Source organism: Mesorhizobium sp. WSM3626, from assembly GCF_000513935.1.
GTDB lineage: Bacteria > Pseudomonadota > Alphaproteobacteria > Rhizobiales > Rhizobiaceae > Mesorhizobium > Mesorhizobium salmacidum.
This window is the reverse complement of sequence record NZ_AZUY01000003.1, coordinates 1-57671: the sequence shown is the minus strand read 5'-3', so window position 1 is coordinate 57671 and position 57671 is coordinate 1. Positions and strand designations below refer to the sequence as shown.

The window sequence follows — 57671 nt, the reverse complement described above, 5'->3', positions numbered from 1 at the left end:
TGATCGTTAAAGTCGGCGCGGGCGTTTTAACCAGGCGGTAACCTGGGCCATGGCGCACTCCGTGCAGCCTATTTGCTGAGGTTCATCTCGGCTTCGGACGATTTCTCCGCCTCGCTCTTGTAGGAGCTTTCGCAATAGGGTGTGCACGACATGGTCTGGACATCCGCGCGCCGGTAAATGCGAACCGACGAGGCTGCCTGGCGGACCACGGTAACCTGTGCGTCGACGATCGGGCTGCCGTCCGGGTCGAGAACGACGAGATTGGTGACACCGAAACCCTTGCCGGTGAGCACGATCGTCGAGGCATCCTGGACGGAAGCGTCGGCGATTGCCGGGTTGCCCACGACGATCGTATCGGCGGGGCGCGACAGTTTCACGATCTTGGCCTGATTCATGGTGACCTCGATGTCGGCGCCAGCCCTGGCGGGCGTAATCAAGCTGGCGGCGACAAGAAGCGCGGCAATCAGGATTGAGGATTTCGGCACGGCCATCAAGGCGCTCCACGCAAACGGACTGTTCAACGGAACATGAACGAGATTGGTGAACCAACGGTTAAGTCGGCTTGCCGCCGCCGGGTGTAGCGGTCGGCATGGCTACCCGCATGGCCCGATGCGCGCAGGGCTCGCAAGCTTCCGCAAACCCTTGCCTTTTACGGCGTTGACCCGCGAAACGGAATATTGGCCAGCGCTTAGTGTGGAGTTAACCACGCACCCGGTTCGAGCCGGGAAAGGAATCGGTAAGGCTGTTTATTAAGCCGATTGAAAGAGCTTCTCCCTAGATTGGCAGCATCCGATCAACCATCACAGAAGTTGACGGAAGTGCTGTAACACGTGGAGTAGGAGCTCTCGAATGTCTAATCTCATCGCACGTTTCGTGAAGGACGAATCCGGCGCGACCGCCATCGAATATGGTCTGATCGCCGCCCTCATCGCGCTCGCCATCATCACCGGCGCCGGCGCCCTCGGCAATGCAATCAATGCCAAGTTTAGCGCGATCGGAACCACGCTGAACTCCAGCGGCAGCTAATCTGCTTATTGCTGATCGCTCGGATTGCGTTCTGGACAGGGGCCGCCATAGGGTGGCCCTTGTTTTATTTTGCAAGTCTCGGGGCGCGGCGGAACAGTAGCCTTTTCACCACGGACCTCATCAATCGTTAATCGAATCAGCCTAGATTGAGTTTCTGTGGAATCCGCACAATAGGCTGATTGCCGATGCTTGAAGCCCTGATCTTCGTCGTCTTTCCGTTCTGCATGCTGTTTGCCGCGATCTCCGACATGCTGTCGATGACGATCGCCAATCGCGTGCCGGTGCTGCTTGTCGTCGTCTTCGCGCTGGTGGCGCCGCTGACGGGCATGGAATGGGCGGTTTACGGCTGGCATTTCGCCGCCGGCGCCATTGTCTTGGCCGTCACATTCGGTCTGTTCGCCTTGGGTGGCATGGGCGGTGGCGATGCCAAGCTGCTGGCCGCCACGGCCGTGTGGATGGGGCTCAACATCCATCTCGTCGAATATCTTGTCGCTTCGACAATCATCGGCGGCCTTCTGACAATCGCGATCCTGTTTTACCGGAAATCGCCTCTGGCGATGTTCACTGGACGCAATCCATTCCTGCGTCATTTTGCGGAAGAATCAGCCGGTGTTCCCTACGGGATCGCGCTCGGCCTGGGAGGCCTGCTGACCTATCCCGATTCCCCATTGATGGTGTGGGCGCTGGCAAGGCTGGCGAGCTGAATTCATTAAATTTTCGTCGGCCGACATGCCTTGCACGTCGGCTTTGCGGAGCGGCCGCCCAGCATTTCCGCGCCTCACGGCGCGATCCATTCTAATTTATATAAACCTTAAATTAATCACGATCGTAAGCATTGCATTAACCTTGTTTTGACGATTGCCGCTGCAAAGTCCGGCTTGGCTAGGTTGGTTTGCCAAGGGCGAGGGTTCGGACAGATGCCAGCATCCCGATTGATTATTCTGAGCGTGGCGGTGGCCGCGGCGGGCGGTGCTGGCTATGTCGCGAAAAACATGGTCGCTCCGCCGCCTCAGGTCGTCGTCGATTCTGGCCCCCAGGCCCCCGCGGTGACCCTGCAGGACGTGCTTGTGCTCTCGGGCGATGTCGCAATGGGCAACGCGCTCGAGAACAACATAAGCTGGCAATCCTGGCCTGCTGACGGCATCAACGCGAATTTCATCACCAAGGCCACAGCTCCTGATGCCCTGGAGAAGCTGAAAGGGTCGATTGCCCGTGTGCCGATGTATGCCGGCGAGCCCGTGCGGCGCTCCAAGCTGATCGGCGAGGGACAAAGCTTCATGTCGTCCATCCTGCCGTCCGGCATGCGGGCGGTCGCAACGACGATATCGGCGGACACTTCGGCCGGCGGCTTCATCCTTCCCAACGATTTCGTCGACGTCATCATGACCCGCAGGGCCGATGCCAACACCGGGGCCGGATTCAGCACCGAGACCATCCTGAAGAATATCCGCGTCCTGGCAATCGACCAGACCATCCAGGAAGACGAGGAAGGCAAGAAGACCAGGGTGGGCCAGACCGCCACGCTGGAGCTGACACCCAAACAGGCGGAGATCATCACCGTCGCCCAACAGATGGCGGATCGCCTGACGCTGGCGCTGCGGGCGATCACGGACACCCAGGAAAAGAATGTGGACGAGGCCGACTATCTCGTTTCCGGCAATGGCCGCCGGGGAACGGTGAGGCTGATCAAGTCGGGCGAAGTCTCCGAAGTAGGGGCAAGGAAATGAGGCTAAGCGCTAAACTGCCGGCAATCGTGGCCATGGCACTCGGCCTTTTGCTCGTCGGAGCGAATGTGCAGGGCGTCGAGGCGAAGAGCACGAAAGTGTCGGCCACGACAGCCACCCAGCGCGTCAAGCTTGGCCTCAACAAGTCGGTGGTCATAGACCTGCCGAGCGATGCCTACGACATTCTTGTCGCCAATCCCTCTGTTGCCGATGCGGTGACCCGCACCGCAAGGCGTATCTACCTCTTCGGCAAGGCGGTCGGCGAAACCAATATCTTCGTCTTTGGGCCGAACGGCGAACAGATCGCCAGCCTGGACCTGGCCGTCGAGCGCGACGTCGCCGGCCTGGAGGACTATATCAGGCGCTTCATTCCGACCTCGGCCGTCAAGGTGGAACTGCTCAACGACAACGTGGTTCTGACCGGCACCGTGGATACCCCCCTGGATGCCAAGCGCGCCGAACAGCTGGCAAATATGTTTGTGTCCGGCGGTGAAGCGACGACGGGACAATATTCGCAGACCGCCGCCGGCGGCTCGGCCCAGAGCGGTGTCGACATCAACAACCCGGACCAGGAGCGCCGCGTCAGCCAAATCGTCAATCTGCTGCAGATCATCGGAGACGATCAGGTCACGCTGAAGGTGACGGTCGCCGAAGTCAGCCGCTCCGTGATGAAGCAACTCGGCGTCAACATGGTCGGCAGCGGCGGCAGCAACGGCATCAGCTACGGCGCGATCAGCGAAAATTTCGCTGGCCTCGGCAAGCCGCTGTCGAATTCGGGCTTCAATATAGCCGCCTCGGGGTTACAGGCCTACATCAACGCCATGGAGCAGTCCGGGGTCATGAAGACGCTGGCTGAGCCGACCTTGACCGCCGTATCCGGCGAGAAGGCGACCTTCAAGGTCGGTGGCGAATACAACATCGTGAGCGGCGTCACCGCCAACGTGTCCACCGACAACCAGACCGGCTTGAAGAATTACACCCTCGACAAGATCGAGTACGGCATCGGCCTGGAATTCCAGCCGGTGGTGTTATCTCCCGGCCGCATAAGCCTGAAAGTCAGGACTTCGGTTTCCGAGCCGACAACGGAAGGATCCGCGACGGCGGGCGACACAAATATCATGTCACTGCGCAAGCGTCTTGCCGATACGACGGTCGAACTGCCCTCGGGCGGCTCCATGATGATCGCCGGCCTGGTTCGCGACGATGTCAGGCAGGCCGTCAACGGCTTGCCTGGACTGACAAAGATTCCCGTGCTCGGCGCGCTCTTCCGCAGCAGGGATTTCGTGCGCAACGAGACCGAGCTCGTCATCATCATCACGCCCTATCTGGTGAAACCCGTGGCACGCAACGATCTCGCCAAGCCGGACGACAATTTCAACCCTCCGAGCGACGGGGCGGGCATGTTCCTTGGGCGTGTCAATCGCGTCTACGGCACCATGCAGACCGACAGGCCCAATGGCCGCTATCACGGCGTTGTCGGCTTCATCTACAAGTGAACGGGAAAGCAGACATGTCTCAGTCAGCATTGAAGGCAAGGACCATGGCGATGCGCTCCGGCCGTTCTCGGATAAGCCTGCGGGTCCTTCCGATCATGGCGGTGGCGGTATCGGCTCTGCTGGCCGGTTGTGCTCACCGCGACAGCATTACCGTCGGCGCCATCCCCGACGACTATCGCACCAATCATCCAATCGTCATCGCGGAGAAGAACCAGAAGATCGATCTTCCTGTCGGCGCTGGCGACCGCGGCATGACCGGTTCGCAGCGCGACACGCTCCTGGGTTTCCTTGACGGCTATGACAAGAGTGCCGCTCCGGCATTGACGATCCAGATTCCAAGCGGATCGGCCAACGAAGTCGCCGCGACGGCGGCCGGCCGCGATTTCGCCCGGCTCGCGGTCGCCGCCGGCATAAAACGCGACCGGATCGTCGTGGTCTTCTATCAGGCTGGATCGAGCGAGGCATCAGCCCCGGTTCGCGTCTCCTACATCGCGGTGAGGGCACAGACCGACAAATGCGGACGTTGGCCCGCCGACCTGGTGGAAACGTCGGAGAACAAGCACTACGCCGATTTCGGCTGCTCCTATCAGAACAATCTTGCCGCCCAGATGGCCAATCCAGGCGATCTTCTCGGGCCGCGCAAGTCTACCACTATTGATGCGGCAAATCGCAGCAAAGCCATCGGTGTCTACCAAGACAGGGGCATTTCGGATGAATTCCTCGGCAACTCGGAAGTGACTTACTAAGCCGCCCTCGGAAAGAAGAGACGCCACGATCAGGCAACGGAAAGAGCATGACCATGAGCAACCTTGCCTATAACGCCACCGTGGAGGGCGGTGACACCTCGCCGCAGGACGTCGCCGCGATGCAGGCGTTGCGGCCGGTTCCGCGTATTTCGATCCAGGCATTCTGCGAGACGGAGGGCGTTGCCAATCCGGTCCAGCGCGCCGGCGAGGACCGCCGTATGACCAAGGCGCACCTCAAGGTCCATATGGGCGGCGTTCCCACCGCCATCGAGTTCTACCAGTCGGCGCCGACACCGAACCTGATCCTGCTGGAATCGCGCAGCGAACCCAAGCAACTGCTGGAGCAACTCGCCCACCTGTCGGAATACTGCGATCCATCCTCGAAAGTGGTGGTGATCGGTCACTACAATGATGTTGGCCTCTATCGCGAACTCATCCGCTCCGGCATCTCCGAATACGTCATCGCGCCGGTGTCGATGGCCGACGTCGTCAGCGTCGTGTCGTCGATCTTCGTCGATCCGGAAGCTGAACCGCTCGGCCGCTCGGTCGCCTTCGTCGGCGCCAAGGGCGGCGTCGGCTCTTCCACGATCGCCCACAATGTTGCCTGGGCAATGTCCTCCCTGTTCAAATCCGAGGTCGTTGTGGCCGACCTCGATCTCGCCTTCGGCACCGCCAACATCAATTTCGATCAGGACCCGGCCCAGGGCATCGCCGAGGCCGTGTTCTCGCCCGAGCGCGTCGACGAAGTCTATCTCGACCGGCTGCTGACCCAATGCGCCGAGCATCTGTCGCTGCTCGCGGCGCCCTCGACGCTGGAACGCGTCTACGACTTCGAGCCCGATGCCTTCGCGCAGCTTGTCGATACCGCGCAGCGCAGCGTGCCGATCCTTGTGCTCGACGTTCCCCATGTCTGGACGGGATGGGCCAAGAACACGCTGGTCAAGGCCGACGAGGTCGTCATCACGGCAACGCCGGAACTGGCCAATCTGCGCAACACCAAGAACCTGGTCGACATGTTGAAGCGGCTTCGCCCGAACGATCCGCCGCCGAAATTGATCATCAACCAGGCCGGCGTGCCCAAGCGGCCGGAGATATCGCCATCCGATTTCGCCGAGCCGCTCGGCCTGACACCGATGTCGGTCATCGGCTTTGATCCCTTGCTGTTCGGCAATGCCGCAAACAACGGACGCATGCTGGGCGAGATGGATGCCAAGAACCCGGTTGTGGCCACCATCAACGAGATTGCTCATGTGCTGACCGGCCGCAGCGAAATCAGGGCGAAAAAGAAGGCTGGCCTGGGCAGTCTGCTCGGCAAGCTCTCGCGCAACAAGAAGTGACGCAATGGGGTCGGTAGTCGGTCATGTTCGGTAAAAGAGGCAACGACGACGGCAATCGGTTCACGCCGGAATTTCGCCAGCCGGCACCGGTCGCGCCGGCCGCCGCGGTCTCGGCGGACACCGCGGTTCTTGCCCGGCCCGCGGCCACGCCTCAGCCGAGCACGCCTGTCGCGCCACCGGCCAGGCGCGCGGTCGAGGCGCCGCCGATGGCGCCGGAACCGAGGAAAGGCCGCGAAAAGAGCGAAACCTACTACGATACCAAGAGCCAGGTTTTCTCGGCTCTCATCGATACGATCGACCTGTCGCAACTCGCCAAGCTCGATCCCGAAAGCGCCCGCGAGGAAATCCGCGACATCGTCAACGATATCATCGCGATCAAGAACTTCGCGATGTCGATCGCTGAGCAGGAAGAACTGCTCGAGGACATCTGCAATGACGTGCTCGGCTATGGGCCGCTCGAGCCGTTGCTCGCGCGCGACGACATCGCCGACATCATGGTCAACGGGTCCAAGAACGTCTACATCGAAGTCAACGGCAAGGTCGAACAGACCAACATCCGCTTCCGCGACAACCAGCAGCTGCTCAACATCTGCCAGCGCATCGTCAGCCAGGTCGGCCGCCGCGTCGACGAATCCAGCCCGATCTGCGACGCCCGTCTTCCCGACGGGTCGCGCGTCAACGTCATTGCGCCGCCGCTGGCCATCGACGGCACCGCGCTCACCATTCGCAAATTCAAGAAGGACAAGCTGACGCTCGACCAACTGGTCAAGTTCGGCGCCATCTCTCCGCAAGGGGCCGAAGTTCTCAAGATCATCGGCCGTGTCCGCTGCAACATCGTCATCTCGGGCGGCACCGGCTCCGGCAAGACGACATTGCTCAACTGCCTGACCAACTACATCGACCGTGATGAGCGCGTCATCACCTGCGAGGACTCGGCCGAACTGCAACTGCAGCAGCCGCATGTCGTGCGCCTGGAAACGCGTCCGCCCAACCTTGAGGGCGAGGGCGAGGTGACGATGCGCGACCTGGTCAAGAACTGCCTGCGCATGCGGCCCGAACGCATCATCGTCGGCGAAGTGCGCGGACCCGAGGTCTTCGACCTCCTGCAGGCGATGAATACCGGCCATGACGGCTCGATGGGAACGATCCACTCCAACAGCCCGCGCGAATGCCTGAACCGTATCGAGTCCATGATCGCCATGGGCGGCTATTCGCTGCCGCAGAAAACCGTGCGCGAAATCGTCGTCGGCTCCATCGACGTGATCATCCAGGCGGCGCGCCTGCGCGATGGATCGCGCCGCATCACCCACATCACCGAAGTGATCGGGATGGAGGGCGACGTCATCATCACGCAGGATATTGTCCTCTATAACATCAAGGGCGAGGACGCCAACGGCAGGCTGTTGGGTGAACACGTCTCGACCGGCATCGGCCGCCCCCATTTCTGGGAGCGGGCCCGATACTATGGCGAGGAGCAGCGTCTCGCCGCAGCGCTCGAGGCTATGGAGAAACGTGCTGACTGACGCATCCGCGGGCGTGAAGGTTCTGGTCGATGTTTGGAATTGACGGCACCGTATTGGCGTTTGTCGTGCTCGCCGGCTTCAGCGCCGGCGCGGTCGCCTATGCATTCCTGTTCACCCAGATCAGCAATGAGAAACAGGCCGGAAAGCGGCTTGAAACGATCAAGGCCGCCGAGACGGACCGTTCTGTTGTGAAGGCGACCCGCGACCGCGCGGCGGACGCCGCCAAGCGCCGCAAATCGGTGCAGGATTCACTGAAGGAACTCGACGAGAAGCAGAAGACCAAGGACACCGCCGTCAAGAAGCCGCCGCTGAAAGCCCAGCTTCGCCAGGCTGGGATGAAGGTGCCGATCGAGCGTTTCTATATCTATTCGGCCATATTCGGCCTCGCGCTGACAATCGTCGCGTTCGTGGCCGGAGCGCCGATGATTGTCCTGCCCGGTGTGCTGCTCGCCGGAGCGCTCGGCCTGCCGCGTTGGTTCGTTTCTTTTCGTCGTACCCGCCGCGTCAAGTCATTCCTCAACGAATTTCCAAACGCGCTCGACATCATCGTGCGGGCGGTCAAGTCCGGCCTGCCGCTGAACGACGCTATACGCCTGATCGCCAATGAATCGCCTGAACCCGTGAAGGCCGAGTTTCGCCGGATAGTCGATTCGCAGCAGATGGGCCTGTCGATCCCCGACGCGACCTTGCGCATGCCCGAAACCATGCCGTGCACCGAGGCGAGTTTCTTCGGCATCGTCATCCAGATCCAGTCGCAGGCCGGTGGCAATCTCTCCGAGGCGCTGGGTAACCTTTCGCGCGTGTTGCGCGACCGCAAGAAGATGAAGGCCAAGGTCGCGGCACTGTCGATGGAAGCGAAAGCATCCGCCGCCATCATCGGCGCCTTGCCTTTCATCGTCGCCTTTCTCGTCTATCTCTCCAGTCCCAACTATCTGATGCCGCTGTTCACGACCAGCGTCGGCCATTTGATACTCGGTTTCGCCGCCGTCTGGATGTCGATCGGCATCTTCGTGATGCGCAAGATGATGAACTTTGAAGTCTAGGGCCGCGGCATGACCGAACAAGCCATCAAATCACTGACGGATCCCAGCTTCCTGATTGCGCTGCTGGTCGCTATCGCCGTGTTCGCAACCGTCTTTACGCTGCTCCCGGCGTTTGGTGGAAACCAGCTCAAGGCGCGCATGAAATCGGTCGCGCTGGAGCGTGATGAGCTTCGCGCCAAGCAGCGCGCGCGGCTTGCGACCGAGGCCGATCGCCGCCGCAAGGGTCTGCGCGAGGAACAGTCGATCGGCATGCGCAACATTGTCGACCGGCTCGATCTGCGGCGTGCGTTGGCCGACGAGGCAACCTTGCAAAAGCTCAAGGTTGCCGGCTTTCGCGGGCAGAATCCGCTAACGCGTTTTCTGTTCTTCCGCCTGGTGCTTCCTTTTGTCGGCTTCGCGCTCGGTCTGGTCTATATTTTCGTGCTCGGAGGATTGCCCGACAAGCCATTGGTGGTCCGGCTGTTCGTCTGCGTCCTGGTTGCCTATGGCGGCTTCTACGCGCCGGTCCTCTACGTCAACAATCGCGCGACCAAGCGCAAGCAGTCGATCCAGATGGCGTGGCCGGATGCGCTCGACCTGATGCTCATCTGCGTGGAGTCCGGCATGTCGGTGGAAGCCGCGCTGCGCAAGGTCGCCGACGAGATCGGCGCGCAGTCGGTGGCTCTGGCGGAAGAATTCATCCTGACCAACGCCGAACTCTCCTATCTGCAGGAGCGCAAGCAGGCTTACGAGAACCTGGCCAGCCGTACGGGGCTGGAATCGGTCAAGTCTGTGTCGCAGGCGCTTGTCCAGGCCGAACGCTACGGTACGCCGGTAGCGCACGCGCTGCGCGTGCTCGCCGCCGAAAGCCGCGACATGCGCATGAACGCCGCCGAGAAAAAGGCGGCCGCCCTGCCGCCCAAACTCACCGTGCCGATGATCTTGTTCTTCCTGCCGGTGCTGTTCGCCATCATCCTGGGGCCGGCGGGCATCCAGGTCAGCCAGCGCGGTATCTTCGGCGATCATTCCGGGGCGGCCGCGTCGACCAGCCAATAGCCAACGCAGAATCCGTCTGCGGAGACAAAAAGCCGCGCTGCAATCGAGCGCGGCTTTTACGATTTGCGGTAAGCCCGCGGCGATCAGTTGGTGGCGGTTTTCGCCGGTTTCGCCTTGTCCTGGTCCTTGAGCTGGCTCCAGGCGTTCTGCTGGGCCAGCATCTGCCTGAGATAGGCGACGTTGGCCTGTGCCTGTTCGGGGGAAAGTTCCTGCGAGGCGATCTTCTCGGCTTCGTCGAAACGACCCTGCAGGCCGACAACAAGCGCCAGGTTCTGGCGCACCCGGCTGTCGGCGTTCGACTGCTGGGCGGCCGACCGCATATAGGTCTCGGCGGTGCGCAGATCCCCTTCCAGCACATAGGACATGCCGAGATTGGAAAGGATCGAGGGCTCGTTCGGCTTGAGTTCGAGAGCCTTGCGGTAGAGTTGGCGCGCCTCGTCCTTCTGGCCGGTCTGATCGAGGATGGCCGCCTCCGCCGACACCAGCCTCCAGTCGGGATATTCCGGCGTCTGTGCGCGGCGCACCGCATCGAGCGCCGCCTCGAACTGGCCGTTGGCGGCCAGCGCCTTGCCATAGGCGGCGAGTACGTCGCGGTCCTTGGGATAGGCGATCGCCAGCTTGCGCATCACGGCGAGCGACTGGTCGGCATCCCCGTCCATCTGCAGCGCCGCCGCGAAATTGGTGGCGATTCGCTTGTCGGTGGGGTTCCTCGCATAGGACTGGCCAAGAGCGGCAGTGGCGTTGTGCAATTCTCCCGCCGACATCGTCTCCAGCGGCTTGCCGCTGGTGCGTCCGATCGAGCCGGTGGTGAGCTTGTCGGTTGCGCATCCCGCGACACCTGCCGCGAGCGCCAGCATGAATGCCGTGGTGATGAGCCGCTTTCCCCGGATGTTTATCGTGCGGTTGGTCGGCATCGGCACCCTGGGCCTCCATTCATGCGCGTGGCCATTGCGTGGCCATCTTCCCTCCAGCAGAAATATTCTGTTAACCCTAACGGAGGGTTAAGAAACGCCGACTCGAGCGAGTTCGGCAGGAGAAACGTCTGATGTCCGTGGAACTGGTCGAGAACAAGCTGAAGAACCCGCTGCCGATCCATCTGGTCGCCAGGGACGGGCTGGACGCGGCCGGTCTGTCGCCGTCTATTGTCGCTTGGGCCAAGGCAAACGGTTTTTCCGGCGAGGCCGGGAGGACGCTGGCCGTGCCCGGCGAAAACGGCGCGCTCGGCGGCGCCATGTTCGGTCTTGGCGACGGTGAAGGCGCGCTCGGTCTGGGCGCGCTGTCGAAAACCCTGCCCGAAGGCGACTGGCACTTCGCCTCGGCGCCGACCGAGCCTGAATTGGCGGCGATCGCGTTGGCGCTCGGCGGCTATGTCTTTACCCGCTATGGCAAGAAGCCGGGCAAGGCGCTGCGCTTCGAATTGCCGGCCGGCGTCAATGCGCAGCGCGTTCGCCGCATCGCCGACGGCGTTTTCCTGACGCGTGACCTCGTCAACACACCGACCAACGATATGGGGCCGGACGATCTGGAGAGGGCAGTGCGGGTCCTGGCTGGGACCCACAAGGCCGAAGTCTCCGTCATCAAGGGCGACGACCTGCTCACACAGAATTTCCCGATGATCCACGCCGTCGGTCGTGCGTCGTCCGATGCGCCGCGCCTGATCGACTTGACATGGGGGCAGCAAGGCGCGCCGAAGGTGACCCTGGTCGGCAAGGGTGTCTGCTTCGATACGGGTGGCCTCGATATCAAGCCTTCTCCGGGCATGCTCCTGATGAAGAAGGACATGGGCGGCGCGGCCAACGTGCTTGGCCTGGCTTCGATGATCATGGCGGCCGGGCTCAACGTACGGCTGCGGGTGCTGATCCCCGCGGTCGAGAATTCGATTGCCGGCAATGCCTTCCGCCCGGGTGACGTGCTGGCGAGCCGCAAGGGCATATCAGTCGAGATCGGAAATACGGACGCGGAAGGGAGGCTGGTGCTGGGCGACGCGCTGGCGCTTGCCGACGAAGAGGAACCGCAGATCCTGGTCGACATGGCGACCCTGACCGGAGCAGCCCGCGTCGCGCTGGGTCCCGACCTGCCGCCCTTCTACACCGATGACGAGGCGCTTGCCGCGGAGCTGGCGGCCGCCTCCATCGCGGTCGAGGACCCGCTGTGGCGCATGCCGCTGTGGCGGCCCTACGACGCGAAACTGTCGTCGAAGATCGCTGACATCAACAACGTCACCACAGACGGTTTCGCCGGCTCGATCACGGCCGCGCTGTTCCTCAAGCGCTTCGTCGAGAAGACGGCAAGCTGGGCGCATTTCGACATCTTCGCCTGGAACCCCGCCGACCGCCCCTACGGCCCTGCCGGTGGCGAGGCGCAAGGCATCCGCGCGTTGGAGCGGATCATCTCGACGCGCTATGCCTGATGTGCAAGCAGAGCCGGCAAATTGCTGAAACTGAAACGGAACCGAAACAATTTGCCGTGATGCTGGTGCGATGTCGATTGTGATGCGCCCGAGCCAGGCCTTGCGACTGTGGCAGCAAGTGATGCTGTCGCAGGTGCGCGAGGATGCGCCCGATCTCACCATGCGGCAGACGGCGATCCTGTTCACCATCTATCTCGATCCGCCGCCGCACACCGTGCGCGGGCTCGCCGCCCGCCTCAACGTCACCAAGCCGGTCATCACGCGCGCGCTCGACACGATGGGCGCGCTGAAGCTGGTGTCGCGTCATCGCGACGAGCTCGACAAGCGCAACGTCCTGATCAAGCGCACTGTCGAAGGCGCGCTCTTTGTCGAGCGCTTCGGCGATGGTATCATTGCCAAGGCCCACGACCTGCCGATCTGAACAATTTTCCTATCTAACTGGATTGCCGATTTGACCGCCCACGACCCCCGCCTGCACGCCTTCCGCTCCGATCTCGCCGATGCCAGGTTGAAAGGAGAGGTCGCTGCCGACCGTTTCGTAGCGGGCCGGCCGGCGCGGATTTCGGTCCCGGTGGCCGATATCCGCAAGGCGCCGGCGCTGGATTCGGGCGTCAACACGCAAGCTCTGTTCGGCGACGATGTGCTGGTTTTCGAGGATAGAGAAGGCTGGGCCTGGATCCAGGCCGAGCGAGACGGCTATGTCGGCTATGTCGCCGACACCATGCTGGGCGAGCGGGACCATGCGCCCACCCATATCGTCTCGGTGCCGCGCACGTTCCTGTATCCCGGTCCCGATCTGCGCTTTCCGATTGCCGGGCAATTGTCGATGGGATCAAGGGTAACCGTGACGGGTGCCGCCGAAACGCGCGGCACGCACTATGCACTGCTGCCCTCCGGTGAAGCCGTGATCGCTGGCCATCTGCGCCCGATCGGCGAAGTGGCCGGCGACTATGTGTCCGTGGCCGAGACGTTTCTCGGCACGCCCTATCTCTGGGGCGGTGTTTCCGGCTTCGGCATCGATTGCTCCGGCCTGGTGCAACTGGCCATGCGCATGGCCGGCGAGGATGTGCTGCGCGATTCCGACATGCAGGCCGTGTCGGTCGGCGAGCCGCTTCAGCCCGGCCCCGACTTTACGGGGCTGCGACGTGGAGACCTTGTGTTCTGGAAAGGCCATGTCGCCATCATGACCGACGCCGAGACCATGATCCACGCCAACGGCCACACCATGCTGGTGTCGCGCGAAGGTCTGAAGGAAGCCATCGCCCGCATCGGTTATCTCTATGGCGTGCCGATGGGGTTCCGGCGGCCGTAAGGCTTTCGATCCCCTTTTGTTCCGATTCTGCTTGGCGATTGCGCGCCGCCGCGCTACCTCTGGCGGGTGACCGAGCTGCCGCGCCTCGCAGACCAGAATGCCGCCGTCGTCTTGCCCGAGCCATTCGTAGAATGGTTCGGCGAGAAAGGCTGGTCGCCGCGCGCGCATCAGATCGAACTCCTGGCGAAGGCCCAGGCCGGGCAATCTGTGCTGTTGATCGCGCCGACCGGCGCCGGCAAGACGCTGGCCGGCTTCATGCCGTCGCTGACCGAACTGGCCGTCAGGCCGAGGCGAAAACCAGGCCAGGCGCGGCGCGGTATCCACACGCTGTATATCTCGCCGCTGAAGGCGTTGGCCGTCGACATCGAGCGCAATCTCGGCAAGCCGGTCGAGGAGATCGGTCTGCCCGTCACCATCGAAACGCGCACCGGCGACACCCCCGCCCACAAGCGCCAGCGCCAGAAGCTTGCGCCGCCCGATATCCTGCTCACCACGCCGGAGCAACTGGCGCTGTTGATCGCGGCAGGCGATGCGAGGCGCTTCTTCGAGGATCTGCGCTATGTCGTGCTCGACGAGTTGCATTCGCTGGTGACGTCGAAGCGCGGCCATCTGCTGGCGCTTGGGCTGGCGCGGCTGCGCAGCTTCGTCCCTGGCCTGCAGACGATCGGCCTGTCGGCGACGGTGGCCGAGCCGGGCGAATTGCGGCGCTGGCTGGTCAGCCAGAACCCGCCGGGTGATATGGCGGAATTGATCACTGTGACGGGCGGTGCGAAGCCCGAAATCTCGATCCTCGATTCCGAGGAGCGCGTGCCGTGGGCGGGGCACTCGGCGCGCTACGCCACGCCGGAAATCTACCGCGAGATCAAGCGCCACAAGACGACCCTGCTGTTCGTCAACACGCGCAGCCAGGCGGAGCTGCTGTTCCAGGAGTTGTGGCGCGTCAACGAGGACACCTTGCCGATCGCGCTTCACCATGGTTCGCTCGACGTCGCCCAGCGCCGGCGCGTGGAGAAGGCGATGGGCGAGAACGCGCTGCGCGCCATCGTCGCCACCTCGACGCTCGATCTCGGCATCGACTGGGGCGATGTCGATCTGGTCGTGCATGTCGGTGCTCCGAAGGGCGCCAGCCGGCTGGCGCAGCGCATCGGCCGCGCCAACCACCGCATGGATGAGCCGTCGAGGGCGATCCTGATTCCCGCCAACCGTTTCGAGGTGCTGGAATGCCGGGCCGCACTCGACGCCAATTATCTCGGCGCCCAGGATACGCCGCCGCTGGTCGATGGCGGGCTCGACGTGCTGGCGCAGCATGTGCTCGGCTGCGCTTGCGGCGCACCGTTCCGAGCCGATGACCTGTATGAAGAAGTGCGAACGGCGGCACCCTATTCAGGCCTCAATCGTCCGACATTCGACCGCGTCATCGATTTCGTCGCCACCGGTGGCTATGCGCTGAAGAATTATGAGCGCTACGCCCGCATCCGCCTGAACAAGGATGGACTGTGGCGCGTATCCAATCCGCGCGTTGCCCAGCAATACAGGCTGAATGTCGGCACCATCATCGAGGTGCCCGCGCTCAACGTGCGTTACGTCAAGGCCGGCAGCAAAGGCTCGGCGTCGCACGGCGGCCGCGTGCTCGGCAAGATCGAGGAGGCGTTCCTCGAAACCTTGACGCATGGCGATACCTTCATGTTCGCCGGCAAGGTACTGCGCTTCGAAGGCATCCGCGAAAATGAATGCTTCGTCTCGAACGCGCCCGGCAGCGACGCCAAGGTGCCCTATTATGGCGGCGGCAAGTTTCCGCTCTCGACCTACCTTGCCGAGCAGGTCCGCATCATGCTGGACGATCCGCAGCGCTGGAAGAAGCTGCCGGAGCAAGTGGCCGACTGGCTGCGGTTCCAGTCGGACAAATCGATGCTGCCCAAGCGCGACGATTTGCTGATCGAGACCTTTCCACGCGGCAACCGCCACTATCTGGTCGCCTATCCCTTCGAGGGCAGGCTGGCGCACCAGACGCTTGGCATGCTGCTCACCCGTCGCCTCGACAGGACGGGCGCCAGGCCGCTCGGCTTTGTCGCCACTGACTATGCGCTCGCCATATGGTCGCTGGGCGACATGGGCGCGATGTTCAAAGCCAGGAAACCTTCACTCGGCGCGCTGTTCGACCAGGATATGCTGGGCGATGATCTCGAAGCCTGGCTGGCAGATAGCTGGCTTCTCAAGCGCACTTTCCGCAATTGCGCGCTGATCTCGGGCCTGATCGAAAAACGCCACCCCGGTCAGGAGAAGAGCGGCCGCCAGGTCACCGTTTCGACCGACCTGATCTACGATGTGCTGCGCAGCCATGAGCCGGACCACATCCTGCTTCAGGCGACGCGTGCCGATGCGGCGACCGGCCTGCTCGATGTCAGCAGACTTGCCGACATGCTCTCGCGCATCCAGGGTAGAATCATGCATAAGGCGCTCGAACAGATATCGCCGCTTGCCGTGCCGATCATGCTCGAGATCGGCAAGATGCCCGTGAACGGCGAGGCCGATGAAACGCTGCTGATGGATGCGGCGACGCTGGTCGAAGAGGCCATGGGGCCCGGGATGGTTGACGAATGAACTTTTCGCTGGCGCGCGCGTCGCTGATCGCCGAGGCCGACCTTGTCGGCATCGCGGGCGAGCGCGCGGTCTGCGATCCGCGCGGCGTGCTCTATTTTCCCGAGCTCAGGCTGCTGACAGTATCGGACCTGCATCTGGAGAAGGGGTCGTCGCTGGCAAGGCGCGGCACGCTGATCCCACCCTACGATACCGGCGCGACCCTCCTGCGGCTGCAGGCGGTCATATCAGACTACCAGCCGTCGATCGTCATCAGCCTGGGTGACTCCTTTCACGACGGCGGCGGCGCCGAGCGCATGCATTCGAGCTTCCGCGAACGGCTGGAAGCGCTGATGGCAGGCCGCGACTGGTTCTGGGTGGCCGGCAATCACGACCCGGAAGCGCCCGCGGACCTGCCCGGCGAGACCGTGCGGGAACTGGCCATAGGCTCGCTGCTGTTCCGGCACGAGCCATCGAAAGTGCGGGTTGAGGGTGAAATATCGGGCCACCTCCATCCTTGCGCCCGCATCGTGCAGCAAGGCCGTTCGGTGCGGCGGCGCTGCTTTGCCGGCGACGGCGGCCGCATGATCATGCCGGCCTTCGGTGCCTATACCGGTTCGCTCAACGTGCTCGATCGCGCCTATGCCGGCCTGTTTCGGCCGGAGACGCTGATGGCCTATATGCTCGGCGCGGACCGCATCTTCGCGATTTCAGGCTCGATGCTGAGGCCGGGCTGAGATCGTCGGGAGCTCTTGGCGAGCTCAAGTTTTCTTAAGCGCAGCTTGAACGCGATCAAGCGCTTCTTCCGCGCCATGGTATCCCTGGGCTGCCGAGCGTTTCAGCCATTGGACCGCAACGTCTGCATTCTGCTCAACTCCAACGCCTTTAAGATACATCAATCCCACGTTGAATTGGGCCTTGCCATTGTTCAGTTGCGCAGCCCTTTCGTACCAATGAAAGGCCAGCTTGGGGTTTTTATCTACAATTTCGCCGGTTAGATAAGCGGCGCCGAGATTAATTTGCGCGTCAACGTTACCCTGCTCCGCTGCTCTGGTTAACCAAAGAGTTGCGTCCGCCCCACTTTGGGGCACTCCCTTCCCGACGGAATACACATATCCAAGATATTGCTGAGCTTCTGACAAACCCTGGATCGCCGCCCTGCGCCATAGCTCCGCCGCTTTGGTGTCATCCAGCGGAACGCCCTTACCCCAGGAATACAAAAGTCCAAGATTTAACTCAGCCACTGCCATGTCCTGATCCGCCGCCTTACCCCACCATTCCGCAGCTTTGGAATAATCCAGTGGAACACCAAGTCCCCTGGAATACAGAAAACCGACATTGAATTGTCCAGTAACATCGCCTTTTTGGGCGAGAGCCGCCCATTCTTTGTACGCTTCTGTATAGTTCTTCGCTTCAAAGGCGGCGTCGGCTTCGACGCCGCCTGCCAAAGAATTGTGAGGTAAAAAAACCAAGATCCAGGCAAAGCAAAACGCCCATGGGAACAGTGATGCTGAACTAGAGGCAGCAGTGGAGTTCGTCACTTGATCTCCTAATGTTGGTCCTGCGACGACGCTATCGAACGACAACAAAATCATTGACGTCCCAGCCCAAGTCAATGTTGGGATTCGCGGCTATCCGCCAACCAGCCGGCACGCTTGGGCATTCTGTCACGTTTTTCATTTCCGGGTTCGGATCAAGATTATGCTTGGCCCAGCGTCTTACCCTCTATCGCCCGTAATAGAGCATGACCGTGTGCTTGGCTTCGGCGAAGAACAGCCAGCGTTCGACCAGCATGCCGGCGAACTGGACGATCGCGGCGAGCGCCGACGACACCGCCGCAAACGGCCACGGCAAGGCGAAGGCGGCGATCAGCAGCAGGATTGGCAAACCGAAGGCCAGCGCCTGCGTGACCCGGCGCAACTTCGCGCTGTGCTTGCGCGCGATGCGGAAGCCCATTTCCTTGAGCAGGTAGTTTTCCTCGGTATGCGGCCATTCCAGGGATCGTACAGTGCCGCCGGCGAGCCCAGTCGCGGTGTTGGCATTGGTCTGGATTTCAAGCTGGTCGTTGTAACGCCAGGTCGCCAGCTTCCAGCCCCAGCCAAGCAGGGTGAGCAGTACGGAAGCTGCAAGCGGGATCGTTGAGCCGAGCGCAAAGCCTTGCAGCAGGGCGTTGACAAGCACACTGCCGCTCATCGCCGAGAAGATGAGATAGCCGGGCAAGGTGTAGGGGCTGTGCCACTGCGCAATCGGCTTCAGCGAGGCATAGATCATGCCGGTCATGCACACGGTGGCCATGGCGCCGACGGTGGCCAGAACGCCTGTGGCCGCCACCCAGCCATCGAGGCGGCCAAGGAAGATCCAGCCGATCCCGAAAAGGCCTGCGGGAATGAAGGTGGCGACCGAGGCGACGCCTTCGCGTGACAACCATGAACTGCGCCATTGCGAGAACGCCCGCCAGGCACGTTCGGGTCGGCCGAGATGCCCGGTCGACGACAACAGGCCGGCGGTGATCAGGCCGAGCGCCAGCCCCATGCCGACGAAGCCCGGCCAGAAATCGGGTGCGATGAAGCCGAGCGGGCCGAGCACGCCGAGCAGCGCGAGCAGCCCATAGCCGGCACCCGTGGCAGTGGTGAAGAAAACGACCGAAAAAGCTGGATGCATGGACGGTCAGCTCGAAAGCATGCGGTCGACCCAGCCAAGGAAATCGCCCTCGGCCCGTACCGGCTCCAGCGCGGGAGCGGCTACCGATGCGGCGCGCTGTGTGTGAGCGCGCGGCGGCAGGTATTTGTTGGTCGGGCGGTAGCCGAGTTCCGGCATCAGGTCGACACCGCCGCGCTCCGCCACCAGTTGCGAAACCGGGGATTGGGGATCGCCGAGGTCGCCGAAATGCCGGGCGCTGGTCGGGCAGGCGGCGACGCAGGCCGGCACGCGGTCCCCTTCGGCCAGATTGTCGTTGTAGATGCGGTCGACGCAGAGCGTGCATTTCTTCATCACGCCGACATCCGTGTCGAATTCGCGCGCGCCGTAGGGGCAAGCCCAGCTGCACAATTTGCAGCCGATGCACTTGTCCTCGTCGATCAGTACGATGCCATCGGAGGCCCGCTTGTAGGAGGCGCCCGTCGGGCAGACGGTGACGCAGGCCGGCGTCTCGCAATGCAGGCAGGAGCGCGGGAAGTTCACCGTGCGCCCCCCCATCTCGGTGATGTGCTCGTAACTGTGCACGCGGTTGAACCAGACCCCGTCGGCATGGCCGCCATAGGGGTCGATGTCGGTCAGCGGCGCCATGTGGCCGCCGGCATTCCACTCCTTGCAGGCGGTGACGCAGGCCTGGCACCCAACACAGGTGTCGAGGTCGATGACGAGGCCAAGCTTCTTGCCGCCTCGATTTGGAAGACAGGTCATTCGGCCGCCTCTCTTGCCTGCCGGAACCCGGCGCCGAAAGTGAGCTTGTCCGGGGAGGGCTCGAGGTGCGGTGGCTGGTGAAAACGCTCGAATTGCGGTTCGGTGAAGCCGGCCTCTTCAGCCGCGCATTTGACGATGCGGACGCGCAGATCGAACCACGCAGCCTGTCCCGTGACCGGATCGGAATTTGAATAGCGTTTGCCGCTGGCGTCAGCAGAAGTCTGGTCACCGATGATGTGGTTGAGCAGGAAGCCGCGATTGCTCTCGGCGGCATCGTCCTTCAGCCCCCAGGTGCCGCGCCTTTTGCCGATCGCGTTCCAGGTCCAGACCGTGCTTTCGTTCACCCCGTCGACCAGCTTGATCTGCCCCTTCACCTTGCCGTTGATGCTCTCGATCCACACCCAGTCGTCATCGGCGAGGCCGAGGGCGGCTGCGGTCCGGTGATGTACGAACAGCCGGTTCTGGCTGGTGATCTGCCGCAACCACGCGTTTTGCGAACCCCAGGAATGGTACATGTGCATCGGCCGCTGCGTCAGCGCGTGCAGCGGATATTTTCCAAGGTCGACGGCCGCTTCCTCGAATGGCATGTACCAGAACGGCAGCGGGTCCATGTAGGTCTCGACGCGCTCGCGCTGCGTCTGCGGCGGCACCACCCGACCATGGCCGCGCGCGGCCAGCCGAAAACGTTGCATCGGTTCGGAATAGAGCTGGAAGACGATCGGCTCGGCCTTGGGGATGAAGCCCAGTTGCACCGCGAAATCGAGATAGGAGCGGTTGGCCATCTTGTAGTAGCGCTGGTCGTCGGCGAAGTCGTGGTGCCAGAAACCGCCATTGTCGATGTAGCGTTGCAACTGGTTGGGGTTGACGTCGCCCTTGCCGATCGAGGTTTCATCCTTGCCGCGCCAGCCGGCGAGCGGGCCGATGCCGGGCGTACGTTCATGATTGACGATGTAGTCGGCGTAGTCGCGGTACTTCGCCGAGCCGTCGTCATCGACGAAGCCGGGTAAGCCAAGCCGCGCGCCGAGTTCGATCAGCACCGACTGGAACGGTCTGACGTCGCGGTCGGGCTCGACGACCGGATGGCGGATGGCGTCGCCCGGTCCGTCGGCATGGCTGATCGGCCGGTCGAGCAGGCTGATGCAGTCATGACGCTCGAGATAGGTGGTGTCGGGCAGGACGAGGTCGGCGAACGGCACGGTCTCGGAGTAGTAGGCGTCGGAATAGATGATGAAGGGGATCCTGTAGTTGCCCGCTTCATCATGATCGGTGAGCATGGCCATGGTCTCGACCGTGTTCATCGAGGAATTCCAGGCCATGTTCGACATGTACATCATCAGCGTGTCGATCTTGTAGGGATCGCCGGCCCAGGCGTTGCGGATGACGGTGTGCATCAGGCCATGCGCCGCAAGCGGCGAATCCCAGGAATAGGCTTTGTCGATGCGCAGCGGCGTGCCCGCTTCGTCGACCAGCAGATCATCGGGCCCGCAAACGAAACCGAGCGGCATGCCGTCGAGCGGCGTCATCGGCCTCACGTCCTTGCCGCACGGCTTCGGACCCGGCGGGGCGGATCTGGGGTAGGGCGGCTTGAAGCGGAAGCCGCCCGGCACGTCCACCGTACCCAGCAGAACCTGCAGCAGGTGGATGGCGCGGCAGGTATGAAAGCCGTTGGAATGGGCCGAGATGCCGCGCATCGCGTGCATCGAAACGGGGCGTCCCTTGATCGTCTCATGCCGGCGACCCGCCCAGTCGGTCCATGCAACCGGCAGTTCGATTGCCTGTTCGAAGGCGACGTGGGCCAATTCGGCGGCGATCCGGCGGATCGTTCCGGCGGAGATGCCGCAACGCTCCGCGACCGCATCGGGTGCATAGCTCTCGTCGAGATAGCGGTCCGCAATGAGCTGGAACACCGGCACGCAGCGGCGGCCATCGACATCGCAGCTGCCGGTCAGTGCCGGTTTGGCATCGGCATCGGTGGCGTTCACCGGACGCTTCGCCACCCTGTCCCATGCCAGCGGATTGCCGTCGCTGTCGCGCACGAACAACCCGTCATCGGCCGCGCCCGGTTCCTGAATGACCAGGACATGCGCGTTGGTGTAGCGGAGCAGATAATCGAGATCGACGCGGCCCGCCTTCAACAATTCGTGGATCAGCGCGAACACGAACAGGCCGTCGGTTCCGGGCCGGATGCCGATCCAGTCGTCGGCGATCGCATTGTAGCCGGTCCGGCACGGATTGATCGAGACCACCTTGGCGCCGCGCGCCTTGAGCTTGCCCAGCCCGATCTTGATCGGGTTGGAGTCATGGTCCTCGGCGACGCCGAACAGCATGAAGTATTTCGTGTTGTCCCAATCGGGCTCGCCGAACTCCCAGAACGAGCCGCCGATCGTGTAAAGGCCCCCGGCCGCCATGTTCACCGAACAGAAGCCGCCATGGGCTGCGAAGTTAGGCGTGCCGAACTGGCTCGCCCACCAGCCTGTCAAGGATTGCGACTGGTCACGCCCGGTGAAGAAGGCGAGTTTTTTTTTAGGATCGGTGCGGCGGATATCCGACAGCCTTTCAATGGCGATCGAGAAGGCTTCCTCCCATTCGATCTCGCGGAACTCGCCCGAGCCTCGTGGGCCGGTGCGCAGCAATGGCTTCTTCAGCCTGGCCGGGCTGTAGTGCTGCATGATGCCGGAGCTGCCCTTGCCGCAGATCACGCCGCGATTGACCGGATGATCCTTGTTGCCGTTGATGTAGCGGACCTTGCCGTCCTTGATATGCACGTCGATGCCGCAGCGGCAAGCGCACATATAGCAGGTCGTCTTGGCGATGCTGTCGGAAACGTCAGGCGAGGTGTCGACGCTGTCGCCTTCGTCGGGAGCTCGCGTGTCGGCAAGCTGGCGTTGCGAAGGGGCTGAATTGGCGCCGCGCGGCGGTCCTTGCATCATCATCCCGTGCTGCTCGCGCGGCCGGCGGATTTGGCTCGCGTCTTCGGCCCGGGGCCGCGCATGTAATGCTCTTCCGGGTGGTATCGATCACCGGCCAACCGCCGTCGGATGCCGCGGGTCCAATGCGCAACCAGGGATCTGAACCGCCCGATCATTTTATCCTTCGCGATCCACTGGCGAATTTTTTCTAACTTCTTCCGAAAAAGTAGAATAAAGCTATCGATCCGTCTAATCAGTTGTTCTTGTAAATTCGATCGATATTGGTTCTTAATGCGCGCATGACCCTGGATCAGTTGCGCATTTTCGTCGCCGTCGCCGAGCGCGGCCACATGACCAAGGCAGCCAAGCTCCTGGGCATTTCCCAATCGGCCGCGTCGGCGGCTATTCGCGCGCTGGAAGAGCAGCATGGCGTCCATCTGTTCAACCGCGTCGGCCGCAACATCGAGCTGGCCCAGACCGGCCACCGGTTCCTGCCCGAGGCCAAGGCCGTGCTGGAGCGGGCCGCCGCCGCCCGCAATGTGCTGGAACATGTTTCGCAGACGGTCGCCGGCAGCCTCTCCATCGCCGCCAGCCTGACCATCGCCAGCTATTGGCTGCCGCGCCGGCTGGCCTCCTTCCACGAGGCGCACCCGGCCGTCAGGCTTAGCGTCACCATCGGCAACACAAGGCAGGTCGAGGCCAGCGTGCTCGATGGAACCGCCGATCTCGGCCTGGTCGAAGGGCGCACCGAATCCGACATATTGCGCCGCGCCAAGGTCGATACCGACCGGCTGATGCTGGTCGTTGCCAGCTCCCATCCCAAGATCGTCGAAACCGCGCCGGGCCGCCCCGACATCACCGGCCTGCGCTGGATCATCCGCGAGGGCGGCTCCGGCACGCGCGAGGTGCTGGAGGATCTGGCGCGCCGCGAGGGGATTTCGCTTGCCGACCTCAGGATATTCCTGGTGCTGCCCAGCAACGAGGCGGTTCGTCAGGCCGTCGAGGCGGGCGCCGGCGCGACCATCATTTCGGAGCTCGTCGTCGGGCGTGCGGTCGCCGAGGGGAGCCTGAGAGCCGTGCCGATCGAATTGCCGAAGCGCGACTTCGCCATGATCACCCATCGTGACCGTCAGGCAAGCCTGGCCCAGATGGCGCTGAAGGCGCATCTGGCTGCGGATATGAACGGGTCAGGGTAGGATCAGCCGAACTTCCGCTGCGCGTCGAGCGCCAGGCCAAGCCCGACCGATCCGAACATATCGCCGTCGATGACGGAAGCCTGCGGCACCAGCGACAGGATTTCCCGCCTTGCCAGCGGGATCGCCGTCGATCCGCCGGTCAGGAACACCGCGGTGATGTCGGACGGCTTCACCTGCGCGTCGCGGATGGTCTGCGCCACCGTTTCGGTGACCCGCTCGATATCCCGCGCGATCGTGGCCTCCAGCCCCTCGCGCGTGATCCCGGCGGAGAATGCCACGTCCGGCAGCTTCACCGCCACGTCCGCCGATGACCTGTCGGTCAGTTCTATCTTGGCTTTCTCGACCAGTGCCGCCAGAGCGTGCCCGTAGCGGTGCTCGACGATGTGGATGAAACGGTCGACCAGGTCGGCGCGCACGGCCTCGTAGCGGATCTGGCGCAGATGCGTCATCGCCTTGGCGGTGTAGACCAGGTTGATCCGCTGCCATGTGGCGAGATCGATGAAGTAGCTGGCCGGCAGATTGCGTTTGCCGTCCTTGGTCGCGGAGAGGTAGCCGAGCTGCGGCATGACATGGGCGATGCTCAGCAACCGGTCGAAATCGGTACCGCCGATATGGATGCCGCGGCTGGCCAGGATATCGTCCTTGCGGTCGGTCGATCGCGAGCGCTCCGGCGAGACCCGCACGATCGAGAAATCCGAGGTGCCGCCGCCCATGTCGATGATCAGCGCCAATTCCTCGCGCGTCACCTTCTGCTCGTAGTCGAGCGCCGCGGCGATCGGCTCGAACTGGAAAGCGATATGCTTGAAGCCCTGGGCGCGGGCAGCCTTCTCGAGTTCGCCTTGCGCCTCCGCGTCGGCTTGCGCATCGTCATCGACGAACTGCACCGGGCGGCCGAGCACCACGCTCTCCACCACGCCGCCGGCGTCCGCCTCCAGCCGCGTCCTCAGATGACCGATGAACAGGCCGATAATGTCGATGAAGCCGATCTGGCGCGCCTTGATACGCGTCTTCTCGTGGGCGAGCGAACTGCCGAGCACGCTCTTCAAAGAGCGCATCAGGCGGCCTTCGATGCTGTCGGTATAATCGCCGATCGCGCGACGGCCGAAATAGGTATGGCCGTCCTCGAAGTTGAAGAACACGGCGCTTGGCAAAGTGGGTTGTTCGCCCTCCAGCGCGACTAGCCGCGCCTTGCCGTTCCGGATCACGCCCACCGTGGAATTGGACGTGCCGAAGTCGATGCCGCCGAATGCCTGATGCATTGCAGCCTCCTGTCATTGTTTCACGGCGGCAAAACAGCGGCGGCGTATCGCGCTGTCATCCCGGACCGCTCTTGCGAATTGTATGTGCGTGTTTGCCCCTGGGCTGGGAGGCGGCGGTTTATCGCATGGCGGGGAAAAGGGGAACCCCTCTTTTCCCGCAGCATCAATCTTTGCGGAACACCAGCCGGCCGAGCCAGCCCGTCACCATGGCCAGCGATATGGCGAACACGCCGTAGAGGAACGAATAGTCGTGGGCGACGCGGAAGATCGATTGTTCGAAGCCCGATTTGCGGATTTCGAGTTGCGCCGAACTCTCCTTCACGAAGAGGCCGCTCTTGAATAGGAACGCGCGCGCCTTGTGCGTGCCGACCGACACATTAGGCGCCAGCCTGACGGTGGCGCGAAACAGGTTCTGCGACAGGAATTGCACGCCGCCGACATTCTCGCTGTAGAGGCCGGCGGCGGCCTTGCGCTCGCGCAGCGCCGCCGTGAACTCCTCGATCGTCGCCGGACTGTCACCGGCATCGGCGGGCTGCATGTAAAGGTTGGAGGCGCCGAGCGACAGTTGCTTGTAGCTATTGGGTTCGGTGATGTCCTGCAACGGCCGCGTCGTCGCCACAGAATAAGACACCGGCACGTTCTCGAAGGTCTCGGAATCCAGATTGACCCAGACGCCCAGCACCCGGTCCTTGCGGCGCACCACCACCGGTTTTGGTGGCCCTTCGAGCACGACGATGACGTCGTAACGACCCTGGCGCGCCACCAGTGGGTCGGGATTTTCCAGCGAACCGAAAATGGTCAGGTCGGCGCCGGAAAAACCGGCTGTGATCGACACCGCGTCGGTGGAGAGGCCGATCTGGATGCCTTCCGTCAGCGGCGTTTGCGCCTTCGCCGGCGCGGCGGCGGTCAGGGACAGGAGAGCGACGGTTGCGAGCGCTATCGGGCCATTCATCAGTTGAGGCCCGCGCCGGACAGCGAATAAAGGTTGGGTGGCGTGACGAACAGATCGGTAGCGAGTCGGATCGCCACCGCCAGCACCAGCAGCGCCAACAGGGCTCTCAATTGCTCGCCGCGCAGCCGCTGGCCGGCCTTGGCGCCATATTGTGCCCCGGCCACGCCGCCGGCCATCAAGAGGAAGGCCAGCATCACATCGACGGTCTGGTTGGTGGTGGCGTGAACCAGCGTCGTGTAGGCGGAGGTGAAGATGATCTGGAACAGCGAGGTGCCGATGACGACGTTGGTCGGCACTTTCAACAGATAGATCAGCGCCGGCACCATGATGAAGCCGCCGCCGACGCCCATGATCGACGACAGGAAGCCGATACCGGCGCCAAGCCCGAGCACCGGAATGACGCTGACGAACAGTTTCGACGCGCGGAAGCGCATCTTCAGCGGCAGGCGGTGGATCCAGTTGTGCTGGCCGGATTTCTTCAGCACCGGTGCCGCCCCGCTGCGCGTGGCGCGCAGCGCGTTGATGCTTTCGACCAGCATCAGCCCGCCGACGGTGCCGAGCAGCACGACGTAGAGCAGCGAGATGAACAGGTCGAGCTGGCCGAGCCTGCGCAGGAAGCCGAACACGTAAATGCCGGCGGTGGACCCGACGATGCCGCCGGCCAGGAGCACGCCGCCGAGCTTGAAGTCGAGTGTGCCTCGCTTCATGTGCGAAAGGACGCCGGAGACGGAAGAAGCGATGACTTGGTTGGCGCCGGTGGCGACCGCGATCGCCGGGGGGATGTTGTAGAAGATCAAGAGCGGTGTGATGAGGAAGCCGCCACCCACCCCGAACATGCCCGACAGAAAGCCCACCGCGGCTCCCATGGCCAGCAGCACGAAGACGTTGACGGAAATTTCCGCGATCGGGAGATAGATGCCCACCCGTCAGTCTCGATCAGTTTGCCTGTCGGCGAATAAAGCCGTTGCGGACAGTATCGCATCGAAAAGCCAATTTTCTCTTGCGACGACGCGGCAGCGGGGTCAAATCCCGCCACCGCGCCGAAACAAAAAGACAACTCAATCAGTTAACAGGCAAATATATGGCAAGGGCGTCGTGGAAACGACGCTTCTGCCGTTATTTGCGCGCCAGCAATGCCTTGACCAGTTTCTCGTCGACCGCGCCGGTCGCCGGCAGCTTGTTGGCGGTCTGGAAAGCGATGATCGCGTTCTTGGTCTTCCCGCCCATCACGCCGTCGGCACCGCCGGCGTCATAGCCGTTCTTGTTGAGGATGAGCTGGATGTTCTTGACCGCCTTCTTCATGTCGATGCCGGCGGTCGTCTGCGGCGTGCCTTCCTGCCAGGATTCAGGAATGTCCACCGAATTGGCCGCCGCGTTGAGCGGCTTGGCCTTCCACAATTCGGTCGCTGCGCGCGCCCGCTCGAGCTGCTCGGGCCGCAGCGCATTGGCGATCTCGTCGCGCTTGGCCGCGGCATCCTTGTCACCGGTCTTGGCGACCAGCGCGAACCATTTGTAGGATTCCTCCAGGTTCTGCTTCATGCCGACGCCCTTGGCGGCGAGGATGCCGAGATTGAACTGGCTGTCCTTGACGCCGAGGTCGGCGGCCTCCTGGAACCAGTGCGCTGCCGATTGATTGTCGGTCGCGCCATCGGCGGCCATGGCGAACAGCACCGCCAGATTGTGCATGGCGCTGGCGTTGCCCTGCGCGGCGGCGAGCTGGTACCAGGTCTTCGACTTCTTGATGTCGCGCGCGACGCCGATGCCCTTCTCGTAGAAATTGCCAATGCGGTATTCGGCCGGCGCGAAGCCGAGTTCCGCCGACTTCTCATACCATCTGGCGGCCACCGCCATGTCTTCCTTGACGCCGCGCGACTCGGCGTAGCGCGAGCCGACCTCGAACAATGCCTTGGCGTCGCCACCGCCGGCGGCGTCACGCAAGGCGGCCGGGCCGGCATCTGCCGGGATGTCGAACTTGGTCGCGGCTGTCGCCGCCGCCTTGTCCACGGGCGCAACGGTGCCAGTCGTGTCGTTGGCCGTTGCCTCGGTCGCGACTGGCGCGGCAGGGGCCGGTTGGGCATCGGCATCCGCCTGCGTACCGCCGGCGATGGCGGCGGGTGCCGGATCCGTCATGGTAGGAGCAGCGGTCATCGGGGCGACCGGCGCCGGCGCGGCCAAAGCCATCGCGTCGGGAGCGGCTGTGCTCGGGCCGGAAGCCACGGCCGGCGCGACCGGCGCCGGAGCGGGCCTGGCGGCGGATGCTGTATCCGGCATCGCGTCCGCATCGGACGGCATGGCCATGACGGTCTGCGCCGTCATGTCGTCCTTGCTTGCCGGCGCGGATTGTTCGGCCTGCCTGACGGCAGGGGCCGGCGCGATATCTGTCGCCGCCGGCTGGACTTCGGTCTTCGGCTGGCTGGCGGTATCGACAGATGCCGTCTTCACCGGCTGCGAGGCGACGATCGGGGCCGTGTCGTTATTTGCCACCTGGGCGGGATCCGAAAGAAACGCCTTGCCGAGCTGCAGGCCGGCAAGCGCCAGCATGATCGCTGCCGCAGCCATCAGGATCGGCTTGCGCCGCGCCTTGAGCAGGTCGCCTATCCTGAGCGCCTTGACCGGGCCTTTCATCGTCGACTGGCGCTTCAGGGCGTCGGCTTCGGCCGCGGCCGCCTGCGCCGCGCGTCGGGCAGCGGCGATGAAATCCGACTTCGCCGCGTCGCTGTCGCCGGGCTTTGCCGGTTGTCCGCGCTCATCGCGCACGCGCTTCATGATGGCATTGAGGTCGGGCGCGCCGGAGCCGGGCTCCAGCGGGCGGTTGGCGACTCTCGGGTCGAGCGGCTCGTCGAGATCGACACTCGGGACATCGGCGCTCGGCGCCGAGCCGGCCAGCGGCGGAACATCCGCAGGCTTCTTGCCCTTGAAGGCGCGCGCCAGCCCGCCGAACATCGACCTGCGGCCAGCAGGCTGGTCCTTTCCGGCGGTGGCGTCGGAACCGAGTGCGGCCATCGCGGCGGCGGCTGCTGCTTCCGCGGGTGAGCGCGCGCCCGGCCGGGCAGACAAGCCCGTTTCAACGTGCAGTGCCGGCTCGCCGGGCTCGGCGCGCAATATGGCCGCGGCACGCGCGTCCAGATCGGCCATGCCGGTCAGCGGCTGCGGCTCGTCCATTGTCATCGACGGTGCGTTCACGGCCATCTTGGGCCGCCGTGCGCCACGCCAGCCGCTCGGTTCGGTCGGAGCCGCGTCGAGGAGTTCGCTTACCGCTTCGGACGAGTCGCTGGTTTCCAGCGAACCCAGCCTGTCGACGATCTTGAGCAGTGTATCGTGAATGGCCTCGAAGGTGCGCGAATTGCGCTCGTCGGAACGCCGCGTCAATGTCTCCAGCGTCTTCAGGTCCTGGGCGAGGCCAGATACCGCGGCTGTATTGGTGCTCGTTCCGGCCAGCGAGCGCACCGCGTTCTCAGCCGCCTCGCGTGCGGCCCCGAGGATGGAATCGCGGGTCCCAGCCAGCGCTTTTTCGATTTCGTTGAGGCGCGGGCTGATGTCCTCGAAATCCGGCAGCGGCGTGCTGGGCTTGGAAAGATGCGCCGACAGGCCGGCGACCTGCGCCTCCAGGCTGCGGATCAGCGCCGGATCGATGCCGGCCACTTGAGCCGCCGAAGCGTCCAGCCTGCTTGAAATGTCCTCGAGCCGGCTTTCCAGCCCGCGGATCGCCGCCTCGCCGGCTGGATCGGGAGCGCGCGTTTCCATGCGCTTGGCCAGTGCGGTGAAGCGGGCGTCGATGGCGTCCATGATGCCGGCGCTGTCGACCTGCGCCATGCTGCGCTGATCCAGCCGGTCGGCAACCTCGTCCAGCCGGCGCTCGAGATCGCGAAACAGCATGTTGCCCTGTTCGATGGCGTCGCCCTGGCGACGCTCCATCATGCCGGACAGCACGTCGAAGCGCTGCTCAAGCCCGTGGAAGATGTAGTCGGCGTCGGGCATGGCCGGCGCCTGATCGATCTTGTCGGCGATCAGCGCGATCTGCTTGGCGAGCCGTTCCATCGCCTGCTCCGGCAGGTTGGCGCGGCCGGCGAGGTCATCGACCCGGCTCGACAGCGTGTTCAGCCGGTCGACCACGACATTGCCGGGACGGTCCTGCGCCACTTCCTCGATCTGCTGGGCGAGCGAGTCGATTCGCTTCTCGATGCGCTCGAAGGCTTCGTGATCGATTGAATTGGCCTGTGCGGCGACTGTCGAGGCTACGATGGCGCGGGAAATCTCGTCCAGCCGCTCGTCGATCATGGCCAGCGTGCCGCCGCCGCGATTGTCCTGCTGGCTGGCGAAATGGTCGACCGCCCCAGCCAGTGTGCGGACCTTTTCCTCCAGCGAACGCAGCGACAGCGATTCCGGCAGGTTGTTGACGGCGTTGCTGATCTGCTCCAGCCGGTCGGTCAGGGCCGCAAGGGCGGGATCGTCGGAGCGCTTGCGCTGGTCGGCGTCGACGCGGTCCTCGAAAGCCGTCCAGCGGCGATCGAAATCGTCCCAGCGGCGGTCGACCTTCTGCACGCTCTCCTCGCGCGCCAGCGTCTCGAGCGCGGCCTTGACCTGCTCGAGTTCCAGTCGCAGCAGGTTGACGCCCCTGTCGTCACTCTTCTCCGACAGCGATTTGATGGCGCCGGACAGCCGCTCGAATTCCACGCCGAGTTCGGCGCTGCCCTTGCCCGTCGCGCCGGGCTTGGCGTTCGCCTGGAAGGCGCGGTCGATGTCCTTGCGCAGCGCGTCGAATTCGCGCTGCAGGCCTGAAGTCACCTGGTGGCGCAGTTCCTCGCGCATGCCGCGCAGCTCGCCCGCGATCTTGCCGACCATCGCGACGCTGTCTTCCTGGCCGCGCACGCGGTCGATGTCGCGCGCGATTGCCTGGTAATTCTGGTCGAAGCCAGGCGAGGGCGCCGGGTTGTGCGCACGCGGTGCCGGCTGCGGATCCTCATACCAGCGCTGCTGGGCCGTCGGCTGCGCGGCGGGATAACGCGGTTCGGCGGCGGGGTAACGCGGGTCGGCGCCATATTGGCGAGGAACGGGCCGTGCCATCGCGTCTTCACGCGTTTGCCCCAGGCGCTGTTCCAGGGTCTCCAGCGAGCGGTTCAGCTGCTCGAGCGTTGTCTGTGGCTTGCGCTGCCTGCCGGCATTGAGTGTATCGAAGTAGGACCGCTTGCTGTTCATCGGTGCGTCCGTCTTTCAGATTGGCCGGCTTGCGACCAGCTCCCCAAGTCCCTGCCGGAACGAGGCGACCGCGCTTCCATGCCACGGTGGAAGACAAGCTTCCCGGGTTTCACCCCGCGCTCCGAAAAACCGTGAAAATTCGATACAGGATAACCACGGATAGCCGACACGCGCACATTTCGCCCAACGTGGTAAACAACGCGTTAACCAAGCTTAAGAAGTTGCAAGGAAGTTGGCGGTCTCGATTTCCGGTGCGGCATAAAGCACGGTTCTCAGAACGCCCTTGCCTCATGAGGCGGCTATCGGTATAGAATTGACGTAAACGTAAATGGCGCATCAACTGTGCTGTTTTGCGATTTGTTTGTTGAAACCACGGCTGGAAGCACGCCCCCGCTTCCAGTCAGGCGACGCATGGTCCGGGACCGCGACGCCACCAGACGGGGAAGCCAGTGACCATGAAACTTATCTCGGCCGGCGAGACCGCGGCCAATACCAATAATGCATCCGTCGAAGTCGGCGAGGATCTCTCCCGCATCGGCGAAATGGCCAAAAAGTATGGCGTGACGCTGCGCACGCTGCGCTTCTACGAAGACAAAGGCCTGCTCCACCCGCAGCGCGACGGTTCGACCCGTCTCTATACGCGCCGCGACAAGGCCAGGCTGAAGCTGATCCTGCTCGGCCGCAAGGTTGGGTTCTCGCTGCGCGACGTCAAGCAGATGATGGACCTCTACGATCCGAAAGGTTCCAACACCAAGCAGTTGCGGCTGGCGCTGGACAAGTCGGAGAAGCAGCTCGCTCGCCTGCAGAAGCAGCGGGCACTGATCGACGACGCCATCAATGAGCTCGGCGGCTCGATGTCGGCGGTGCGCCAGATGTTGGCCGAGCGTTCGACGCCGCAGGCGAGCGTCGCGAGCTAAGCCACTCTCCGACACTGTCGGACCTTCACCATCAAAGCCGCGTGGCCATGCCGCGCGGCTTTTCGCTGTCATGGCCTGCCGTTTCGCGCTCGCTTGCCCAATGCCGCAACGCTAGGCTCCGCGCGCGTGGCAGCGGAATCTTGTCGCATTGAAAATATTGACGTTTACGCAAACGTCAATATTTGCTATTGCCACTTCGACATTGGCCCGCTTGCCGCGCACGGCTTGATTTCGGGGCCTTTATCCGCATGGTGGAGGAAAGCATGCCGATCTACAGGGCCCCGGTCCAGGACACGCTGTTCGTGCTCAACGAGGTGCTGGGTTATCAGCGCTATTCGAACCTTGCCGGATTCGCCGACGCAACGCCCGACGTACTGGAGGCAATTCTCGCCGAAGGGGCCAAGCTCGCCGAGAACGTCATGCATCCGCTCAACCGTGTCGGCGACATGGAAGGCTGCGTGCGCCACGACGACGGCTCGGTGACCACGCCCAAGGGCTTCAAGGAAGCGTTCTACCAGTATCGCGAAGGTGGCTGGATGGGTCTGGCGGCTCCGGTCGAGTTCGGTGGCCAGGGCCTGCCCTATGCCGTGCACACGGCGGTGGCCGAATACATGGTCTCGGCCAACATGTCGCTGATGATGTATCCCGGGCTTACCCAGGGTGCGATCGCGGCCATCATCACCCACGGCACCGACGAGCAGAAGGCGACCTGGCTGCCCAGGATGGTCGAGGGCACCTGGACCGGCACCATGAACCTGACCGAGCCGCATTGCGGCACTGATCTCGGCCTGCTGCGCACCAAGGCGGTGCCGAACGGCGATGGCACCTACAAGATTTCGGGCCAGAAGATATTCATCTCGGCCGGTGAGCACGACATGTCGGACAACATCGTCCATCTGGTGCTGGCCCGTATCGAAGGCGCCCCCGAAGGCGTCAAGGGCATCTCGCTGTTCATCGTGCCGAAGCTCAAGCTCGATGCGTCGGGCAATCCGGGGACAAGGAACACCGTTTCCTGCGGTTCCATCGAGGAGAAGATGGGCATCCACGGCAATTCGACTTGCGTCATGAACTATGACAAGGCCGAAGGTACGCTGCTGGGCGAGGCCAATGGCGGCCTGAAGGCGATGTTCACGATGATGAACGAGGCGCGGCTCGGCGTTGGCCTGCAGGGCCTGTCGCTGTCGGAGATCGCCTACCAGAACGCCGTCGCCTACGCCAAGGACCGTTTGCAGGGCCGCTCGCTGTCGGGCCCGAAGGCGCCGGAGAAGAAGGCCGACCCGATCATCGTCCATCCCGACATCCGCCGCTCGCTGATGACCATGAAGGCTTTCAACGAGGCCGGCCGCGCGCTGGCGCTGTGGACGGCGATCAAGTCCGACATCGCGCACCGCTCCGCCGACGACAAGGACCGCCAGGCGGCCGACGACTACACCGGCCTGATGACGCCGGTGGTCAAGGGCGTGCTGACCGACAAGGGGTTCGACCACGCGGTGATGGCGCAGCAGGTGTTCGGCGGCCACGGCTACATCGAAGAGCACGGCATGAGCCAGTTCGTGCGCGATGCCCGCATCGCCATGATCTATGAAGGCGCCAACGGCATCCAGGCGCTCGACCTCGTCGGCCGCAAGCTCGGCTTGAACGGCGGCCGCGCCATACAGGCCTTCTTCAAGGAGGTCGGCGAATTCTGCGAGGAAAACCGCGCGGACGAAAAGATGGCGCCCTTCACCAAGGGTCTGAAGAAGGGCCTCAATGATTTGCAGGCGGCGACGATGTGGCTGCTGCAGAACGGCATGGCCAAGCCCGACAATGCCGGTGCGGCCTCGACCGACTACATGCATCTCTTCGGCCTCGTGGCGCTGGGCTACATGTGGGCGCAAATGGCCAAGGCGGCGCAGGGCAAGACCGGCGCCAACGGTTCCCACTCTTTCCTTGAAGACAAGGGGGCCTTCTACGACAACAAGGTCGTGACGGCGCGCTTCTTCATGGAACGGATCATGCCGGAAACCTCGGTCCACCTCGCCCGTATTTCTAGTGGCGCCGATACGCTGATGGCCCTGCCGGCGGAAGCGTTCTAAACTCAACCTCGCTGGCCTGTCTGTCTGTCGATACGCGGAGGAAATCGTGGCGACAAATCCCGCCGAAGTGCTCTCTTTGCCGAAGCCAGCCTGGGCGGCCGACGAGGTCGGCATGCTCTACGACATGGCTATCCGTTTCATGTCGGAGGAGATCGCACCGCGCTACGATGAGTTCGAGAAGAACGAGATGGTCGACCGCGAAAGCTGGCTGAAGGCAGGTTCCGCCGGCCTGCTCTGCGCGTCCATGCCGGAGGAATATGGCGGCTCGGGCGGCACCTTCGCGCATGAGAGCGCCATCATCGAGGCGATCGGCCATGTCGGCGTCGATGGCTTCGGCATCGGCCTGCACAATTCGATCGTCGCCCCTTACATCCTCCATTACGGTTCGGAGGAGCAGAAGAAGAAATGGCTGCCCAAGCTCGCCACCGGCGACCTGATCGGCGCCATTGCCATGACCGAGCCTGGCGCCGGTTCCGACCTGCAGGGTGTCAAGACCCGTGCCGAGAAGGACGGCAACCAATACAAGATCAACGGCTCCAAGACCTTCATCACCAACGGCCAGCTGGCGAACTTCATCATCGTCGTCACCAAGACCGATCCGGAGAAGGGCGCCAAGGGCACCTCGCTGATCGTTATCGAGACCGATGAAGTCGAGGGGTTCGAACGCGGCCGCAACCTCGACAAGATCGGGCTGAAGGCCAACGACACATCGGAGCTGTTCTTCAACGACGTGCGTGTGCCGACCTCCAACCTGCTTGGCCATGAAGAGGGACAGGGCTTCGTCCAGCTGATGCAGCAATTGCCGCAGGAGCGGCTGCAGATCGGCACCGGGGCGATCGCCATGATCGAGCGGGCGCTGGCGCTGACCATCGACTACGTCAAGGAGCGCAAGGCTTTCGGCAAGGCGATCATCGACTTCCAGAACACGCAGTTCAAGCTGGCTGAATTGAAGACGGAGGCCACCATCGGCCGCGTCTTCTACAATGACTGCGTCACCCGCCACATCAATAGCGGGCTGGATCCGGTAACGGCCTCGATGGCCAAGTACTGGCTCTCCGACCTGCAGGGCAAAGTCGTCGATGAATGCCTTCAATTGCACGGCGGCTATGGCTACATGAATGAATATCCGATCGCCCGCATGTTCCGCGACGCCCGCGTCCAGCGCATCTACGGCGGCACCAACGAGATCATGAAATTGCTGATCGGACGCTCGCTCTGAGCAGCTCTCTTCAGCGAACCCAAGGAGCATGAAAATGGCCGAAGCTTATGTCTATGACGCCGTTCGCACGCCGCGTGGCAAGGGCAAGAAGGACGGATCGCTGCACGAGGTGCCGGCGGTGCGGCTCGCCGCCAGGACGCTCGAGGCACTGCGCGATCGCAACGGGCTGGACACCGGCACGGTCGACGACATCATCTTCGGCTGCGTCGACCCGGTCGGCGAGGCGGGCTCCGTCATCCCGCGTGCCGCCGCTTTCGAGGCCGGCTACGACACAAAGGCACCCGGCATGCAGATCTCGCGCTTCTGCGCCTCCGGATTGGACGCCATCAATTTCGGCGCCGCCAAGATCGCGCAGGGCGCCGATGAAATCGTCATTGCCGGCGGCGTCGAATCGATGTCGCGCGTCGGCATGGGCATGTCCGGCGGCGCCTGGTTCATGGATCCTTCGGTCGGCCTGCCCGGCTGGTTCGTGCCGCAAGGCATTTCGGCCGACCTGATCGCCACCAAATACGGCTTCTCGCGCGACGACGTCGACGCCTACGCGGTCGAGAGCCAGAAGCGCGCCGCAAGATCCTGGGCCGATGGCCGCTTCAAGAACTCGGTCATCCCGATCAAGGACCAGAATGGACTGACCATTCTCGACCATGACGAGCATATGCGGCCGTCGACCGACATGCAGTCGCTCGCCTCGCTCAATCCGTCCTTTGTCATGCCTGGCGAAATGGGCGGCTTCGACGCGGTGGCGGTGCAGAAGCATCCCGAGGTCGAGGAGGTCAACCACGTCCATCACGCCGGCAACTCGTCCGGCATTGTCGATGGCGCGGCGGCCGTACTGCTTGGCTCGAAGAAGGCCGGTAAGGCGATGGGCCTCAAGCCCCGCGCCCGCATCCGCACCTTCGCCAACATCGGCTCCGAGCCGGTGCTGATGCTGACCGGCCCGGTCGATGTCACCGAGAAACTGTTGAAGCGTGCCAAGATGAAGCTGTCGGACATCGACCTGTTCGAGCTCAACGAGGCCTTCGCCTCGGTGGTGCTGCGCTACATGCAGGCTTTCGAGATCCCGCACGACAAGATCAACGTCAATGGCGGCGCCATCGCCATGGGCCATCCGCTCGGGGCCACCGGCGCGATGATCTTCGGCACGGTGCTGGACGAACTCGAGCGCCGCGACTTGAACACCGCGCTGGTGACACTGTGCATCGGTGCCGGCATGGGTACCGCAACCATCATCGAACGCGTCTGACGGGGAGAGAACGATGAGCTACACCAATTTCACCCTCGACATCGACGCCGATGGCATCGCGCTGGTCACCTGGAACAGCCCGGACCGCTCGATGAACGTCTTCACCGAAGCGGTGATGCGCGAGTTGAACGCCATCGTGGACAAGGTGGCCGGCGATGCCGCCATCAAAGGCGCGGTGATCACCTCCGGCAAGGACACTTTCTCCGGTGGCGCCGACATCACCTTGCTGCAGAGGATGCTGACCAGCTTCGCCACTGACAAGGCCAGGGACGTCGAAAAGGCGACCAGGGCGCTGTTCGACAATGCCGGCATCATGACCGGCCTGTTCCGTAAGCTGGAAACCTGCGGCAAGCCATGGGTATCGGCAATCAACGGCACCTGCATGGGCGGCGCCTTCGAAATGTCGCTCGCCTGCCATGGCCGCGTCGCCGCCGACTCCGACAAGGTCAAGATGGCGCTCCCCGAGGTCAAGATCGGCATCTTCCCCGGTGCCGGCGGCACCCAGCGCGTGCCGCGGCTGACCGACCAGCAACAGGCGTTGCAGATGCTGACCTCCGGCCAGACCCTATCGCCGCAGAAGGCGAAGGCGATGGGCCTGATCCACGAGATCGCCGAACCGGCGAAGCTGATCGAGACCGCGAAGGCGATGATCAGGAACGGCCTCAAGCCGGTGGCGCCGTGGGACGAGAAGGGTTTCAAGCTGCCTGGCGGGCCGATCTATTCGGCGGCCGGCGCCAATCTGTGGCCGCCGGCCATCGCCATCCTGCGTCGCGAGACCCATGGCAATTACCCGGCCGCCGCCGCGATCCTGAAATGCGTCTATGAGGGCCTGCTGGTGCCCTTCGACACCGCGCTCAGGATCGAGCAGCGCTATTTCACCGAGATCATGCAGAGCAAGGAAGCGGCGGCGATGATCCGCTCGCTGTTCGTGTCGCTGCAGGAGCTGAACAAGGGCGCGCGCCGTCCGGCCGGCGTGCCGGACACCAGGTTCAAGAAGATCGGTATCCTCGGCGCCGGCTTCATGGGCGCGGGCATCGCCTATGTCACCGCCAAGGCCGGCATTCCGGTGGTGCTGCTCGACCGGGATATGGAGGCGGCCGCAAAGGGCAAGGCGCATTCCGACAGCCTGATCTCGGATCAGGTCAAGAAGGGCCGCGCCAAGCCCGAGGAGAAGGACAAGTTCCTGTCGCTGATCACGCCGACGGCAGACTATGCCGACCTCGCCGGCTGCGATCTCGTGGTGGAAGCCGTGTTCGAGGATTCAGCCGTCAAGAAGAACGCCACCGAACAGGCGGAGGCCGTGCTGAAGTCGTCGGCGATCTTTGCCTCCAACACTTCGACCATTCCGATCACCGGCCTGGCCAGGAATTCGGCGCGGCCGAAGAATTTCATCGGCATCCACTTCTTCTCACCGGTCGACAAGATGCTGCTGGTCGAGATCATCCTCGGCAAGAAGACCGGCGACAAGGCGCTGGCGACCGCGATCGACTTCGTGCGCGCCATCAAGAAGACGCCGATCGTCGTCAACGACACGCGCGGCTTCTATGTCAACCGCTGCGTGCTGCGCTATATGTCGGAAGCCTACAAGATGCTGATCGAAGGCGTGCCCGCGCCGATGATCGAGAATGCGGCGAAGGCCGCCGGCATGCCGGTCGGTCCCTTGGCGCTGACCGACGAGACGGCCATCGACCTTGCTCAGAAGATCATGAAGCAGACCATCGGGGATCTCGGCGACAAGGCCGTCGACCCCAGGCAGATGGCGCTGATCAACACCATGGTCGACGACCACGGCCGCCTCGGCCGCAAGAACGGCAAGGGCTTTTACGACTATCCGGCCAAGCCCGCGAAGAAGAAGCTGTGGCCGGGGTTGAAGGACCTCTATCCGCAGCTCGCGGCCGAGAAGGTCGACTATGAGGAGCTGCAGCGGCGCCTGCTGGTCACCATCGCGCTCGAAGCGGCACGCGTGATGGAAGAGGGTATCGTCACCGACCCGCGCGAGGCCGATGTCGGGTCGATCCTGGCCTTCGGCTTCGCGCCCTATACCGGTGGCGCGCTGTCCTACATCGACGGGATCGGCACCAAGCAATTCGTCAAGATCGCCAAGGGCCTGCAGAAGAAGTATGGCGCCGAGTTCAAGGCGCCCAAGCTGCTCATCGACATGGCCGAGAAAGGTGAGACCTTCTACGAACGCTTCGGTCCCTATGCCAAGGGCGATGTGAAGCAGGCAGCCTGACACAGCGTCATGTACGTCTGGGCGCGCATGGCGCGCATGCTGGCCACGGCGCGCAGGCGTGGTCCCTATCTCATGGGCGGCGAAGGCCGGCTGGCCTTTCGCTGCCTGCCGACCGACATCGACTTCAACATCCATCTCAACAATGCGCGCTACATGATGCTGGCCGACCTTGGCCGCATCGACCTGTTCGTCCGCGCCGGCCTCATCACGCTGGCGAGGAAGAATGGCTGGGCGCCGATGATGGGCGGGTTGCAGGCCGTCTACGCCCGCGAGATCCGGCTGTGGCGCCGCTTCGAAGTGGTGTCCTCGATCGAGACCTGGGAAGGCACCCAGGTCATCGGCAAGCACCGCTTCGTCCTCGACAATGGCGAGACGGCCGCCCTGATCCTGACGACGGCCGGCGTCTATGACCGCAAGGCGCGCCGCTTCCTCGACATTGACGAGGTAGTCGCCGCACTTGGCCGTTCCGCCACGCTACGTCCGCTCACCGAAGCCGAGCGAACGTTCATGACCTCGCACCGGAACCTGCGCGATCAGGCCAAACGAACCTGATCGCGCTCCGAAGCCGGTATTCGTCACGCCGCCGCACTGAACAGGAAATCTGTCACCTCGTCTGAAAAGACCATCGTACGATCCTCGAAGACGACATTCCGCGTGCCATTCGGGTCCGGCCGTCCGCTCGGCATCCCATGCGCCACGAGCGCCTCGGCGCAACCAAGCCAGTCGCCGTTCGCCTCCGGTTCATTGACCGAACCCCATCCCAGCGTTCCGCGCACGTCGCCGCCGAAACCATGCTGTTCGTTCCAGTTGGCGCCGTTTTCGAGCAGGAAGCGGGTGAGGTCGGCGTGGCGGCGAAACACGGCGTGGTTCAGCGCGGAGGCATCCCAATCGCCGCCGCGCACGGCGATCGGCCAACCGGACCGACCATGGCTCTCACCGCCTCGGTGCAGCCTTGCGCGGCAAGCTCCGGCAGCAGGCGCAACTGCGTGTCCGACAGCGAGTGGGGCAAGTCCGGGTGCTGGGCCTTTATCCGCCGAGCCGTCGCCTCGTCGCCCGCGGCACACGCGGCGATGAACTGCTCGTCATCGGGAAGCGGTCCATTGTCTGCCCATCGCCGCAGTAGCGCGGCGACATCGGTCAGCCCAAAGCGCAGGGCGATCAGATAGGCACTCGCCCCGTCGGGCGTGCGAACCGCAGCATCGGCACCGGCGGCAAGCAGCGCTTCGATGTGGGCGGCAGAGCGCCGCCGCCGGAGCGCCCACAAAAGCGGCCTGCCCCAGTCGGATGTCGGCTGGCTTGTGGCGCCTTCGTTCGGATTGGCATCGGGTGCCGCGAGCAGCAGGCGCAGCGCCTCGATGCTGTCGAGGTCAAGAACGCGATAGAGCGCATTGGAGCCGGTGACGCGCGCGCCCGCGGCAAGCAGCAGCCGGGTGCAGTCCGGATTTTCGAGCGAGTGATAAAGCGACTCGCCGTCGTTCGGATTGGCGCCGGCGTCGAGCAGCAGCTTTGTCAGCACGGGATCGTAGTTCTGACCGGCAGCGCCGTAGAGCGCGGACAGCGGGAACTGTTCCGAGGGCTTTTCCACGGACGCCGGCGGCCAACGGCTGCCGACGGCCTGGTCTGGTTCGGCACCTGCTTCGAGCAGCAGCTCGGCACAGGCATGAAGCGGTTCGCGAAAGCGTGGCAGTCGGAGAAGACTGGAATGCGCCACCGCCACCAGCGGCGGCAAGTTGAGCGGACCGCCCGGGCGATTGATCCATCCTGGGTCCCGCTCCGTGAAGCCGCGCAGGATGGCTTCATTGCCAACAGCGCAGGCGAGATAAGGATCGCCTGCAACGAGATCCGGATGCTCCTCGACCATCCGCGCGGCGGCGGCCGGGCTTGCCCGGTTCGTACCGCCGCTGATGTCGCCGGCATAGACGAGGCCCATCCAATTGCGGATCGAGCCGGCACGGTCGGTTCGGTAAGCGCGCTGCGCCGCGACGAAGCTGCTCATGTCCGACCAGGACGGGAACCCATAGTCCCGCGCAAGGCAGGACTGGGCATCATGAAGACGCAAGGCGAGACTCTTGATCGCCTGGTCGGACTTGCCCATGGCTGCCGGCAGGACATTTCGAAGGCGCTCGAGCGCATCCGGATCGCCGCGTTTGTAGTCCGCGAGCAATTCCTTTGCTTGCTTCTTCAACAGATCGAGATTGGGCCGGTTGGGGAGCTGTTTCATAAAAACCTCCGTGCGTGAAGTGCCGAAGGTCCGCAAATCGGCAGCACAAAGGTTTGGCTACAAGCTCATCAAGACAAGTGGGTTCAACCCTTCCCGCGGACCCGGATACGGCTTGCACCGCAGGCTGAACATAGGGCCATCCTCCCGCGGCGGTCAATAAGGATACGACCTTTGTCACGAGCGGCCGCACTGCCGGCGATCCGTCATCGAAACGGTGGACAACCAACTGGTCGCGGGTTAGACAGGCAAGGCATTTTTTCCTGTTTCGAAGGAGAGCACGTCATGCTCTCGCACGACCGCGTCTGGGCTGCCATCGATGCTCTTGCCGAGCGCTATTCGCTTTCGGCTTCGGGTCTGGCAAGGCGCGCGGGACTTGATTCGACCGCCTTCAACAAATCGAAACGCCTCTCGTCTGATGGCCGGCCGCGCTGGCCTTCGACCGAATCGCTGGCCAAGATCATCGAGGCCACGGGCGCTTCGCTGGACGAATTCACGGGACTGATCGAAGGCCGGGGCGCATCGCCCGCCAGCCGGCGCGCCGTGCCGTTGCTCGGCTTTGCCCAGGCAGGCGCTGGCGGCTTCTTCGACGATGCCGGCTTTCCCGCCGGGCAGGGCTGGGATCTCGTCGAATTGCCTGCGCAATCGACCGAGAGTTCCTATGCGCTGCAGGTGCAAGGGGATTCCATGCTGCCGCTCTACCGCAACGGTGACGTGCTCATCGTCGAGCCGGGCGCCGCCACCCGCAAGGGCGATCGCGTCGTCGTCAAGACCACGTCAGGCGAGGTGATGGCCAAGGTGCTCGAACGCCAGACCATTAAGTCGATCGCGCTGGTCTCGCTCAACCCGGAGCATCCGGACCGCGACATCCCCATGCGCGAGGTCGAATGGGTGGCGCGGATCGTCTGGGCAAGCCAATAGGTGCAGCGGGTGCGACTTCCTCATCTTGTCCTGGCGGTTCTGATGGTTCCGATGATGGCGGCGCTGGTCGTTGCCGGCGGACGCACTCTGAAAGGCAGCGCAAGCACTGTTGCGGTGGATCAGATCGATCCCGGCGCCGAGACGATCCCGCGGGCTGACACCGGGACGCTACCAGAAGAACCTGCCACCTCAGCCATACCTGCTCCGCAGCCGCCAAAACCGGCGGCGCATTCGCGGGCGATCGATCCGCAGGTCGTCGCGCCGCCGGAACTGCCCGCCGGAGAGCTAGAGCGGGTCGAGCCGCGCGAGCCGTTGAGCAAGCTGGCGCTCGCCGTGCCGCCCAAGCCGAAGATGCCCGACGACTGGAACGGCACAAAGCTGTTCCAGCCGGTCGCGCCGGCCGCCGGCCTGATCGAGGCGAAAGGCTATTCGATCGCCGTTTCCGGCATCGATGTCGTCGGGCAGGACGAGACCTGCACCACCGATGGCAAATCCTGGCCGTGCGGTGTCCGTGCCCGCACGGCGTTCCGCGCCTTCCTGCGCGGTCGCGCCGTGGTCTGCACGGTGCCGCCGGAAGGTGGTCGCGACCGGATCGCGGCGGAGTGCCGGATCGGCAAGCAGGATGTCGGTCAATGGCTGGTCGAAAACGGCTGGGCGCGCGCCGCCAAGGGCGGGCCCTATGTGGAAGCGGGTGACAAAGCACAAAGCGCTAAGAAAGGCATTTTCGGATCGGCGCCGAACCTTGCCGGCATCTCGGCGGCGCCGGCCGCACCCGCCCCGGCGCCTCAGGCGCCGGGTTCGATCCTGGAAGAGGACGGCGGCGTCCTCAAGCCAGCTGACCAGCCAACGCCTTCTGAATGAGCGAGCGGGTCTCGGTGACGCCGTAGAGGGCGGCGAAGGATCCGAAGCGTGGGCCGCGTTCCTGGCCGATCAGCACCTGATAGATCATCTGGAAGAAGGCGCCTGAAACGCCGGGGCCGCCTTCAGGGCTCTGCTTGGAATGATCCTGGTAGCGTTCGATCTTGCGCGCCACGTTGAGCGAAGCGTTCTGGATCGCTTCGCCGCTGGCGCCCGCCGGCAAGTCGCCAAGAGCCTTTTCGAGAGCCAGCAGCGCTTCGCGCTCGACCTCGTCGGCCGGTCGAAAGGTCTTCGTCGGCTTCACGAAATCGTCGAAATAGCGGATCGCATAGCCCGTCAGCCGGTCGAGCTCGGGATGGGTGGCAGGCGTCACGCCCTGCACGTGGCGCGAGATGAAGCCCCACAGCACGTCCTTGTTCTGCGCATTGGAGGCGCTGACCAGGTTGAGCAGCAACGAGAAGGGCACCGGCATGTCGATGGCGGGCGGATTGCCGTCATGCATATGCCAGACCGGGTTGCCCAGCCGCTCCTTCCAGTCCTGACGCGGGTATGCGGCGAGGAAGGTGTAATATTCGTCCACGGCCCGCGGGATGACGTCGAAATAGAGCTTTTTGGCCTGCCGCGGCCGCTGGTACATGTAGAGCCCCAGGCTCTCGGTCGGCGCATAGGTCAGCCATTCGTCGATCGTCAGGCCATTGCCCTTCGACTTGGAGATCTTCTGGCCGTTCTCGTCGAGGAACAGCTCGTAGACGAAATGCTCCGGCGCCCGCCCGCCCAGGATGTTGCAGATGCGGTCATAGACCACCGCATTGGTCTGGTGATCCTTGCCGAACATCTCGAAGTCGACGCCGAGGGCCGCCCAGCGCATGCCGAAATCCGGCTTCCACTGCAGCTTCACCCTGCCGCCGGTGACCGGCAGCGTGGTTTCGGTGCCTTCATCGTCGAAGGTGATGGTGCCGGCCTTGGCGTCCACATGCTTCATGGGAACGTAGAGCACGCGCCCGCTCTTCGGCGAGATCGGCAGGAAGGGGCTGTAGGTCGCCTGCCGCTCCGGCCCGAGCGTCGGCAGCATGACCGCCATGATCTGGTCGTAGCGTTCGGCGGCGCGCAACAGCATCGCATCGAAACGGCCGGTCTTGTAGTACTGCGTCGCGCTGGCGAATTCATAGTCGAAGCCGAACGTGTCGAGGAAGCGGCAGAGCATCGCATTGTTGTGATCGGCGAAGCTCGCATAGTCGCCGTCAAACGGATTGGGCACCGACGACAGCGGCTTGTGCAGATACGGCTCGAGCGCCGCGCGATCCGGCACGCTGTCGGGTATCTTGCGCATGCCGTCCATGTCGTCCGAAAAACACAGCAGCTTGGTCGCGACCTTGTCCTGCGTCAGCACGCGGAACGCATGACGCACCATCGATGTGCGCGCCACTTCGCCGAACGTGCCGATATGCGGCAGGCCCGACGGTCCATAGCCGGTTTCGAACAGGATCGATTCTGGAAAATTGGCGCCCTTGTAGCGTTCGAGGATCTTTTTGGCTTCCTCGAACGGCCATGCCTTGCTCTCGACCGCGGCCGTCAGCAGTTCGGGATTGAGATCGATGATGTTTGATCCCGCCATGGTCCTGTTTTCCAAAATTATTCGCCGCTCTGGCTGCAAGTGTCGATTTTCAACCGGTCTCTAGGCGCGCGTGGCCGGAGCGTCAACGCGTGGGGCGCTTTTTCCTTGCGGCCTCGGGCTCACCTTCCTACCTTCGGAACCCGTTCAAGGAGTAAAGAATGCCGTCGCCCACCCCTCACGAAGCCCTGATCTATCTTATGGTCATCACGTCGGCCTCCGACCGGGACATGACCGACGTCGAACTGGCCAGGATCGGCGATGTCGTCCGCTCGTGGCCGGTGTTCGAGGATTTCAGGCAGGACCGGCTGGTTGCCGTGGCCCAGGCCTGCCAGAAGATGCTGCATGAGAAGGATGGGCTGGAAGGTGTCCTGACCCAGGTTGCGGAGGCGCTGCCGGAGCGGTTGCGCGACACTGCCTACGCAGCCGCCTTCGAAGTCGCCGCCGTCGATCTGGAGATGCGGCTGGAAGAGGTGCGCGTGCTGCAGCTGATCCGTCGTCAGCTCGATCTCGACACGTTGACCGTCGCTGCGATCGGCCGTGCGGCGAAGGCAAGGCTTCGCACGCTCACCTGACATCGGCCTGAACAAGGACTGTTGAGATTCAGGTCAGGCCGGCATCACCTGAATATCAGCAGTCCTAGAAAGAGCCGGCCGGGAACCGGATCAGAAAAAACTGACCGGACCGGATCAGAAAAAACTGACCGGGAAATAGCGCAGGTAGAATTCGGCGAAGGTGCCTTTCATCGAAATCTCCTGCAACGCGTAGTCGAGTGCCGCAGCCAGTGCCGGATTGTCCGCTCGCGTCGCGATGGCCATGCCGGTGCCCAGATATTCGGGCGCCAGGTAGGGGCCGCCGGCAAAGCGGCAGCAGCCGGCGGCATCGGAGCCGCCCAGCCAGAACGCGAATCGCATGCCGTCGCCGAAGGCGGCGTCGATCTTGCCGGCCTTGAGGTCGCCGTAGAGGGCTTCCGGTCTGTCGAAGGGGACGACCTGGACCGTGCCGAAATAGTCGCGCAGCATGCGTTCATGCGCCGAACCTGATATCACGCCGACGCGCTTGCCGTGCAGTTTATCGAAGATCGGTTCCGCCAGCGCCTTGTTTTTCGGCATGATGAAGCGCGCCGGAAATTGCAGGTAGGCGCGCGAGAAGGCGTATGTCTGTCGCGACTGCGGCGTTGCGGCAATGCCGGCGATGATCGCTTCCCCTTCGCCTTTCTCGAGCGCGCCTTGAAGTTCCGCCCAGGGCAAGGCCTGGATCTGGCACTTGTCGACGATATCGAGTTCCGCGCAGATGGCGCGCGCCAGGTCGATATGGAAACCGGACAGCTTTCCCGAACCATCGAGGAAATTGAAAGGTGGAAAATCCGTGGTCGTCAGGAACCGCAGCCGCGGCAGTGCCGAAAGGTCTGGCTTGGGCAGCCGCTCCTTGGCGTCCCATAGCACCGGTACCTGCGGCTCCGCCGCGCGCGCTCCGGGAACCAAAACCAGTGCCGCGATGAGCGCCGCTGCCAGGACCTGGAACCTCCATTGGAACGCCACGATAGAACTCCCCGCACCGTGCTCGTGCCGGTTTTGGTATGAAAATGGTACAGGCACAATGCTTTTTGATTTCAACGCTTCGATTTCGGGATATGATTTGGTGGGTTTGCACACAGCGGTGGCTGCCCTGGTGGGGGTACCAGGGTCGAGAACCACAACCGGAAGCGGGCGCTTTGCAATTCCTGGTCGGTGGCGAAGTGCCGGCATGGCGTGGACCATGGGCTTCAATGCATAAGGCAACATGGGGTTGATGTTGCGATGAGTCAGTTCGATCGGACGCTGGAATACATGGACCAGCTGCAGCACGCCGCAACGGCGGCCGCGGTCTGCGAGAAGCTGTTAGGCGTAACATCGGAGTTCGGCCTGACCGCGCTGATGGCCGGAACCGTTCCGCGGCCGGGCACGCCGACGGGGCAGCAAAAGCAGCATGTGCTGCTTTGCGACTGGCCGGTCGAATGGCTCGAGCGCTATGTGACGCGTAACTATGTCGATCACGATCCCGTCGTCAGTCACATGAAACAGTTGCAGGCGCCGTTCCAGTGGCGGGAAGCCGCCCAGGGCGTTCGCATCGACAAGAGCAGTGGCGAAGTAATGGGTGACGCCGGCGCCTTCAAGCTGCGCGACGGGCTGGCCTTCCCGCTGATCACGCTCGATGGCGAAATCGTCATGGTGTCGCTGGGTGGCGAGGCCGTGGAACTGTCGGCGGCCGAGTTCGGCCTGGTCTCGCTGGTCTCGACCTATGCCATTGGCCGCGCCATGCAGCTTCACACCATGGCGGCCACGACAATCGATCATATCGAACTGACGCCGCGCGAACGCGAGTGCCTGCAATGGGCCGCGGTCGGCAAGTCCGAATGGGAGATTTCGCAAATCCTCGGCATCTCCGAACACACGTCGGAGAAACATCTTCTTAACGCCAAAAGCAAACTCGGCGCCGTCAACCGGGTGCAGGCAGTCGCCGAGGCGATAAGGCGCGGATACATTAGCTAGGTCGGCCGTGCAGGCCTAGAACTTCTTGCCTACGTGATCACGCAATTTTCGCATCGAAGCACGGCCGTATCTTCCCCTGAAACACAGGAGATTACGGAATGCTTTTTTGTCTTTCGACCAAGGAATTGATGGAACGCCCCGACCTCTGGGAGGCCGTCCATCGGCTGCGCTACCGGATATTCGTCGAGGAAATGGGATGGGAGGACCTGCGGCGCCCCGACGGTTTTGAGGTCGACCAGTTCGATCATGACGAGGCGGTGCATCAGATCGTCATCAGGGGCGATGAAGTCGCGGGCTATCAGAGGATGTTGCCGACCACACGGCCGCATCTGCTGACCGAGGTGTTGACCGATCTCTCCGAAGGAACGCCGCCGGCGGGCCCCAACATCTGGGAGTTGACCCGCTATGCGGTGGCTCCGGGTTTTCGCGATGGCCGGCGCGGCGTCTCGACCGTCGGCACGGAATTGATAGCGGGCTTCGTCGAGTGGGGTCTCAAGCGCGGCGTCGACAAGGTCATCATCGAGTTCGAGCCGATGTGGGTGCTGCGCGCATTGCAACTGCACTTCCTGGCGACGCCGCTGGGCTATCAGCGCACCTATGGCAACCAGCAGGTCGTGGCGACGCTGCTCACCTTCAACGAGCACACGCTGGACGTGGTGCGTTCGCGCCGCAATCATCATGCACCCGTCCTGGCCAGGGGATATCCCGACATGTTCGGCCAAAGGAGGGCGTCATGAACGCGCACCCGCAACCCGAACTGCGCAACCATGCGCTGATCGTCACCGTGTCGTCGAATGACGGCCGGCCGGTGCTTGACAGGAGGGCCTATGAGAGCCTTGCCAGGACGTTTCATGAAGCCGCCGAGAACGACGAGGTGCGGGTCGTCGTGCTGCGCGGCCTGGCGGGCTGCTTCTGTCTTGGCGGCGACTTTTCCGAATTCCTGGACGCCACCAAGCATCAGAAGCTGATCGCCGCCGTCACCGACATGTTCCGCATGCTGGCAACGTTTCCAAAGCCCATCCTGGCCTGTGTCGACGGCGATGCCGTCGGGGTCGGCTGCACCATCCTGTTCCATTGCGACATGGTAATTGCGTCAGAAAAAAGCACGTTCCGGGTGCCGTTCGTCGATTTCGGCCTGGTGCCCGACGCGGCGACCAGCATCCTGGCGCCGCAGAAGCTCGGCTATGCCGGTGCCTTCCGCTTCTTCTGCCTCGGCGACACGCTTCGTGCCGAAGATGCCAGGGCGCTCGGCCTAGTCGCCGAGATCGTCCCGGAAGGCAGCGTCGAGGAGGCGACGCTCGGCCGGGCCAGGCAGCTGGCCAAAAAGCCGGTTGCGGCGTTGCTGCAGACGCGCGGCCTGCTCAAGGGCAACACCACCGCGCTTTGCGAGCGCATCGATGAGGAGATATCGCTGTTCCAGCAGGCGCTGCAGGACGATGCCACGCTGCGACGGTTGCAGCGGATCGCACGCCTGGCGGCCTAATGCATGTCGCCCGGAAGTGTCCTCGGTTCCGGGATAACGACATGCATAAAATCAGAAGCTTACAGCAGGTCTGGCGAATCCCATTCGCCGCGACATGCTGTAGAGCCGGATCAAGGGCGCTCATCAATGGCGCCGCGCCGCCTTTGGCTGCGCGGCGCCAAAAAGGCGTCAGTCCTGCTTGCCCAGGAATGATGGCCCTTCGCCGATGATCTTCCTGTCTTCCTTCCCGATGATATCGAGATCGCGCCCCTCATAGGGCAGCGACAGGAGGATGCGACGCATTACTGCCAGACGCGCGCGTCGCTTGTCGTTGGCCCGCACGATGATCCATGGCGCGAACTCCTTGTGGGTGCGCTCGAACATACTGTCGCGCGCCTTGGTGTAATCGTCCCACTTGGTGATGCCGGCAATGTCGATCGGCGAGAACTTCCAGCTCTTGAGGGGGCTGTAGCGGCGATCGTGAAAGCGCTCGAGCTGCGTCTCCTGGCCGATGTTCAGCCAGAATTTGAAGAAATGGATGCCGTCATTGACGATCATTCGTTCGAAATGCGGCGTCTCGTCGAGAAACTTCTCGTGCTGTTCTGGGGTGCAAAAACCCATCACCGGTTCGACGCCGGCGCGGTTGTACCATGAGCGGTCGAAGGTGACGAATTCGCCCGACGTCGGGAAATGGTCGGCATAGCGCTGATAATACCATTGCCCCAGCTCCGTCGGGGTTGGCTTGGTCAGCGCGACGTTGCGCGCCGTGCGCGGGTTGAGGTACTGGCGCAGCACGAAGATCGTGCCGCCCTTGCCGGCGGCGTCACGCCCCTCAAACAGCGCCATCGCCCGCTTGCCGGTCGCCTGCAGCCATGCTTGCGCTTTGACCAGCTCGATCTGCAATTGCTCGAGTGTCTCGTCGTACTCCTCGGCTTTCATCTTCTTGTCGTAGGGATACCCGCCCGCGGTCAGCTTGTTCTCCTCGACCCAGTCCGGAAGCTCGGGATTCTCGATATCGAACTCCCGTTCCTTGCCGCCGATCCGGATTTTCAGCGGACCTGAAGTTGGCGTGGCGGAATTTTCCTTGGCCTTACTCATGCAGACGAACCCTTTTAAGTGTCTGGACTCATGCTATTGGGAGCCACTACAGCGCAGCGCGTCCATTTGGGCGCGCAAAGGACGCTGTAGCACTTTTGATTTGCGGTCCAGCGGAAGTTTTCGCCGCCGTGTGACCGGTGGAGGCTGGGCGCGCGAATGACTGACCTGGGTGCAGAGCAGAAAGGCATGGGGCAAGCGATCGCCGCCCGGCTGTGGACCAGCCACCGGCTGCTCGCGGCCGGTGTCGTGGCGGTCCTGATCGCCTATGGCTTCGCGGGTATTTCCGCCTACGTGCTGGTACCGGCGCTGCTCCTGCTGCTGGCGGCGGCACTATTGCCGGTTACAGCTGCGCGCCATTCCGCCGAGAGCGCCGGGGCAATCGAAGCGATGGGCTTGCAGCGCCTGTCCGGCGAATATCTCGCGGCCGCCGTCGCCGATCCGCTCATCATCTTCGACCAGGCCGCCACCATCGTCCACGCCAACGCCGCCGCTTTTGCCGCCTTTGGCGGCATCGCGCCCGGCATATCGCTGCCGCTGAAATTCCGGGCGCCGGAAATGCAGGCGCTGCTGGACAGTGTTCTGTCGGGCACCGTCGCCTCGGATGTTGTCGACTATACCGAGAAACTTCCCGTCGAACGGGCCTACCGGGTCAGCGCGTCCTCGGTCGGGCATGGCACCGATCTCTATGTGCTGGTCTTCAAGGACCAGAGCGAGGCACGGCGCATAGACCGCATGCGCGCCGACTTCATCGCCAATGCTAGTCACGAGTTGCGCACCCCGCTGGCCTCGATCGCTGGCTTCATCGAAACGCTGCGCGGACCGGCCCGCAACGATCCGGCGGCGCGCGAGCAGTTCCTCCAGATCATGCAGAACCAGACCGGCCGCATGGCGCGACTGATCGATGATCTCCTGTCGCTGTCGCGGCTGGAGATGAAGCCCTATCTGAAGCCGGGAACCGAAGTCGATCTGCGCCAGACCGTCGACAGCGTCATCGATTCGCTCGGACCGCTCGCCCGAGAAAACAATGTCGCCATCGAACGCGATTTCGCCGAGGGGTCGCTCGATGTGCCGGGTGATCGCGACGAGTTGTTCCAGGTCTTCGAGAACCTTTTGGAAAATGCCTGCAAATACGGCCGGTCGGGCGGCCGCGTCGTGGTGTCGATCGCGCGCGGCGATGACGGTTCCGAACCAGGCATCGACGTGACGATCAGGGATTTTGGCCCCGGCATTCCCGAGGAGCATATCCCGCGCATCACCGAGCGCTTCTATCGCATCGATGTCGAGACCAGCCGGACCCAGAAAGGCACGGGACTTGGCTTGTCGATCGTCAAGCACATCCTGACGCGTCACAATGCCAGGCTGACGATCAAGTCCGAGGTCGGCAAGGGCGCCGCCTTCTCGGTCCATTTGCCGGCGCACTGATACTGCCCTAGTTTCCCACTGGACCGTTTCTTTTTTCTGTCATCCGGTTAGCGTATCAGCGGGGATTCGAGGAAACGACTCAAGATCAAGACACCCCGTGGGAAGGCATTTCGTCCATGCAGTCCGTTCACACAATGAGCGCCTTTGACGAGGAACTGAAATATCTCGCCAAGCGCATCGCCGCGATGGGCGGCCATGCCGAGCGCATGGTCGAGCAGGCGGTCGCCGCCTTGGTCAATGCCGATCCGGGATTGGCCCAGAAGGTCATTCGCGACGACATCGTGCTGGATGAGGGGCAGCGTGAGATCGACGACAAGGCGATCATCATCATCGCCAAGCGCCAGCCGATGGCGACGGACCTGCGCGAGATCGTCGGCGCCATCCGCATTTCGGCCGACCTCGAGCGGGTCGGCGACCTCGGAAAGAACGTTGCCAAACGGGTGGTCGCCGTCACCGACGGCCGTCAGCCGATCAGCCTTTTCCGCGGCCTGGAGGCGTTGGCCAACCTGGCGCTGACCCAGCTGAAGGAGGTCCTCGACGTCTATGCGTCGCGTTCGGTCGACAAGATCGGCTTCGTGCGCGACCGTGACGACCAGATCGATGCCATGTACACGTCGCTGTTTCGCGAATTGCTGACCTACATGATGGAAGATCCGCGCAACATCACGCCCTGTACGCATCTGCTGTTCTGCGCCAAGAACATCGAGCGTATCGGCGATCACGCCACCAACATCGCCGAGACCATCTACTACATCGTCACCGGCGACCAGATGCCGGCCGAGCGGCCGAAGAGCGACAAGACGGACAAGATCGGCCTCCCCGCGGCGCTGCCGGTGAAGTGAACGCACGTCCTCTCGAACGCTTGATCATATTGCGCTAAACTATCCCGAGATAAGCTTGCCGGTTCCCTAGGAAAGGCAACGCTTTCGGGAGGCCGCGATGGAATATGTCCGGGAATTCAAGCCCTCGCCGCCGACATCGGGCATCATCGCCTGCGGTGTCTACACCGCTGGGCACCGTATCGCCGATATTCCCATCGAGGAAGCCGGCGATTGGGCCAAGAAATCGGGACATGTCGTCTGGATCGGGCTGCTTGAACCCGACCGCGAACTTTTGTTGCGCGTCAAGGCGCAGTTTCATCTGCATGAGCTGGCGATCGAGGATGCCGAGCACCCGCACCAGCGGCCAAAGATCGAGCAATATGGCGATGCGCTGTTCATCGTCGCTCGCACGGCGCAATTGATCGAAGGGCGCGTCACCTTCGGCGAGACGCATCTGTTTGTCGGCTCAGGCTACATCGTCAGCGTCAGGCACGGCCCTTCCACATCCTATGCCGCCGTGCGCCAGCACTGGGAAAGCTGCCCGCATTCACTGGCCAAGGGCGAGGATTTCGTCCTCTACGCCATTCTGGACTTCATCGTCGACAACTACATGCCCGTGCTCGAGCAGATCGAGGATGAGGTCGAGGCGATCGAGGACAAGGTCCTGCTGAAGCCGATGACCGGCCCCGATATTGAACGCCTCTACATGCTGCGCCGTGACCTCCTGCGCCTGCGCAACGCGGCATTGCCCCTGGTGGAAGTCTGTCGCCGGCTGACCAGCGCCGAGCTGCCACAGATCCATTCGGCCATGCACCCGCTGTTCCGCGACGTGACGGATCATATCCGTACCGTCCAGGAGAAGATCGACAGCCTGCGCGAGGTGCTGGCCTTCGCCTTCGAGGCCAGTCTTCTGGTCGGTCAAAGCCAGGAAACGGCGATCTCCAAGAAACTCGCCTCCTGGGCGGCCATCCTGGCGGTGCCAACCGCATTCGCGGGCATCTACGGCATGAACTTTACCGACATGCCGGAGCTGAAGATGGAATATGGCTACCCGATGGTGCTGGCCATGATCGCGCTGATCTGCTGCTTCCTGTACTGGCGGTTCAGGAAGAATGGGTGGCTGTAAAAGAGCGAATAGCGAATAGCGAATAGCGAATAGGGAATAAGGGAAAAACCGCATTGCCCCTCGCGGAAGCTCAGCCACTGTCTATTCGCTATTCGCTATTCGCTATTCGCTATTCGCTATTCGCTATTCGCTATTCGCTCAGCGATTCCGCCGCCGCTCCGCCGCTGGCTGGAACGCCACGCGGGCATGGTATTTGCAGTAGGGACCGGTTTCGGCGGCTTCGTTGCCGCAGAAATTGAAGTCCTCCGAAAGCGGATCGCCGTTCGGCCATTTGCAGGTGCGCTCGGTCAGTTCGACGAGCTGCAGATGCCGTGAGATCGGTACCACGACGTTCTCGACCGGGCGGATATAGTGCCTTGCCACGGGTTCGGCGTCGAATTGCGTCTGAAGGGCCGTCGCGCCGATCGAAGTCGTGACATGGCGTGCCGTGCTCGCGGCGCGCGCCACCGACTTCTGGACGGAGGAGCCTTGCGATGCCTTTTTCTGGCGTGCCGGCGTGGCCGTTGCGCGGCCACGGCCCGACAGCTTCAGCCGGTGCACCTTGCCGATGACCGCGTTGCGGCTGACCCCTCCAAGCTGCGCAGCAATCTGGCTTGCGCTCAGACCCTCCGACCACAGTTTTCTCAAGAGTTCTACCCGCTCGTCAGTCCAGTTCATGACCGCGCTCCTTATAAGCGTGCGGCAATCAGAATCCATTCCCGACCCAGCACACCTGCTGGGGCAGACACCACATATATCTGGTGATTAGGTCCGCCGCACGAAATCTAGTTATTTCTCGACTACAACTACTCTATGCGCTGACTCGGTGACAAGAGTCCCAAGTGCAACACGAATCGGTTTTTTCGGTTTTCCCCAACTTGCCCGGTCGCTCATGAGCCGGCGTTGCGTCAGGGGGCTTGCCGCGCGCCACTACGCGACGTTTTCGTTGACTTCATGGCCGAAAAACACGATAAGCCGCAGAAGGCCGCCGCTTTGGCGGCTTTTTTGATTTTCCGGTACCGGAGACGCATATAATGAGCGGTTCGGCGCTTTACGAGACCTTTGCTCGCGCACCCCTGGCCTTCGACCATGGGGAAGGCACCTGGCTGGTTACCGACAAGGGCGAGCGATATCTCGATTTCGCCGGCGGTATCGCGGTCAATTCGCTTGGCCACGGTCATCCGCATCTGGTCGCGGCCCTCACCGAACAGGCGGCGAAACTCTGGCACGTCTCCAATCTCTATGAAATCCCGGGGCAGAGCAGGCTTGGCGAGCGTCTGGCTGATGCCACCTTCGCCGACAAGGTGTTCTTCACCAATTCCGGCGCCGAGGCGCTGGAATGCGCGATCAAGACGGCGCGGCGCTACCACTTCGTCAAGGGCCATCCCGAGCGCTTCCGCGTCATCACCTTCGAAGGCGCCTTCCACGGCCGCACGCTGGCGACCATCGCGGCTGGCGGCCAGTACAAATACCTCGAAGGCTTCGGACCCAAGGTCGAAGGCTTCGACCAGGTCGGTTTCGACGACATCGACGCCGCTGAAAAGGCGATCACGCCGGAGACCGCCGCGATCCTGATCGAGCCGGTGCAAGGCGAGGGCGGTATCCGTCCGGTGCCCACACAGTCGCTGAAGCGGCTGCGGCAGCTCTGCGAACAGCACGGTCTGTTGTTGATCTATGACGAGGTCCAGTGCGGCATCGGCCGTACCGGCAAGCTGTTCGCGCATGAGTGGTCGGGTGTGACGCCCGACATCATGGCAATCGCCAAGGGCATTGGCGGCGGTTTCCCGATGGGCGCCTGCCTTGCCACCGACGAGGCGGCCGTCGGCATGACCGCCGGCGTGCACGGCACCACATTCGGCGGTAATCCGCTGGCGATGGCGGTCGGCAACGCCGTGCTCGACGTGGTGCTGGAAGATGGTTTTCTCGAGGATGTCCAGCGCAAGGCGCTGCTGATGAAGCAGGGGCTTGCGTCAATAGCTGACGAATTCCCCGAAATTGTCGAGAATATCAGGGGCACCGGGCTGATGCTCGGCCTCAAATGCGCGATGCCCAACGGCAAGGTGAACATGGCGCTGCGCGACCAGCATTTGCTGGCCGTTCCGGCCGGCGACAACGTCATTCGCCTGCTGCCACCGCTCACCGTCACCGATGCCGAGATTCACGAAGCGCTCAACCGCATCCGCGCTGGCGCCAAGGGCCTGTCGGAGGCCATGGCCTCCGCCGCTGCGAAGTAATCCGGAACCATTCCTGATGTCAGTCCGCCATTTCACTGATCTTTCCACCGTTTCCGAAGGCGATTTGCGCTTCATGCTGGATGACGCGGTGACGCGAAAGGCGCGTCTCAAGGCCGGTGAACGGACCAAGCCGCTCGAAGGCAAGGTGCTGGCGATGATCTTCGACAAACCATCGACGCGCACGCGCGTTTCTTTCGACGTCGGCATGCGCCAGCTTGGCGGCGAGACCATCATGTTGACCGGCACTGAGATGCAGCTAGGCCGCTCCGAGACCATCGCCGATACCGCCAAGGTGCTGTCGCGCTACGTCGATGCGATCATGATCCGCACCACCTCGCATGAGCGGCTGCTGGAGCTGACCGAGAACGCGACCGTTCCGGTGATCAACGGCCTGACCGACGATACCCATCCCTGCCAGCTGATGGCCGACATCATGACTTTCGAGGAGCATCGCGGGCCGGTGGCTGGCAAGACGATCGCCTGGACCGGCGACGGCAACAATGTGCTGCACTCGCTGCTCGAGGCCTCGGCCCGGTTCCGCTTCAATCTCAACGTCGCCGTGCCCGAAGGCAGCGAACCGGCGCAGAAGCATATCGACTGGTCCAAGGCGCATGGCGGCAAGCTGCATTTCACCCGCTCGCCCGAGGAAGCCGTCGACCAGGCCGACTGCATCGTCACCGACTGCTGGGTGTCGATGGGCCAGGAACACCGTGCTCGCGGCCACAATATCTTCTCGCCCTATCAGGTCAACGCAGCGCTGATGGCCAGGGCAAAGCCCGATGCCCTGTTCATGCATTGCCTGCCGGCCCATCGCGGCGAGGAGGTGACCGACGAGGTCATCGACGGGCCGCATTCGGTGGTGTTCGACGAGGCCGAGAACCGGCTCCACGCCCAGAAGGCCGTGCTCGCCTGGTGCCTCGGTGCTTGAAGTGTCTCGGTGCTTGATGTGTCTGGGCGCCTGAAGTGTCCAGGCGCTTGATCTGCGGGGGCGCGATGCCTATCTGCGCCGCATCACGCAAATCAAGCGCGTTTGGACGCATGTGCCCACCAGGGCCGCATGGCCGCGCCCTGGAGCTTTGTCATGTTGGAAAGCCATCAAGTGACTGAACATCACCCCAAACTCGGCGAGTTCGGTTACGCCGGCGACGACCACGTCGTTCCCTTCGAAGTCGGTCCGCTCGACGTGCGTGGCCGCACGGTCCAGCTCGGGCCGATGCTCGACGCCATCCTTGGCCGCCACGACTATCCCGAGCCGGTCGCCCGCCTGCTGGCGGAAGCCTGTGTGCTGACGGTGCTGCTCGGCACCTCGCTCAAGTTCGAAGGCAAGTTCATCCTGCAGACCCGTACCGATGGGCCTGTCGACATGCTGGTCGCGGACTTTTCCACGCCCTCGGCGCTGCGCGCCTATGCGCGTTTCGACGCCGACCGGCTGGAGGCACTGATCGCGGCCGGCGAGACCTCGCAGCAAACGTTGCTTGGCAGCGGCGTGCTGGCACTGACCATCGACCAGGGCGCCCATACGCAGCGCTATCAGGGTATCGTCCAGCTCGACGGCGAGACGCTGGAAGAGGCGGCGCGCACCTATTTCCGCCAGTCGGAACAGATCCCGACCGACCTCAGGCTCTCGGTCGCCAAGCTGCTGACGCCCGGTGTCGGCGGTGCGCGCGAGCAGTGGCGCGCCGGCGGTATCCTTGCGCAGTTCCTGCCGCAATCGCCCGAGCGCATGCGCATTCCGGACCTGCCGGGTGGGGATGGCGATCCGCGCGAGGAGATCCATGATCCCACGGACAATTCCTGGCAGGAGTTGCTGGCCTTGCTCGGCACCATCGAGCCGACCGAATTGATCGACCCGACCATCGGCGCCGAGCGGCTGCTCTACCGCCTGTTCCACGAGCATGGCGTGCGCGTCTTCGGCGGCGTTCCCGTCGCCGACCAGTGCTCATGCTCCAGGGACAAGATCCGCGGCATCCTCGAGGGCTTCTCCGCGCAGGAGATCAAGGACAGCACCGAGGATGGCGGCATCCACGTCGCCTGCGAGTTCTGCTCGACGCAGTACGACTTCGATCCGGCGGAATTTGCGGCTCAGTGAGCTATCTTTCCTTCTCCCCGTTCACGGCAGGGGAATCGCATATGACGTTTTGGGAGTTGAAATTGGTCTGAGAAGGGATTCTTTGGGAAGGCAGTCCAACGAAGGATCGACTGCCATGTCCTGCCTTGAGAGCTATTTCGGCGCGGTNCCTGACCCGCGCGCGGCCAACGCCACGCACCGGCTTGGCGATTTGATCGTGATGATGGTTGCGGCAAGCCTGTGCGGCGCGACCAATGCGACGGAGTTTTCGTTGTTCGCNCAAGAGCGCAAGCAGGCGCTGTCGCGGTTGATCGCCTATGAGGAGGCGCCCAGCCATGACACCTTCTCGCGGCTGCTGCGCTTGCTCGACCCAGAGGCCTTCGGGCGCGCCTTCGCCGCCTTTGCCGCAGGCTTTGCCCAGGCATGCCAGGGCGTGGTCTCGCTCGACGGCAAGGCGCTGCGGCGGGCTTATGAGAAGGGCCTTGTAGCCA

The 57671-nt window shown here is 63.3% G+C and carries 50 protein-coding genes; 34 read left to right on the top strand and 16 right to left on the bottom strand.

The window, feature by feature from the left end; genetic code table 11:
• Window positions 1-68: 68 nt before the first annotated feature.
• Window positions 69-491 carry a pilus assembly protein N-terminal domain-containing protein gene (locus M653_RS0103295; RefSeq protein ID WP_027142008.1) on the bottom strand — a complete coding sequence of 141 codons (423 nt, stop codon included), beginning with the start codon at window positions 489-491 and terminating at the stop codon, window positions 69-71.
• A gap of 358 nt (window positions 492-849) precedes the next feature.
• On the opposite strand from M653_RS0103295, the gene M653_RS0103290 reads away from it, so the two are divergent.
• The 9 genes from M653_RS0103290 (at window position 850) to M653_RS0103250 (ending at window position 9930) form a co-directional block, all read left to right on the top strand.
• A complete protein-coding gene (locus M653_RS0103290) occupies window positions 850-1026 on the top strand; it encodes a Flp family type IVb pilin (RefSeq protein ID WP_027142007.1) in 177 nt (58 codons plus the stop codon).
• A 185-nt stretch (window positions 1027-1211) separates the two neighbouring features.
• Complete coding sequence (locus M653_RS0103285; protein WP_027142006.1) at window positions 1212-1730, top strand: prepilin peptidase; 519 nt, start codon at window positions 1212-1214, stop codon at window positions 1728-1730.
• 213 nt (window positions 1731-1943) lie between these two features.
• Window positions 1944-2753: a Flp pilus assembly protein CpaB gene (gene cpaB / locus M653_RS0103280; RefSeq protein ID WP_027142005.1), complete on the top strand. Its 810-nt coding sequence runs from the start codon at window positions 1944-1946 to the stop codon at window positions 2751-2753.
• Window positions 2750-4246 carry a type II and III secretion system protein family protein gene (locus M653_RS0103275; RefSeq protein ID WP_027142004.1) on the top strand — a complete coding sequence of 499 codons (1497 nt, stop codon included), beginning with the start codon at window positions 2750-2752 and terminating at the stop codon, window positions 4244-4246. Before cpaB ends, M653_RS0103275 begins: the two co-directional genes overlap by 4 nt.
• 14 nt (window positions 4247-4260) lie before the next feature.
• Window positions 4261-4992, top strand: a complete 732-nt coding sequence (locus M653_RS0103270) for a CpaD family pilus assembly protein (protein WP_027142003.1) — start codon at window positions 4261-4263, stop codon at window positions 4990-4992.
• Between the two features lie 47 nt (window positions 4993-5039).
• Window positions 5040-6329 carry a CpaE family protein gene (locus tag M653_RS0103265; RefSeq protein ID WP_032934965.1) on the top strand — a complete coding sequence of 430 codons (1290 nt, stop codon included), beginning with the start codon at window positions 5040-5042 and terminating at the stop codon, window positions 6327-6329.
• Window positions 6330-6352: 23 nt separating this feature from the next.
• Complete coding sequence (locus M653_RS0103260; RefSeq protein ID WP_027142001.1) at window positions 6353-7852, top strand: CpaF family protein; 1500 nt, start codon at window positions 6353-6355, stop codon at window positions 7850-7852.
• A gap of 29 nt (window positions 7853-7881) precedes the next feature.
• Window positions 7882-8895, top strand: coding sequence for a type II secretion system F family protein (locus M653_RS0103255; protein ID WP_027142000.1), 1014 nt, complete (start codon window positions 7882-7884; stop codon window positions 8893-8895).
• Window positions 8896-8904: 9 nt separating this feature from the next.
• Complete coding sequence (locus tag M653_RS0103250; protein WP_027141999.1) at window positions 8905-9930, top strand: type II secretion system F family protein; 1026 nt, start codon at window positions 8905-8907, stop codon at window positions 9928-9930.
• A gap of 83 nt (window positions 9931-10013) precedes the next feature.
• Here the strand turns inward: M653_RS0103250 and M653_RS0103245 are convergent, their stop codons facing one another.
• Window positions 10014-10844, bottom strand: a complete 831-nt coding sequence (locus M653_RS0103245; RefSeq protein WP_027141998.1) for a tetratricopeptide repeat protein — start codon at window positions 10842-10844, stop codon at window positions 10014-10016.
• 131 nt (window positions 10845-10975) lie between these two features.
• Here M653_RS0103245 and M653_RS0103240 point away from each other — a divergent pair, with 131 nt between their 5' ends.
• The 5 genes from M653_RS0103240 (at window position 10976) to pdeM (ending at window position 16966) form a co-directional block, all read left to right on the top strand.
• Complete coding sequence (locus M653_RS0103240; protein WP_027141997.1) at window positions 10976-12340, top strand: M17 family metallopeptidase; 1365 nt, start codon at window positions 10976-10978, stop codon at window positions 12338-12340.
• A gap of 70 nt (window positions 12341-12410) precedes the next feature.
• On the top strand, window positions 12411-12761 hold the full coding sequence (locus M653_RS0103235) for a MarR family winged helix-turn-helix transcriptional regulator (protein WP_027141996.1): 351 nt from the start codon (window positions 12411-12413) through the stop codon (window positions 12759-12761).
• A 30-nt stretch (window positions 12762-12791) separates the two neighbouring features.
• Complete coding sequence (locus M653_RS0103230) at window positions 12792-13652, top strand: NlpC/P60 family protein (protein ID WP_027141995.1); 861 nt, start codon at window positions 12792-12794, stop codon at window positions 13650-13652.
• Window positions 13653-13718: 66 nt separating this feature from the next.
• Window positions 13719-16253, top strand: a complete 2535-nt coding sequence (locus M653_RS0103225) for a ligase-associated DNA damage response DEXH box helicase (RefSeq protein WP_027141994.1) — start codon at window positions 13719-13721, stop codon at window positions 16251-16253.
• On the top strand, window positions 16250-16966 hold the full coding sequence (gene pdeM, locus M653_RS0103220) for a ligase-associated DNA damage response endonuclease PdeM (protein ID WP_027141993.1): 717 nt from the start codon (window positions 16250-16252) through the stop codon (window positions 16964-16966). Before M653_RS0103225 ends, pdeM begins: the two co-directional genes overlap by 4 nt.
• Window positions 16967-16990: 24 nt before the next feature.
• Here pdeM and M653_RS01000000132005 read toward each other — a convergent pair whose 3' ends face one another.
• From M653_RS01000000132005 to M653_RS0103200, 4 genes are all read right to left on the bottom strand, one after another.
• On the bottom strand, window positions 16991-17770 hold the full coding sequence (locus tag M653_RS01000000132005) for a tetratricopeptide repeat protein (protein WP_198028699.1): 780 nt from the start codon (window positions 17768-17770) through the stop codon (window positions 16991-16993).
• A gap of 184 nt (window positions 17771-17954) precedes the next feature.
• Window positions 17955-18890, bottom strand: coding sequence for a DmsC/YnfH family molybdoenzyme membrane anchor subunit (locus M653_RS0103210; protein WP_027141992.1), 936 nt, complete (start codon window positions 18888-18890; stop codon window positions 17955-17957).
• A gap of 6 nt (window positions 18891-18896) precedes the next feature.
• Window positions 18897-19631 carry a 4Fe-4S dicluster domain-containing protein gene (locus M653_RS0103205; protein WP_027141991.1) on the bottom strand — a complete coding sequence of 245 codons (735 nt, stop codon included), beginning with the start codon at window positions 19629-19631 and terminating at the stop codon, window positions 18897-18899.
• A complete protein-coding gene (locus M653_RS0103200; RefSeq protein ID WP_027141990.1) occupies window positions 19628-22561 on the bottom strand; it encodes a molybdopterin oxidoreductase family protein in 2934 nt (977 codons plus the stop codon). The genes M653_RS0103205 and M653_RS0103200 overlap by 4 nt, the downstream gene beginning before the upstream one ends.
• A 278-nt stretch (window positions 22562-22839) precedes the next feature.
• Between M653_RS0103200 and M653_RS0103190 the strand changes: the two genes are divergently transcribed.
• A complete protein-coding gene (locus M653_RS0103190) occupies window positions 22840-23736 on the top strand; it encodes a LysR family transcriptional regulator (protein ID WP_027141989.1) in 897 nt (298 codons plus the stop codon).
• Between the two features lie 2 nt (window positions 23737-23738).
• Here the strand turns inward: M653_RS0103190 and M653_RS0103185 are convergent, their stop codons facing one another.
• The 4 genes from M653_RS0103185 to M653_RS0103170 form a co-directional block, all read right to left on the bottom strand.
• Entirely contained in the window at window positions 23739-24995 is a 1257-nt protein-coding gene (locus M653_RS0103185; protein WP_027141988.1) for an Hsp70 family protein, read from the bottom strand.
• Window positions 24996-25158: 163 nt separating this feature from the next.
• Complete coding sequence (locus M653_RS0103180; RefSeq protein WP_027141987.1) at window positions 25159-25947, bottom strand: TIGR02186 family protein; 789 nt, start codon at window positions 25945-25947, stop codon at window positions 25159-25161.
• Window positions 25947-26870 (bottom strand): sulfite exporter TauE/SafE family protein, encoded by a 924-nt coding sequence (locus M653_RS0103175; RefSeq protein WP_027141986.1) that lies wholly within the window; start codon window positions 26868-26870, stop codon window positions 25947-25949. The genes M653_RS0103180 and M653_RS0103175 overlap by 1 nt, the downstream gene beginning before the upstream one ends.
• A gap of 193 nt (window positions 26871-27063) precedes the next feature.
• A complete protein-coding gene (locus M653_RS0103170; protein ID WP_027141985.1) occupies window positions 27064-31143 on the bottom strand; it encodes a peptidoglycan-binding protein in 4080 nt (1359 codons plus the stop codon).
• A 455-nt stretch (window positions 31144-31598) separates the two neighbouring features.
• Between M653_RS0103170 and M653_RS0103165 the strand changes: the two genes are divergently transcribed.
• From M653_RS0103165 to M653_RS0103140, 6 genes are all read left to right on the top strand, one after another.
• Window positions 31599-32060, top strand: coding sequence for a MerR family DNA-binding transcriptional regulator (locus tag M653_RS0103165; RefSeq protein ID WP_084636389.1), 462 nt, complete (start codon window positions 31599-31601; stop codon window positions 32058-32060).
• Window positions 32061-32323: 263 nt separating this feature from the next.
• On the top strand, window positions 32324-34135 hold the full coding sequence (locus tag M653_RS0103160; protein WP_027141983.1) for an acyl-CoA dehydrogenase: 1812 nt from the start codon (window positions 32324-32326) through the stop codon (window positions 34133-34135).
• 46 nt (window positions 34136-34181) lie between these two features.
• Window positions 34182-35354 carry an acyl-CoA dehydrogenase family protein gene (locus M653_RS0103155; protein WP_027141982.1) on the top strand — a complete coding sequence of 391 codons (1173 nt, stop codon included), beginning with the start codon at window positions 34182-34184 and terminating at the stop codon, window positions 35352-35354.
• Between the two features lie 34 nt (window positions 35355-35388).
• Window positions 35389-36597 (top strand): acetyl-CoA C-acetyltransferase, encoded by a 1209-nt coding sequence (locus tag M653_RS0103150; RefSeq protein WP_027141981.1) that lies wholly within the window; start codon window positions 35389-35391, stop codon window positions 36595-36597.
• 13 nt (window positions 36598-36610) lie between these two features.
• The gene (locus tag M653_RS0103145; RefSeq protein ID WP_027141980.1) at window positions 36611-38830 is read left to right on the top strand and encodes a 3-hydroxyacyl-CoA dehydrogenase NAD-binding domain-containing protein; all 2220 of its coding nucleotides are present in this window, start codon (window positions 36611-36613) and stop codon (window positions 38828-38830) included.
• A 9-nt stretch (window positions 38831-38839) separates the two neighbouring features.
• The gene (locus tag M653_RS0103140; protein ID WP_027141979.1) at window positions 38840-39382 is read left to right on the top strand and encodes a thioesterase family protein; all 543 of its coding nucleotides are present in this window, start codon (window positions 38840-38842) and stop codon (window positions 39380-39382) included.
• 23 nt (window positions 39383-39405) lie between these two features.
• Here the strand turns inward: M653_RS0103140 and M653_RS1000000137535 are convergent, their stop codons facing one another.
• Window positions 39406-39732, bottom strand: a complete 327-nt coding sequence (locus M653_RS1000000137535; RefSeq protein ID WP_245262048.1) for a hypothetical protein — start codon at window positions 39730-39732, stop codon at window positions 39406-39408.
• Window positions 39699-41051, bottom strand: coding sequence for a hypothetical protein (locus tag M653_RS1000000134270; RefSeq protein WP_245262047.1), 1353 nt, complete (start codon window positions 41049-41051; stop codon window positions 39699-39701). Before M653_RS1000000134270 ends, M653_RS1000000137535 begins: the two co-directional genes overlap by 34 nt.
• A gap of 282 nt (window positions 41052-41333) precedes the next feature.
• Between M653_RS1000000134270 and M653_RS0103130 the strand changes: the two genes are divergently transcribed.
• Entirely contained in the window at window positions 41334-41969 is a 636-nt protein-coding gene (locus M653_RS0103130; protein ID WP_027141978.1) for a helix-turn-helix transcriptional regulator, read from the top strand.
• Between the two features lie 9 nt (window positions 41970-41978).
• Window positions 41979-42830, top strand: a complete 852-nt coding sequence (locus M653_RS0103125) for a hypothetical protein (protein WP_027141977.1) — start codon at window positions 41979-41981, stop codon at window positions 42828-42830.
• On the opposite strand, the gene M653_RS0103120 is transcribed toward M653_RS0103125, so the two are convergent.
• On the bottom strand, window positions 42796-44442 hold the full coding sequence (locus M653_RS0103120) for a lysine--tRNA ligase (RefSeq protein WP_027141976.1): 1647 nt from the start codon (window positions 44440-44442) through the stop codon (window positions 42796-42798). The genes M653_RS0103125 and M653_RS0103120 overlap by 35 nt on opposite strands.
• 158 nt (window positions 44443-44600) lie before the next feature.
• Here M653_RS0103120 and M653_RS0103115 point away from each other — a divergent pair, with 158 nt between their 5' ends.
• Window positions 44601-45014 (top strand): tellurite resistance TerB family protein, encoded by a 414-nt coding sequence (locus M653_RS0103115; protein ID WP_027141975.1) that lies wholly within the window; start codon window positions 44601-44603, stop codon window positions 45012-45014.
• Window positions 45015-45128: 114 nt separating this feature from the next.
• Here M653_RS0103115 and M653_RS0103110 read toward each other — a convergent pair whose 3' ends face one another.
• Entirely contained in the window at window positions 45129-45953 is an 825-nt protein-coding gene (locus tag M653_RS0103110) for a transporter substrate-binding domain-containing protein (RefSeq protein ID WP_245262051.1), read from the bottom strand.
• A gap of 285 nt (window positions 45954-46238) precedes the next feature.
• Between M653_RS0103110 and M653_RS0103105 the strand changes: the two genes are divergently transcribed.
• From M653_RS0103105 to M653_RS0103095, 3 genes are all read left to right on the top strand, one after another.
• Window positions 46239-46970: a LuxR family transcriptional regulator gene (locus tag M653_RS0103105; RefSeq protein ID WP_027141973.1), complete on the top strand. Its 732-nt coding sequence runs from the start codon at window positions 46239-46241 to the stop codon at window positions 46968-46970.
• 98 nt (window positions 46971-47068) lie between these two features.
• On the top strand, window positions 47069-47707 hold the full coding sequence (locus M653_RS0103100) for an acyl-homoserine-lactone synthase (RefSeq protein WP_027141972.1): 639 nt from the start codon (window positions 47069-47071) through the stop codon (window positions 47705-47707).
• Entirely contained in the window at window positions 47704-48453 is a 750-nt protein-coding gene (locus tag M653_RS0103095) for an enoyl-CoA hydratase-related protein (RefSeq protein ID WP_027141971.1), read from the top strand. The genes M653_RS0103100 and M653_RS0103095 overlap by 4 nt, the downstream gene beginning before the upstream one ends.
• 168 nt (window positions 48454-48621) lie before the next feature.
• On the opposite strand, the gene ppk2 is transcribed toward M653_RS0103095, so the two are convergent.
• Complete coding sequence (ppk2, locus tag M653_RS0103090; protein WP_027141970.1) at window positions 48622-49530, bottom strand: polyphosphate kinase 2; 909 nt, start codon at window positions 49528-49530, stop codon at window positions 48622-48624.
• A gap of 156 nt (window positions 49531-49686) precedes the next feature.
• Here ppk2 and M653_RS0103085 point away from each other — a divergent pair, with 156 nt between their 5' ends.
• The 3 genes from M653_RS0103085 (at window position 49687) to M653_RS0103075 (ending at window position 52899) form a co-directional block, all read left to right on the top strand.
• Window positions 49687-50952, top strand: coding sequence for an ATP-binding protein (locus M653_RS0103085; RefSeq protein ID WP_027141969.1), 1266 nt, complete (start codon window positions 49687-49689; stop codon window positions 50950-50952).
• Window positions 50953-51068: 116 nt separating this feature from the next.
• A complete protein-coding gene (gene phoU, locus M653_RS0103080) occupies window positions 51069-51794 on the top strand; it encodes a phosphate signaling complex protein PhoU (RefSeq protein WP_027141968.1) in 726 nt (241 codons plus the stop codon).
• A 97-nt stretch (window positions 51795-51891) separates the two neighbouring features.
• Complete coding sequence (locus M653_RS0103075; protein ID WP_027141967.1) at window positions 51892-52899, top strand: magnesium and cobalt transport protein CorA; 1008 nt, start codon at window positions 51892-51894, stop codon at window positions 52897-52899.
• Between the two features lie 138 nt (window positions 52900-53037).
• Here M653_RS0103075 and M653_RS0103070 read toward each other — a convergent pair whose 3' ends face one another.
• Window positions 53038-53556, bottom strand: a complete 519-nt coding sequence (locus M653_RS0103070) for a GcrA family cell cycle regulator (protein WP_027141966.1) — start codon at window positions 53554-53556, stop codon at window positions 53038-53040.
• A 356-nt stretch (window positions 53557-53912) separates the two neighbouring features.
• On the opposite strand from M653_RS0103070, the gene M653_RS0103065 reads away from it, so the two are divergent.
• From M653_RS0103065 to M653_RS01000000131995, 4 genes are all read left to right on the top strand, one after another.
• A complete protein-coding gene (locus M653_RS0103065; RefSeq protein ID WP_027141965.1) occupies window positions 53913-55112 on the top strand; it encodes an aspartate aminotransferase family protein in 1200 nt (399 codons plus the stop codon).
• Window positions 55113-55128: 16 nt separating this feature from the next.
• A complete protein-coding gene (argF, locus tag M653_RS0103060) occupies window positions 55129-56040 on the top strand; it encodes an ornithine carbamoyltransferase (protein WP_027141964.1) in 912 nt (303 codons plus the stop codon).
• 129 nt (window positions 56041-56169) lie between these two features.
• Window positions 56170-57201 (top strand): Hsp33 family molecular chaperone, encoded by a 1032-nt coding sequence (locus M653_RS0103055; protein ID WP_027141963.1) that lies wholly within the window; start codon window positions 56170-56172, stop codon window positions 57199-57201.
• Between the two features lie 115 nt (window positions 57202-57316).
• On the top strand, window positions 57317-57671 hold a 355-nt coding region (locus M653_RS01000000131995; protein ID WP_032934961.1), incomplete at its 3' end, for a transposase family protein.

Excerpts from the sequence above, each read along its gene's own strand:
- M653_RS0103295 (WP_027142008.1), bottom strand. The coding sequence starts at position 491 with ATGGCCGTGCCGAAATCCTCAATCCTGATTGCCGCGCTTCTTGTCGCC.
- M653_RS0103290 (WP_027142007.1), top strand. The coding sequence starts at position 850 with ATGTCTAATCTCATCGCACGTTTCGTGAAGGACGAATCCGGCGCGACC.
- M653_RS0103285 (WP_027142006.1), top strand. The coding sequence starts at position 1,212 with ATGCTTGAAGCCCTGATCTTCGTCGTCTTTCCGTTCTGCATGCTGTTT.
- cpaB (WP_027142005.1), top strand. The coding sequence starts at position 1,944 with ATGCCAGCATCCCGATTGATTATTCTGAGCGTGGCGGTGGCCGCGGCG.
- M653_RS0103275 (WP_027142004.1), top strand. The coding sequence starts at position 2,750 with ATGAGGCTAAGCGCTAAACTGCCGGCAATCGTGGCCATGGCACTCGGC.
- M653_RS0103270 (WP_027142003.1), top strand. The coding sequence starts at position 4,261 with ATGTCTCAGTCAGCATTGAAGGCAAGGACCATGGCGATGCGCTCCGGC.
- M653_RS0103265 (WP_032934965.1), top strand. The coding sequence starts at position 5,040 with ATGACCATGAGCAACCTTGCCTATAACGCCACCGTGGAGGGCGGTGAC.
- M653_RS0103260 (WP_027142001.1), top strand. The coding sequence starts at position 6,353 with ATGTTCGGTAAAAGAGGCAACGACGACGGCAATCGGTTCACGCCGGAA.
- M653_RS0103255 (WP_027142000.1), top strand. The coding sequence starts at position 7,882 with ATGTTTGGAATTGACGGCACCGTATTGGCGTTTGTCGTGCTCGCCGGC.
- M653_RS0103250 (WP_027141999.1), top strand. The coding sequence starts at position 8,905 with ATGACCGAACAAGCCATCAAATCACTGACGGATCCCAGCTTCCTGATT.
- M653_RS0103245 (WP_027141998.1), bottom strand. The coding sequence starts at position 10,844 with ATGCCGACCAACCGCACGATAAACATCCGGGGAAAGCGGCTCATCACC.
- M653_RS0103240 (WP_027141997.1), top strand. The coding sequence starts at position 10,976 with ATGTCCGTGGAACTGGTCGAGAACAAGCTGAAGAACCCGCTGCCGATC.
- M653_RS0103235 (WP_027141996.1), top strand. The coding sequence starts at position 12,411 with ATGTCGATTGTGATGCGCCCGAGCCAGGCCTTGCGACTGTGGCAGCAA.
- pdeM (WP_027141993.1), top strand. The coding sequence starts at position 16,250 with ATGAACTTTTCGCTGGCGCGCGCGTCGCTGATCGCCGAGGCCGACCTT.
- M653_RS0103210 (WP_027141992.1), bottom strand. The coding sequence starts at position 18,890 with ATGCATCCAGCTTTTTCGGTCGTTTTCTTCACCACTGCCACGGGTGCC.
- M653_RS0103205 (WP_027141991.1), bottom strand. The coding sequence starts at position 19,631 with ATGACCTGTCTTCCAAATCGAGGCGGCAAGAAGCTTGGCCTCGTCATC.
- M653_RS0103200 (WP_027141990.1), bottom strand. The coding sequence starts at position 22,561 with ATGATGCAAGGACCGCCGCGCGGCGCCAATTCAGCCCCTTCGCAACGC.
- M653_RS0103190 (WP_027141989.1), top strand. The coding sequence starts at position 22,840 with ATGACCCTGGATCAGTTGCGCATTTTCGTCGCCGTCGCCGAGCGCGGC.
- M653_RS0103185 (WP_027141988.1), bottom strand. The coding sequence starts at position 24,995 with ATGCATCAGGCATTCGGCGGCATCGACTTCGGCACGTCCAATTCCACG.
- M653_RS0103180 (WP_027141987.1), bottom strand. The coding sequence starts at position 25,947 with ATGAATGGCCCGATAGCGCTCGCAACCGTCGCTCTCCTGTCCCTGACC.
- M653_RS0103170 (WP_027141985.1), bottom strand. The coding sequence starts at position 31,143 with ATGAACAGCAAGCGGTCCTACTTCGATACACTCAATGCCGGCAGGCAG.
- M653_RS0103165 (WP_084636389.1), top strand. The coding sequence starts at position 31,599 with ATGAAACTTATCTCGGCCGGCGAGACCGCGGCCAATACCAATAATGCA.
- M653_RS0103160 (WP_027141983.1), top strand. The coding sequence starts at position 32,324 with ATGCCGATCTACAGGGCCCCGGTCCAGGACACGCTGTTCGTGCTCAAC.
- M653_RS0103150 (WP_027141981.1), top strand. The coding sequence starts at position 35,389 with ATGGCCGAAGCTTATGTCTATGACGCCGTTCGCACGCCGCGTGGCAAG.
- M653_RS0103145 (WP_027141980.1), top strand. The coding sequence starts at position 36,611 with ATGAGCTACACCAATTTCACCCTCGACATCGACGCCGATGGCATCGCG.
- M653_RS0103140 (WP_027141979.1), top strand. The coding sequence starts at position 38,840 with ATGTACGTCTGGGCGCGCATGGCGCGCATGCTGGCCACGGCGCGCAGG.
- M653_RS1000000134270 (WP_245262047.1), bottom strand. The coding sequence starts at position 41,051 with ATGAAACAGCTCCCCAACCGGCCCAATCTCGATCTGTTGAAGAAGCAA.
- M653_RS0103130 (WP_027141978.1), top strand. The coding sequence starts at position 41,334 with ATGCTCTCGCACGACCGCGTCTGGGCTGCCATCGATGCTCTTGCCGAG.
- M653_RS0103120 (WP_027141976.1), bottom strand. The coding sequence starts at position 44,442 with ATGGCGGGATCAAACATCATCGATCTCAATCCCGAACTGCTGACGGCC.
- M653_RS0103115 (WP_027141975.1), top strand. The coding sequence starts at position 44,601 with ATGCCGTCGCCCACCCCTCACGAAGCCCTGATCTATCTTATGGTCATC.
- M653_RS0103105 (WP_027141973.1), top strand. The coding sequence starts at position 46,239 with ATGAGTCAGTTCGATCGGACGCTGGAATACATGGACCAGCTGCAGCAC.
- M653_RS0103100 (WP_027141972.1), top strand. The coding sequence starts at position 47,069 with ATGCTTTTTTGTCTTTCGACCAAGGAATTGATGGAACGCCCCGACCTC.
- M653_RS0103095 (WP_027141971.1), top strand. The coding sequence starts at position 47,704 with ATGAACGCGCACCCGCAACCCGAACTGCGCAACCATGCGCTGATCGTC.
- ppk2 (WP_027141970.1), bottom strand. The coding sequence starts at position 49,530 with ATGAGTAAGGCCAAGGAAAATTCCGCCACGCCAACTTCAGGTCCGCTG.
- M653_RS0103085 (WP_027141969.1), top strand. The coding sequence starts at position 49,687 with ATGACTGACCTGGGTGCAGAGCAGAAAGGCATGGGGCAAGCGATCGCC.
- phoU (WP_027141968.1), top strand. The coding sequence starts at position 51,069 with ATGCAGTCCGTTCACACAATGAGCGCCTTTGACGAGGAACTGAAATAT.
- M653_RS0103075 (WP_027141967.1), top strand. The coding sequence starts at position 51,892 with ATGGAATATGTCCGGGAATTCAAGCCCTCGCCGCCGACATCGGGCATC.
- M653_RS0103070 (WP_027141966.1), bottom strand. The coding sequence starts at position 53,556 with ATGAACTGGACTGACGAGCGGGTAGAACTCTTGAGAAAACTGTGGTCG.
- M653_RS0103065 (WP_027141965.1), top strand. The coding sequence starts at position 53,913 with ATGAGCGGTTCGGCGCTTTACGAGACCTTTGCTCGCGCACCCCTGGCC.
- argF (WP_027141964.1), top strand. The coding sequence starts at position 55,129 with ATGTCAGTCCGCCATTTCACTGATCTTTCCACCGTTTCCGAAGGCGAT.
- M653_RS0103055 (WP_027141963.1), top strand. The coding sequence starts at position 56,170 with ATGGCCGCGCCCTGGAGCTTTGTCATGTTGGAAAGCCATCAAGTGACT.